Genomic DNA, 50,434 nt, shown 5'->3' on the forward strand with positions numbered 1-50,434 from the left:
CTCACGCGGATCATTCACCATACTTACCGGTAAAAATTCAACAGCAGGATTTTCATGGATGAAATCGTACAAACGCTGTGATCCAAATGCAAATGTTGCTACAATCTTCCCTTTATGTGTGAACTTCTTTGTCCCATCGACAGCTCCTGCTTTTACGAGATCAACGATTCCGTCTGTCAGCATTTCAGTATGGATACCTAGGTGACGGTGATCTTTCAGCATGCTCATAACGGCATTCGGGATGGCACCTATACCAATTTGGAGTGAATCCCCATTTTCAATAACATTCGTTACAAATTCAGCGATTTTAAGATCTTTGTCGCCGATTAATGGAGGCTTTTCTTCTGATAAAGGCACATCGTTTTCAATGTAGCCCGCTATTTGGCTAATATGGATTTGGTTTTCACCGTATGTGCGCGGCATATGATTATTCACTTCTAAAACAAATGGAACATGACCGATGAACTCGGAAATATAGTCCGCCTGTGTGCCCAATGAAAAATAACCGTGTTCATCCATTGGTGACACAACTGTCATGATCAACGACATGTTCGTAATTTTCTTTAACATGCGTGGGATTTCATGGAAAACGTTCGGGACTAATTCTGTGTTTCCTTCTTGATAAGCCCTACGCGTTGCGCCACTTAAAAAGTAAGAGACATGTGAAAGATTACCTTTCATTTTACCGTTTATATAATCCCGCTCCCGAAGAGCAAGCATTTGATGGATTCTAACGTTCTGTAATTTCAAATGATTCTCTTCCAATATATCCAGCAGACGATGAGGTTCCCCATTGGCAATCGGGATAATAATATCTGCCTCTTTGTCAATCAAATCAATAAACTGTTGTGCACTCAATCGTTTTTCCACGTTGGTTTTTTCACTCCTATAAAAGTCCGTCTATTCAATTAGTATACAGTAGACCGAGCGCTCGCTCAACTTGATGATTGACTAGTAAGAACGCTATAATCAATTTATGACAAACTTAACCACGGATCAGCTCAGACAACTTAATATGTACAGCATTTATGTAGATGCTCCAGAACGAAATTTATTTACATTAAAAATGCTACTGGACAGTGAAAAGACAGAAGATCTACTAAATGTCGTCCAAGTAGTGAGCGGAAGCCCCAACCGAACTGTAGCAGCATCGTATTTCATGCGCCGTTTCGGTATGTTTACCGCAATGCAATTTTATAACCTGGCGGCCTACGATGAAGTTTGGGACGGAAACAATGAACAGCTTCATTTTGGTGCAAAAGAAGAATACGGGAAACTGGCAGTTAGTACGTTTGCATCTGCGAAGGATTGGCGATATGTAGAGGACGCGGAACGGCGCGACGTCATCAAGCGGATTCTGAAGGATGAATGCGCTGCTGTCATCCGACAAATCCGTACCGTCACATCTATTTCTCCCTTGACGTTATGGGAAAACATTTTCGGTTTTCTCCTTTGGCAGTACCATGTTCTTTTGGCGAACCCAGGCACCTCAATAGAAGCACGCGCGGACCTCAACATGTTGAATGACGATGCTCTTTGGGAAGGAATCGCACCTCGTTCTTTATTTGCCACCTACTTAAAAGGATGCGAGCCGTCCGCACTTTTGAATACTGAAGTCCGGACCACCTGCTGTTTCTCGAAGGATGTACCCGGTCTTATGCAGTGTGGATTTTGCCCATTGAAATGACAAGCTTGTTTCATTTCTTTCGATGGTTCATATACCAGACCTTCATCGAATAAATCGTTCCACTGGCTGCGCCGCCATAGAAAAAGCCCATAAAAATACCTGCTGGCAAGTTACCTGGATGGCTGATAAAAATAGACAAAATAAGTCCAATAATTGTTGCCACTGTTGAAAACCAACTTTCAGGGAGCTTGAATAAAACTTTCAACAGGAATATTCCTAGAAGAATAGCAGGTATCGCCCAAAAAGCATCCCAGACGTTTGTATGGATAGTCGGAAACTCATTCCACATGAAATCAATCCTTTTTTTACATTAGCTTTGCCACAACACATACGATTCAATACACTTTTTGAATATGAAGGGCGGGAATCGAACATGCAAGTCAAAGGCAAAACAGTTCGAGGTAAAGTTCTTGATGAAGAAACGCGCTGTGCACATTATCATTCCGAAATCGACCGGATTGCGATAAAGTTCTATTGTTGTGACACCTACTATCCATGCTATGAATGTCATGAAGAAAACGGTTGTGGCAGTCCTGACGTTTGGCCCGCTGGAAAGTTCGATGAAAAAGCGGTTATGTGCGGAGCTTGTGGTTATGAACTAACTATTTCGGAATACTTGGCGTGTCGATCGAGGTGCCCAGCATGTTCAGCTCTGTTTAACCCCGGATGCAGGTTACATCGGCATTACTATTTTGAGACGTGAACAGGAGCGCATTCTCCAATTCGGAATGCGCTCCTTTTTGTTTCACGGTGATTGTCACCGACTTTTATTTAGGTTTTCTAGTTCTTTTAAAAATAAAATAAATTCCTACCCCAACGAGTAATAGAAGTAAGAGTACTGGCAAGTTTCCGATGAACAGTACAATCAATCCCGAACCTGCCGCAAAGATAAAATTCATACTTGTAGCAAGCTGTTTTTTTGTTTTTTCCCATGTATCTAATCTTTTACCGTCTACTCCTGGAACAATAACACGATTTTCATACATCGCAATTTCAATAGTAGAAAAAGACGTTTGATTTTCTAGATACTTTATCTTACCTACAATTAATTCAATTTCTTCTTGAACCTTCGATAAATCAGACGATATTTTCAATAAATCCTCTGTTTTTTCCGCCTTGCCCATAAACGCGAGTAACCTTTCCTCTACTGTTCGTTTAGATTTCACCCTGGACTCTAGATCAATATATTGTTCGGTGACATCTTCCCCCGTCACATTGCGAGTCAATACTTCAGCCGCTTCCCCTTCAGCATCCGTTAAAAATGTTTGAAAATGCTTCTCCGGAATTCGAACCGTGAGCCGTGCACTTATACTTTCCTCGCTTTCACGATGCACATTCGATTCAACGATATAGCCTCCATATTCGCTCACCTTTTCCTCTATTGTAAGCTGAGTCTTTTCAAGGTTTTTCACATTGAGTTGCAATTCTGCTCTGTGAATAATTTTTCTATTTGTCGGGATTACTTCAGATTGTTCATTGGCTAACTCTTCTGTTTTGTCTTTATTCTCTTGCTCGGTTACTACCATGTCATGTGAAGTTGATGAGCTCTCTGTCTGACTATCCTCCTTTGATGAGTCACTTGAACTGCAAGATGCCAGTAGTACAAGTAAGCCTGATAATAGTAGAGCCAAAACCACTTTGCTCTTCATCGAATCTCCCCTATCTATTTAATCAATGAGACGGATTAATCCGGAAAAGGTTACATTTTCCAATATAGTGGTACAAAAAAAACGCTAGACTCATCTAGCGTTTTTCAGTCTTCTATTTCATTTTTAAACCGTTTTCGTTGCAGCATTTTTAATTTCTCGCCGCGTGGCATAGATGTTTTTCACAATTGCTTTACCAACTGCATACGCCGGAACAGCAACGATAATGCCAAGAAAACCCCCAATATTACCTGCTGCCAATATAACGGTAATGACTGTAAGCGGATGAATATCCAGTGTTTTCCCCATGACATTTGGTGTAATAAGATTACTTTCAACTTGCTGAGCAATAACCATTACGACTGCAGCAAAAATACCAATCTTCGGATCCTGTATGAAACCGATGATGATTGCAGGAACAGCTGAAATCCATGGACCGATGAAAGGAATGAGGTTCATGAACAATCCAAAAATGGCTAATAATAATGCATACTCCAATCCAATAATCATATAACCCGCAAACAACAGAATTGCTAATAGAAAACTGATTAACAACTGCCCTTGGATATAAGAACGGAGTACCGTATCGATATCATGTAAGGTCTTTTTGACCCATTCCCGACGTTTTCCCGAAAAGAAATTGTATATGAACGGTGCAAACTTTTCGTGATCTTTCAGGATAAAAATGAAGAAAAACGGGACTAATATAAGCAGGAACATCGCTTGAAAGAGGGCTTGTAAAAATTGAACAATCCATTTCCCAAAATTCACCGCTATAGATTGAAGTGATTCAACCGCGCTATCAATCGAATCTTCAAGTTTTTGGGGTAAATCACTTTTTTGTTGAAGCAATGAGTATGTCATGTCATTTATTTCTTGGGCGATAATAGGTGTATTATCGACTAAGTTATTAATTTGTTTTGTTACTGGAGGAGCAATAATCGCTACGAATATCCAAGCGACTGCTACAAGAATTGCTATAACCGAAAGAATGCTTCCCCATCTTGGTACTTTACGCTTTTCCAGAAAACGTTGAACCGGCTCCGTAATATAATATAGAACGCCGCCAAGTAATAATGGTATGAATATTGCCTTTGCAATGATGACTAAAGGCGAAAAGATTCCTTGAATCTCCATAAAGTATTTAATAATTAGCATAGCAAGCAGTATCCCAACACCTACTTGAAACCATAACTTTTTCGTCACATTGTTCACTCCTTTTCAAAACTGCCTATTTATGTATCCTTATCGTTAAGTATACGTTGTTATACGGATGGCGTCGAAGGAAGTTTCAAAATTTATAGTTGAAGTAGGAAAAGTGGGATATCCCCATTGCATAGGTGTCGCGTTTTAATTTCAACTTTAAGATTCTAATTGCAACTTCTACCTTTTAATTTCAACTTTACAATTCTAATTGCAACTGTGTAATTCCAGGATTAATTACCTCATAAACTACTTACCATACTACCCAAAACACTAAAGTTAAACACAATTCAAAAAGACTGCCCAATTCGGACAGCCCATTTCACATTCAACTGATGAACTAAATCAACCAACCCGAAGACTAATTCGATTACCAGAAGGGTCTTCCGTCATAAATCCACTGCCGTCCAATTCCACTTTCCCATCTAATGCTTCCACTTTCGTAATCGCTTCTTTCAATACAGTCTCATTCGGATATATAAGCGTATACGATTGGAGTCCGACACTGCCAGCAGTAGGACGTGACACGCCTTCACCATTCCACGTATTCAAGCCAATATGGTGATGGTATTTCCCATTAGACATGAACAATGCTTGCGGATAGTTAGTGACGACTTCGAAGCCGAGTGCATTATAGAATGTTTCCGTTTCAGGCAAGTTGGCTACGTGTAAATGAACATGGCCCATAACCGTCCCAACAGGAAGTCCCTCCCACGTCCGGCCCGCGCTTTCCGCAACAATACTTTCTCCATCCAGCGGATCCGTACTCATTGCAACTTTTCCATTGTTCCAACTCCAAACACCAGGGTCACGATCTATATAAATTTCAATCCCATTGCCATCTGGATCTGACAAATAAAGTGCCTCGCTCACAAGATGATCTGAAGCTCCAATTCGTACATTGTGTTGTATGAAATGCTTAATGATTGCTCCTAAATCAGCTCTCGTCGGCAACAACAATGCGAAATGATACAGTCCAGATTTATGCGCCTCTTTCGGCGTGACATTTTCCGGTTGTTCGATAATAAGTAGTGGTGTCTTCCCGTCCGCTGTCAGTACTACTTTATCTGCAGCTTCCACAAGTACTTTAAATCCAATTACCTCTTTATAGAATTTAACAGCTCTATTCAAGTCTAAAACGTTAAGATGTACTTCCCCCGTATACGTATATGGTGCTTTATGAAAGTTCATTTGTATTCCTCCTATACCTAATTAGTAAGTTACTTACTTTATGTAACTAACTTTATATGTTACAATGAATGTTGTCAACACATTAACATTCCGGCGAAAGGAGCCGACAGACATATGAACGAATTTGAACTTTGTCCACGTTTCGAAAAAGCTGTATCTATCCTAAGCCAACGTTGGACCGCCCTTATTTTGTATCAATTAATGGCAGGACCGCAGCGCTTTTGCACAATGACCGACAAACTCGGTGTCAGTGGAAAAACACTATCAGAGCGATTAAAGGACCTTGATCAGCAAGGTTTTGTCATTCGCCACGTTTACCCAGAAACACCCGTACGAATCGAATATTCATTAACCGAAAAAGGAATGTCGCTAACACCGATTATGAAAGAAATTGAGAATTGGTCGAAAGTATGGATTGCTTCCGAACCTGTTTCAAATGTTAAATAAAGCCGATTGCATCTTAAGCAATCGGCTTTATTTATTCACATTATGCTAGATCTAATTCAATCATGGTAATTCTTCCGGTTATATCTATCCACAAATAAACATAACTGCACTTATGTGCAAAGTATCGAATGGCAAATGAATCTTTTAGTGAATCCTCTAACATCCAATTATCTAAACGAAGAGTAGTCTTTGCGATTTTTGAAACGCTTCTTAAATAAGCCAACACCTCGTCAAACTCTTCACTTTCATATTTCTCTATGTAGTCTGGAATCACTGTATAACGTTCTTGTGGTCTCCATTCACAATCGTTGTAATTCGCTTCAAAAAGACTTTTTATAATTGGATTTAAACTTTGCGAACGAATAACGGCAAGCGATTCACTGCTTGGTTGACTGAGCATCACTTCAACTGGTAAGCCCGCCTGCATAATAACTTTTCTATTGTCAAAATGTGCAATCACTTCTCTTAATGATTGTTCCGTCATTTCATGATCAAGCAAGAATAACGAAGTGACACCATTCATATCTCGCGCTCCCAATGCCAAAAAAAATTGACTCAGAATAGAATACTTTTTATCCGAAGGAGCAAGTTCTCGAATTGTAAAGTCCAAATCGTCTTTCTTATTGGCAAGTTCTACTCGCACCCGATTATCCGACAACTCTAACCATTTTATAGCAGATCCCCCCTATTATACGTCTCTAAAAATCCCTCTATCTGCGCGGATGTTTTCAAATAATGAACAGTCTTCCCTTCCTGTGCATAACGCTGCATTCGCTCCATCATTTTCTTTTTCCGTGCTCCAAATGTCGACACAATGAACTTCAGAAACGCTTTATCGAGTTTCTCTTTACACCCTTCACCGATATCATTCCTTGTTTTCCCGTGGAATTGTATTCTCCGCTTCAACACACGATACAAACAGACTTGGAGTGGGAGCTCCAAATAAATAATGGTGTCTGCATGTGGCTCTCGAATAGTGAATGTCCCCGTATAATTCCCCTCAATAACCCACTGATCATTTTGGACAACTTGTCGCTGGGCTGCTGTAAATTCTTCAGGCGGGGCTTCCACCCAATTCGGTTTCCAATACAAACAATCTAAATGCGTTACTTCGATGCCAGTCAATTCGCCCAATCGACGCGCAAATGTTGATTTTCCAGCACCAGCTGACACTCCAATGATCATAATTTTATTCATTCCGCAGCTCCTCCTCATTGTCTGGAAGTTGGTGAATCCTTTCCTCCATATAGGCTCGCCACCATGACTAAAAGATTCAAAATATGTATTTCCAGCTCCTCAAAATCATTATACGCTATAACTAGTCAAACTTTTCCGAATTCACATACTCCCTTAAAAGGCGAACAATAGTTATTGAATTTTAACGAATGATAGGATATATTCTAGTTAAGTCACTAAAACTATATAAAATAAAATATATTGTTCGTATTTACTCGTGGAAAACCGAATAATGAACTTGATTCACTTTGATTATCAACGCAATTTAATTAAACTAAGATATAATTGTGTCCACATTTCGAATTATTTTACCCATTCTCATTTTTTGAAACTTGCAATATCCATTGAGGGATTATCTTTGTTTTCCTTATGTTAAACGACTATCAAGGGTTTGAAAAAAATGACGTCCATCTTTATTCGCATAATTGGCAATCATTTTAAAATAGAAAAACCGCGTTGATCTCCTTCACCCCATCGCTTCACTATGCTAAAGTAGGGCAATATAAAATTTCGATAGACGAAAAAAGACTTTCACGAAAGCCGCTTTCTATTTAAGGAGGAAGATCATGGATAAAAGCTATCAAGGTACGAATAAGATGATTACAGGAATTGTATTCGGTGTCATAACGTTTTGGCTTTTTGCGCAATCCATGGTAAATGTCATTCCAGCAATTCAATCTGATTTAGGTATTTCACTGGGTGTACTTAATATCTCAATCAGTTTGACCGCTTTATTCTCGGGTATTTTCGTCGTGGCAGCTGGCGGACTTGCCGATAAAATCGGACGTAAGAAAATGACCTATTTTGGACTCATCTTAAGTATCATTGGTTCACTATGCCTCGTATTTACGAATGGGGCCGCCCTGTTAATTATCGGACGGATCATCCAAGGATTATCAGCTGCCTGTATTATGCCAGCAACGATTGCCTTGATGAGAACCTACTACGAAGGGGCTGAAAGACAGCGTGCACTTAGCTATTGGTCTATCGGTTCTTGGGGTGGTTCAGGTGTTTGTTCATTTGCGGGAGGGGCTATCGCAACTTCTATGGGCTGGAGATGGATTTTTGTTTTTTCAATTGTGTTTGCCGTCTTTGCGATGATCTTGCTTAAAGATACACCTGAAAGTAAAGTGAAACAGCAAGGTTCTTCCCGTTTCGATTTTACTGGATTAATCGTATTTGTTTTAACAATGATTGCATTAAACATTGTCATCACGCGCGGTGCAGATTTTGGTTGGACAAGTCCACTCACACTCTGTTTAATTGCCGCTACGCTAGCCGGCATGCTGTTCTTCATCAAAATAGAAACAGGAAAATTACATGCTTTGATCGATTTTAATTTATTTAAAAATAAACCCTATACAGGTGCTACCATCTCCAACTTCTTATTGAACGCGGTAGCTGGTACGCTCGTTGTAGCGAATACATATGTGCAAGTCGGAAGAGGCTTCACGGCGTTTCAATCAGGTATGCTATCGATTGGCTATTTAGTGGCAGTCCTTGTCATGATCCGTGTCGGCGAAAAAGTACTGCAACGAACCGGCGCTAGATTGCCAATGATGGTTGGCTCTATCTTGGCGGCAATCGGCATCGGGTTAATGGCTTTGACGTTTTTACCGGACACGGCTTATATCATCGTTGTCTTTATTGGATTCATCCTGTTCGGTGTTGGACTCGGGGTCTATGCAACGCCATCCACGGACACCGCCGTATCGAGTGCACCGGAAGATAAAGTCGGTTCAGCATCGGGTATTTACAAAATGGCGAGCTCTCTTGGCAGTTCCTTTGGGGTTGCCATATCTGCCACTGTGTACGGCACTATGACTATGTCGGGCAATATTGAAAAGGCAGCTTCTGCAGGCATTATTACTAACGTCATTTTCGCAGTACTAGCGTTCATGGCGATCATGTTCTTAGTTCCTAAAACGAAGCAAGGTCTAGTCAAACACGCAGTCAGTCAAAGTGAAAAAAGATTTACAAATCCCGTTAATAATAGCAGAAGAATGTAATGGGAATCTTTTTTCACTCTCTCAAATCAAACTAAACACAAACAGCCTAAAATCGATAACCGATTTTAGGCTGTTTTAATAATTGTTGAAACAATTGTGATTGTCTCGGTTTTTTCAGTATTGTTTTGGCGACTGTGGTCAACCACCTCATAAGATAATAAATTCGATTCGTTCCCATCAAGCAAATGAAACTCAATTTACACAAGGAAGTCAGCGTTTTATCTATGAATATAAACAGTGGTTCCAATCGGGATCATCGAAGCTAATTCTAAAACATCTTCATTATGCATTCGAATACATCCATGTGACACATTTTTACCGATAGAGGAAGGGTTATTTGTTCCGTGTATCCCATAATGGCGTTTTGATAATCCCATCCAAAATGCCCCGAATGGCCCACCAGGATTGCTTTGTTTATTAATGATTCTGTATGTCCCCATCGGCGTTGATGTAACAATTCTCCCTACTGCAATTGGATATATTTTAATTACGTGATAATCATCGTAAAGTTTTAATCGATGTTTCCGTGTGGATATATCGATCCAAAGATTGATAAGATCGCCTCCATACATAAATATAGTTAACCTATTGTATGAGGGTATGCTCCAGTTAGCAGGGCTTAGAATGACTTAATTTCAGATTCCAAATCTTGCTCATATATCATTACTGTCCATCAAATTGAATTTTCTATTTACAATTCACACCACAAATGCTATTATCTTTAAAAATCAAACGCGTTGAAGAGAAGAGTAGCTAACATTCATTCTTTGCAGAAAGCTCCGGTTGCTGAAAAGGAGTAAGAATGTGTTATCGAAACAAGTCTCTGAGCATCACTTCGGAACCAACAATGGGGATGGAGTGACAGGAGCTCCTGTTATAGAGCCAGGGTATGCGCATCTATTTGCCGTACCTGAAAAGGTTACGATGGAAACATCGTAATAAACTGGGGTGGCACCACGATTGATACAATCTCGTCCTCAAGACTTAAGGTCTTGGGGGTGGGATTTTTTTATTGTCAAAAAGCGAATGATAGGGGAGGAAAATCAAATGAGGATTGGGAACGTAGTAGAATCTTGGAAGTATCCTTCGATGTTGTTAGCTGGAATTGGCATATCCAATGTGGGTGCCTGGATTTATTTAATTGCGCTTAATTTGATTATCCTTGAGATGACAGGCTCTCCGCTTGCAGTGGCGGCCCTTTATATTCTTAAACCTTTGGCTACGTTATGTACAAATTTTTGGTCGGGTAGCGTCATAGACCGGTTAAATAAGCGTAATTTAATGGTCACTCTTGACTTGTTTCGTGCGGTATTTATCGCTATCTTACCTTTTCTTTCTTCACTTTGGTCGATCTATCTAGTTGTTTTTTTGATTAATATAGCAAGCTCTATGTTTGAGCCGACATCTATGACTTATATTACAAAACTAATTCCACCTAAGGATAGAAAACGGTTTAATTCATTACGTAGTTTAATCGATTCTGGAGGTTTTCTAATTGGTCCAGCCATAGCGGGATTGTTATTTATCATCGGCACACCCATTTTTGCCATCTACATGAACGCAGTTGCTTTATTGTTATCAGGATTGGTCACTACGATGATGCCCAACCTCGAAAAACACATACGGGTAAATAGTGCGGATGAAAAATTATCTTTTGAAGTAGTGAAAAAAGATTGGACTGTTGTGTTAAGTTTTAGTCGACGCTACGCCTATATAATGTTCATTTACTTTCTTTTTGGCTGTGTAATGGTCATGGCAACAGCCATTGATTCACTTGAAGTTGCGTTTTCTAAAGAGGTCCTTTCTTTAACGGATAGTGAATATGGTTTTTTAGTCAGCATAGCTGGAGCTGGCATTGTAATGGGCGCTATTGTTAATGCGATGATAGCTACTAAATCATCCACTTCTTTGTTAATTGGTTTAGGTTCCCTATTCGTTTCTGTCGGCTATATTGTTTACGCTTTTTCCACTATCTTTTTCATGGCAGCTATTGGATTTTTCATTCTTTCATTTTCTCTCGCCTTTGCTAATACAGGTTTTCATACCTTTTATCAAAACAATATCCCTGTCGAAGTGATGGGCAGAATTGCAAGTATTTATGGATTAATTGAAGCCGTTTTAATCATACTTGCAACGATCATAGCTGGCATGGCAGCTCAACTCATTTCTATTCAGTATGTTGTCATTGTAGGTACTTTTGTGATGTTGGTGATATCCATGACACTGTTCATCTTTAACATCCGCCCTTCAAAGGCAAAACTTTATTCGACTGCCTCCGTAGATTGAACATAGTCTTGGGATTAAGACCCTTTATTCTCACAACTGTTGGATATTCCCATTCTATTGTGCAAGATCGATTGCCGAATAACCTTTTCAATTCTTCACATACTATTAACATAAATTTACATGCCATTCATGCTAGATTAACATTTCTCGCTTATAGTTACCTTTGTTAGTAGAAATAAATGGGAGGTTTTACATTGTTGAATAAGAAGTTTTTTAAAAAGGTTATTCCGATCGCAGTTCTCTCCACGGTTCTAGTTACAAGTTTGGTTAGTATAAACGCTAATCCAAGCGTTCAGGCGAATGAAGCTAGAACCGACAACAATGCTAAAATTAAAAATGTCATTTTCCTCGTTGGCGATGGAATGGGCGTTTCCTACACCTCAGCTTATCGTTACTTGAAAGATGATCCAACTACGCCCTTTGTTGAAAAAACAGCGTTTGACAAGTACCTTGTCGGTCAACAAATGACTTATCCCGACGATCCAGAACAAACAATAACAGATTCAGCTTCAGCGGCAACTGCAATGTCTGCCGGCGTAAAAACATATAATGCAGCAATTGCTGTAGATAAAAACAAATCTAACGTGAAAACTGTTTTAGAGGCTGCAAAAGAAACTGGCAAGTCGACTGGGTTAGTTGCTACCTCGGAAATTACACATGCAACGCCTGCTGCATTTGGTGCTCACAATGAAAACCGTAAGAATATGGATGCTATTGCCGATGATTATTACAATGAATTAATCAATGGTAAGCATAAAATCGACGTCCTTCTTGGCGGAGGAAAATCAAACTTTGAACGCTCAGATATCAACCTCACGGAATCCTTTAAAAAAGATGGATTTAGCTATGTAACCACTAAAGATGAACTGTTAAAGGATACTAACGATCAAATTCTTGGATTGTTTGCTACTGGCGGTCTTCCCAAAATGATAGATCGTTCAGATGCTATTCCATCACTTGAAGAGATGACTACTGCAGCAATCGATCGCTTAAGTAAAAATGACAATGGTTTCTTCCTTATGGTTGAAGGAAGCCAAATCGACTGGGCTGGCCACGATAATGACATTGTTGGTGCAATGAGTGAAATGGAAGACTTTGAAAAAGCATTTATAGCAGCTATTGAATTTGCGAAAAAAGATAAGCATACGCTAGTCGTAGCAACCGCTGACCATTCTACAGGCGGATTTTCTATAGGAGCAGATGGCAATTATAACTGGCTCAGCGATACAATCAAAGCCGCAAAACGGACGCCTTCCTTTATGGCAGATGAAATTGCCAATGGTGCAGATGTCGAGAAAACCTTAAAAAACTATATTGATCAAGAGTTATTACCACTGACAGAAGTTGAGATCGAATCTGTAAAAGCTGCTGGTGAAAAAGCGAGTGCTATCAATAACGCAATCAAAACAATTTTTGACAAGCGTTCTTATACAGGTTGGACAACTGGTGGACATACCGGTGAAGACGTACCTGTGTATGCTTTCGGTCCATCCAAAGATCGTTTTGCCGGGTTACTCGATAATACAGACCATGCACAAATTATATTTAACATTTTAGATGCGGACAAAAATAAGTAATCATAGCTAGAACCCGTTGCTTCCTAATGAAGCAACGGGTTTATTTCTTCATACAAAAAAAGCCCGAGTGATTTATTCCCGAACTCTTTATTAATAAAATAAAATTACTCCATTAACCAACTACCCTTTATCCTTTTCAAAGTTCTGCCCCAAAAAGTCTTGTCGAATACGGGTGTGTAAAGTCGAATTTCCCTTCCACCTTTACACTTTCATCGACAATTCCGCCATCATTCATCACATATACCCGGTCACACATATACGCAACAGCTTGTAGATCATGCGCAATGAAGAGTAAGGCCATGCCAGTTTCACGATTAAGTTCTATAAGTAAATCAATAATCTCTTTTTGAATCAATCGATCGAGACTGGAAATAATTTCGTCACATACGAGTAGTTTAGGTTCAACAAGAATTGATCTGAGCAAATTAACACGTTGTCTTTCTCCACCGCTCAGTTCGGAAGGGCGTCTATGTAAATGGGCTTCCGTTAACTTCACCTTGCTGAGCATTCGACAAATGTGAGCATCCCGGTCCCCTTTACTCTTACGAAGCGGTTCCATCAAAATCTCACGTACAGTCCATGATGGATTGAGGGCAGCCGACGCGTTTTGAAAAATGAGTTGACACTCTTTGTAAAATGCTTTTCTTGACTGCTTCGTGACGGGCGAACCATTAAATAAAATCGTCCCCTCATCAGTCGCTTCAAGTTGCATAATTACACGTGTCAGCGTACTTTTTCCGCTTCCACTTTCCCCGACGAGCCCAACGATTTCACCTTCTCCAACTGTCAGACTGATTGCACGAAGGACTGCTTTCACTTTACTGCCACTACTATAATTTTTCGATATATTTTCTACCGCTAACACCGTCACACCTCCGTTCTTTTAGAACCTGCTATCCAGCAACAGCTTCGTGTAAGGATGCTTAGGACAATCAAATACCTCTGCCACACTGCCAGTCTCAACAACTTCGCCATGACGCATAACAACCATGTCCTGTGCCGCTTCTGCGACGAGATCCAAGTCGTGCGTAATTAGAAGAATTGTTGTTCCATGCTGCTCATTCAATCGCTTCAATAGTCCAATGAACTCCTTTTGTAGCACCATATCGAGTGCGGAAGTGGGTTCATCTGCAATTAAAAGGGTCGGTTCCATATACAAGGCACATGCAATCATGCATCGCTGCAACATGCCGCCAGATAATTCGAATGGGTACTGTTCCATGATTTCCGACGCAAGGCCAAGATCAACCAAAATGCCTTCCATCTTCAATCGAAATTCTTCAATCATATCGCCCATTTTTCTTCCCGAAAACTCAAAAAGCTGGTGCCTCATCTTCACAGAGGGGTTAAAGCTATTCGCTGCATCTTGGAAAATTGTAAATAAATGTGTTTTTCGGATTTCCATCATTTCTTTATCCGAAACGGTAAGTAAGTTTTTGTCGCTAAATAAAGCCTGTCCAGTCGCTTTCGCTCCTGGTGGCAATATCCCAAGAAGCGCGGAAACCGTCATACTTTTTCCACTGCCGCTTTCGCCAATAATTGAAGTAATTTTTCCAAGTGGAACAGAAAACGAACTATTATGCACAATCGATTTTCCATCAATATCAATTGATAATTGACGTACACTAAGCATCTAAACGCCTCCGTTCCGGATTTTTCAATGCTTCCCCAATAAAGTTAATCGCAAGAATTGTAATGAAAATCATTATTCCGGGGAACACTCCAATCCACCAAGCGCCAATTAGGATATCATTTTGCGCGTAGTACAGCATATTGCCCCATGATGGAATCGCTGGTGGTACACCAATCCCTAGAAAACTAAGCGACACTTCGATGAATATAGCTCCTGCAAAATTGAACAATGTAACAACGAAAATAGCGGGAATACTATTGCGAAGCATATGCCCAAAAATAATGTTCCACATCGGTGTCCCAAACATTGTTGCCATTTTCACAAACTCTGCATCCTTCAATCGGATAAATTCAGAGCGGACGATACGTGCGGTAACCAGCCAACCCGTAACGCCAATAATAAGCGCCATACTCCACATCCCGCCTTGCATGAATGCTTGAAATGCTAAGATGATAATAAGCGAAGGGATTGTAATGAGTGCTTCTAAAAATCGCATCATAACAGTATCAACGAGTCCTCCGACATAGCCACTAATTCCGCCGTATAGTACGCCAATAACAAGTGATACTAGTACAGACACACTTGCAACGGTCAGCGTCACTTTACCACCTTCTAATAGACGTGAAAAGACATCGCGCCCAAGATGGTCCGTTCCTAACAGATGGCCTCCGCCGGGAGAGCTGTATACTTCATCGAGATTCATGTCATTTGGTTCATACGAGGAAAGGAAGCTTGCAAAAATAGTCATAAGTACGATAATACTGAGGATGATGCACCAAAAGATCATTGCTTTTTGTGATTTCATTTATCGCACATCCCCTTTCCGTAGCCTCGGATTCAATGAATATGTAATGAGGTCAATAACGAAAAGGCTTACGACGACAATCAAACCCGTTAGTAAAATACCACCCATTAACAATGGGAAATCTTTTGTAACAACTGCTTTTACGGTTAGTTGTCCAAGTCCCGACCATGAAAAGAGCGATTCCACGATAATCGACCCACCCACAAATGAAGGAATGGTCATTCCGATATAATTCAAATAAGGAATCGATGCGTTGCGCAAAATCCCTTTTCGAATGACTTGCTCCGCTACACCATTGGCACGTGCTACCGTTACATAGTAGTTGCGACTTTCCACTTTTATGCTTTCTTGGAGAAAACGCGCGTAAATCCCGACGTGGGTCAAGATAATAACAGCTGCAGGCATGAGTAGATAACGCAGTTTATCCACAAATCCGCCTTCACCACCGATATCCCCCGTTCCAGATGACGGAAGGACGCCAAGCTTTACTGCAAAAAATGAAATAAATAATATACCGAGCCAAAATGCCGGAATTGAAGACGTCACAATACTGACCGTCGATAATCCTTTATCCCACAGAGATCCTTCCTTCATTCCCGCTACCGTTCCAAGCCAGATTGAACCTATACTAATAAAAAAGAGCGTCACGCCGAAAAGCAGTAATGTATTTGGCAACCGTTCCATAAGAATGGTCGATACGGGCCTCCCTTCCTTATACGAAACGCCTAAATTCCCTTTCACTGTCTCCGCTAACCACGTACCATACTGCGCAATAACAGGTCGGTCAAGCGAAAAAACACGGCTGATTCGTTCTTTTTCAGCCGCGTTCAATGTTTGAGCATTTCCTCCGTAAAAAGCCGCTGCCGGATCACCGGGAGCTGAATGCATGATGAAAAAAGAGAGGAAGCTTACGATGAGGAGGACAATTATCCCCATCATCATTCGCTTCCCAATCCATTTAACGGTCATTCCACGTCCACTCCTCAACATTCCAGAGGAAACCAGATCCGTGGTGGCCAAGTATCCGTTCTTTGACACCGCTTAGATTTTTATTAATGCCGTAAACCGCATCTTCGTACGCGATAAAGTCAAATGCAGGGTCCTCCGCGAGCTCAGCTTGGAACTCCATATAAATCGCTTTTCGTTCTTCAGGATCCGTCGTAAGACGACCTTTTTCGAGTAGCTCATCCACTTTGGCATTTGAATAGCTCCCAAAGTTATAACCTGAGCTCGTTAAACTCGACTGATCTGTATGGAACAGGATATGCGTATGATGATCCGCATCGTATGGGCTACCCCATCCAATCATGAATGCTTCTGCATCTTCAATCGTAATGGCACTCCAGTCAAGCGCGTCTACCTTGACATCCGCACCGATTTTCTTGAAACCTTCGGCAACATAGTTCGCCATATTTACCCGAACTGCATCTGATACAGGTGCGGTAATCGTAAACGCCAATTTTTCATCATTTTTATAACGGAAACCGTCTTTTTCTTCTTTCCAGCCTGCGTCGTCTAGAAGCTCTTTCGCTTTTTCAACGTCGTATGCATACTTCTCTACATTTTCATTGTTGAACGCATGTTTTTGAAGGGGTGAATACGCTTCTGTTCCGTATCCTTTCAAAATGCCTTTGACAATCTGAGCGCGGTCCGTTGCATAGCTAAATGCGCGCCTCACATCAACGTCTTTCCATAAATCTTTAGTCATGTTATAAAGAATTCCGCGGTAATCTGCAGATTCAATATCGTAAATCTTAATATTTTTTTCCTTTTCTAACTCTTCAACCTGTACAGGATCGAGTAATGCAATATCAACTTCCCCAGATTTAAGTTGCAATGCACGGACATTGCTATCCGGAATGAATTTAAAAATCACTTTTTCAATAGAAGGTATTGTTCCATGGAAATCATTAAATGCTTTTAATGTTAAACTGTTGCCACGATCCCACTTGTCAAACATGTATGGACCCGCACCAATTGGATGACTGTTGAATTCAGCTGTCCTCATGTCAACGCCTTCAAATGCATGCTTTGGAAGAATTGGAGCTGTCAGTTTATCAAATATTGGTGTAAAAGGTCGTTTAAGTTTTAGTTCAAGCTTATAGTCGTCTACTTTCTTAATCGAATCAACTTCAGTGAAATCTTCTTTTAAGAATGACGCATTGTTATCGTCGAGAATGCTTTCAATAGTAAAAACAACATCGTCAGCAGTAAGTGGTTCACCATCATGAAACTTAATCGTATCTTTTAAAACAAACGTATACGTTAACTTATCCGTTGATACTTCATACGAATCTGCAATATCCGTAACTGGTTCATTGTTGTCATCGAACCGCATCAGACCGCGAAATAATAGCGCATCCAGGTTCGTTTCCTCCAACAGCGGATTAAGTCCTTCAAATTCAGCTTCCGACGCATAGACGAGTCGATTTTCATTTGTTTTTGAAGTGTCTTTCCCTTTACTTCCACATCCCGAAATAACGAGTAAAATTGCAATAAAAATAAGGAATAAATTCATTTTCTTTTTAAACATAAGAGCCTCCCAATAAAATGTAATTCATACTACCTAATTATAATGAGATGGTTGTTCAATGTCTAACCGGACGCCGATTGGAACAATCTTCAAATAGATTTTTCGGTTAATATCCTACAACTCGGGCATATTATCATGAACAAATAAATAAGGAGGGTGATTAATTGATGAACAAAATGGCCATGGCAGCACTTGGACTCGGTGCAGCGTATTTAATGAGAAATAAAGGCGCTAGGGACAAGCTGATGAAACAGGTTGAATCGTTCACAGGTACACTCCCCATGAAAAACAAATCGCAAGGCAATTCGTAAACTCGTTTTAAAACGATTAAGCGAAAAGACTTTTGCATAAAAACGGCAACCCATAAACGGGTTGCCGTTTTTATGCAAAAGTATCAATCGCTGAGTTAGTTTACGACAGCATTTCTACGCTCCGTATACAGAACGATGTAGATACTGGCTTCATAGAGAATTACCATCGGAATAAGCACAATGAGCTGGCTTACGAAATCCGGTGGTGTAATCAAAGCCGAACCAACTGCGATAGCAAGATACGACCATTTCCGTACTTTTTTCATTGACTCTGCGGTAAGCAACCCGATTGCCGCCAAAAACAACGCAACTATCGGTAACTCGAATAATATTCCAATTGGCATCGTAGTCATGAGTAAAAAGCTGATATATTCTTGCGCCGATACCATTACGTTAAAATTCACGGCACCTAGCGAAACGAGAAACTTATAACTGAGGGGATTTACGATAAAGTAGCCGAATGACACGCCTAATAGAAATAGCAGTAACATGACAGGCGAGTATAGACTAAGAAATCTGCCTTCCCTTTCATTTAGCCCTGGTTTTACGAACTGCCATAGAAAATGACAAAGGAAAGGGATTGACAACCCGAATGCTAGTGCTGTTGAAATCGACATGTAAAACTTCACGACTTCAAGTGGTCCAAGTATGATCAGTTGATGTCCGCGGGTAATATACGGGAACCATAGATTGATACTCGAAAATACAGCGATTAGGAAGAAAAGGAAAACAGCTGCGCTTTTGACGAGCTGTTTTCTTAGGTCAGTAAGATGATCAACAAGGGAGGGATCAGCTTCAAAATTGCTTTCCGTGACCTTGTCATCCCGAGTTATTTCTGTTGTGGCTGGTGTAACAATCTTCAAATTTTCGACTTGAACTTTATCAAGCGGACTTACAACTTTACGACTGTGATCTCCATATGGTTCCATACTTTCACCTGCTTATAGTTGGTCCGGTTTCTTTATTTCCTTTGGGGCTACTGGTTCTTCATCTTCCATAATGTCTTTCGCTGACTTTTTAAACTCAGCAAGTGTCTTCCCTACAGCAGCTCCCACTTCAGGTAACTTTTTCGGTCCGAACAAAATTAAAACAATAACAAGGATGATAATCAGGCCAGGTACGCCAATACTCGCTAAACTCATTGCATAAGGCTCCCTTCATTTTTCTGCAAGTGATCCGCCCGCTTTACTGTATTTAACAATCCCTTCCGCAGCCCGATAAGTCATTTATATTTTCCGCCATCCTATATCCTCCTCTGTATGACTGCCGTCAATATAATCAAGTCCTAGCATAAAGTATGGCAGTTCTATCTAACCTTCATACAATACGAGCCATTTTTTTGATTAACTTAATTTCTACATAACAAAAGAGGCTACTATACACAGGTAGCCCCCCTCCATTTACTTCATAATCGCTTTTACCAATGCCTTGCATCTTTCAAATCGCTCTTCATAATTCCCTTTAACAATGACATAGTCAACACCGGCTTCATCAAACATCTGCTTCAACTTACAGCTATTTTCTTCTCGAATGGATTGCCCCCCATGAACACGCATACCATCGTTCACCCACGCCACATCTGGCTCCAAATATATATGTAAATCGTACTCCTGTAACTTTGCCACTTCAGTTAAAATATCCAATCTTTTTCCGACATACAGCTCCGAGTAATACTGCGTAACAATCGCTTCGGTGTCGATAAAAAGAACTTTATTTGCCGTTCGTGTTTGCATACGTTCATGGTATTTATGCTCAAACGCAATTTCATGGTAATCGCTTTCTAGCGTGATCGACATCGAATCTTTGAATTTGTTATAATATGTACGACCGTATTCCTCAACATACGAAGTATTGTACACACGCGCTAGATTTCGAACGAGCGTTGACTTCCCACTACTCTCCGTCCCAATTATGGCAACCTTTTTCACAAAATAGGGACGAACTTCTTGGGGAATCATATGCCAATGAACGTAAGGTCCTTCCTCCCTAATCAATGTCGTCGAAATATCAAATAGCTCCCGATCATTATCAAGCAAGATATGTTCAGCGTCTGGATACAGCTCAGTAAAGTATTCGTTATAACTACTTTCAGAACTGAAGACCGTATCGATTTCTTTCCCTACAGACGCTTTAATCGCTTTTGCACCTGCCATCCAGTCTTCAAATTTCCCTGTTTGCTTTTCTTCCACACTATGTACAAATACATGATCCAAATCAGCCGTAATTTCACTCCACCAACGAAGTCGTTGAACCGCAGAAATAGGTTTCATTCCCGTCCCTTCGAAAATCTTCTTCTCATATTCTTCATCATAGGAAACAACGACATGTAATTCGTCGACGATTGTTGACGCCATCACCATTGCATTCACATGCCCTAAATGTACCGGTAAAAACTTCCCGCCGTACATCCCAATTTTACGTTTCGATGTCATCTTTCCTGCCTCCCAAAAATGCTTTCTTATGAGTCCAATACTACAAGGTCTTGCAAAAAAAGAAAACCACCTAGTGATAGGCGGCCTCCGAATTACTTCTGATTCATTTCTCTTCCCATTCTCTAATACGTTTCTTCACTTCAGCTTCCAGATCTTCAAGCTCCATTGCATGACTTTCCTGATCGGGTTGCATTTGAAACCAGTTCACTTCATCGCCTTTATAATGACCTTGGTACTCTTTCCCATCCAATGTCAACTCAAAATGTAATGTTTCGTGTTGCGTATCTTCAAATATTTCTTTCCGTACATTAAAGTTCTCAATCATAACGTCGCCTCCATTTAGTCGATTTTTCACAGTGTGCCTTTCCTATCATGCTCACTTATTGACGATTTCTTACTTAAATGATGAAATTCATTTCACACTGCGGCATTTATCAACTTTGCGATTGACGCGGAAGATAATTTGACCGCCTTCAAATCCTATAGACGGAAAATCGATAGCTAAAAAGATAATAATCCTGCTGAACTTCCAATAACGTTTACTATATTCGATGTCGGGTATATAGTTGTATAATTAACCAGACGGGGGTTTTATTGTGAGTAATAGTTTTTCCGACAAATTCAAAGGCGCTGTAAACAAAGTAAAAGGTGAAGTAAAAGAGAAATTCGACACTGCAATGGATAACGACAAGGTCGACAAGTTTAAAGGGCAAGCGCAGGATAAATTTGGCGAAGTGAAAAATAAAATCGACACCGCAATGGACAGTGACAAAGTCGACAAGCTAAAAGGGCAAGCGCAGGATAAGTTTGGTGAAGTAAAAAACAAAATTGGCACAGTGATGGACAGTGACAAAGTCGACAAGTTTAAAGGGCAAGCACAGGATAAGTTTGGTGAACTGAAAGACAAGTTTACTAACAAAAAGTGACATTGTAAGATTTACACCAAACGTAAGTCATCTAGTGAAATTAAGCTAGTACAGCCTTCAGTCAATGAAACAATAAAAAGGTAATCATGTGCACCGTCATTTCGGCGTACACGATTACCTTTTTATGTGTACAGGCCTTCAAAGCCTAGTATCGGAACCCGATCTTCCTCTAATTGAATCTCGTCTAACGGAATTTCGATTATATATTCAAACTTTCCGTAAGCATGCACGTCAATCTTCCCTTTAACAAAAGGATTATTTGTCACAAGTGCAACCTTTCTAGTATTTTCATTGTATCCTTCCACAGCGAATCGATGGCCTGCTATCATTGCATACGGAACGATTTCATATGCATCTTCCAATTCTCTGACTGAGACTGATTTAATGAAAACCTGTTTATATCCACTTATCCCCACAAACCCATTCTCCAAGTCTAAAGGATTACTCGATTGTAAGTAGTATTGTCGTTGATAGGAAACTAGTTCAAACTCTTTATTTCGCCATACAGCAAAACGTCCTTTTCTTATCACTTCATCTCCCCCACTATTTATATTATAACTATTATACATAGTAGATTGAAAATTGCGTATACAACTTTCGTCATATTTTTACAGAAAAGTACAGGTGAAAATGATATTAAAATCTCTTTTTCGGTATAATTTTATCATTTATGACAATCATAAGCGGTAGTACAGTAAAGGAGGATGGTTTAATTGACTAAAAAGAAGCCATTCACAAATGGCACCAAAAACCTTCCAATAGACGAGGTTATTAGTGATGATATGAAATTTGTCGATGCTATTCCACTTGAAGAATTAAAAATGAAAGCATTAACAGAGAAACAACGTCCTATTACAGAAAACACTTTATCAGGCAAAGAAGATTTCCCGAAATCCTAAAACAGTAGCGCCCATTCACTTATTGTGAATGGGCGCTACTCTTAGTCTATTTTCATCAGGTCGAGCGGTGTAATGATTCCAAATAACTTCTCTTCCGGTCTCCCATTTTCCGTAATTAGAAGTGCCTCAAGACGCTTTCCTTCAGCAACAGACTTTTTGAAGTATTCCTCCGCTTCATAAACAGATAAGTCCATTCTTATAAATCGATACGTGTTTTTTTGTTTTTCGTGGGAATAAATGTCGAGAAGTGTCGGCATTTCCCGGGAAATTATTTCGTCTGTCATATTATCTGCAAGCCAATACGTAATACCTGTCGCTGTAATAAGCCCAATGAACTTATTTCCCTGATAAATAGGTATCTGATTGAACTTCTTTTCCCGTATTAGATTCAATCCACTAGCAAGTGTATCGGTAGCTTGTAATATATGGACTTTTCGTAGGAACAAATCAGCCACTGTCACGGGCTTTGACAGTTCTCGATCGATGTATTCAATCAGTTCCACAATATCCTCATGTGGTTCAGCGATTGCATACTCCATACCAGTCCGATTGTGGACGATTGCATTGCGTAAATCACCGCATTCCCGCAAATCCTGCTCAAATTTTTGGATAACCGCATTCAAATGCTTAGACTTATCAATCAAGCGCGGGAAAGGCATAAAGCTGCTCAAGCCACTTACTTTTTCCATAGATTTCTCAATACGATTATATGCAAAGATGAAGCGATCTGAGTTACGCACAGTCATCCAAAGCTCCTCCCTAATCTGAATAATTCAAATTTGAAAGAATTATACCACAAAGGGTTGTTTACACTGTCGTTTTTGCGGCATTCCGTTTCGACATGACTACTCCGAAGACGATTAAGATGCCGATTAGTATTACTGTCAGACCCGAGCTCATCCATAAATTTGTCAGTTCGGAATCTGCCTCTAACCAATAGGATGCGTACACCGACACTTTCCACGGTGACACTGTCCAATAAGTACCGATAAGCGAATCTATAATCTGGTAGACCAGCGTAATTAGAATCGCAAGTCCTGCTGCACCACCGGTCGGAAGCCATGCGCTTAGTGATAAAACAACTGTGACAACGAAGACCAACCATAAACTATACGTTGCAACAAAGGCGAATATTTCTCCCCCATCTACATGGTTAAAGAGGATTTCAATATAGTACCAAGCAGCCATAAAGCCGAGCCATACGCTTCCAAGTACAATACCATTAACGACAATCCATTTACTCAAAAAGTAGTTTAGGAATGACATCGGGCGAACATAGAGTAACGTTGCCGTCCCATTTTTCCGTTCTCCTGAAATTGTCCCCATGAAAGCGAGAATAATAACGAGAATCCCAATAGTTTGGTATTGCCCAAGCAATGACAGAAAGATTTCTTCCCCTTTTAATTCCGGCCATAGGAATTCGGCTCCTTCCGGCATATTACCGACACTTTTCATAATTTCAGGCAAAAAGTGATTCGTTACAGGCTCCATTATACCGAATATAATAAAGACGAGCGGAATCCATAACATTTTGAAATTCCGTGTATGTTCACGCCATTCTTTCTGCACTAGTACGGTAAGACCATTCATCAGACCACCGCCACTTTCATGAAGATGTCTTCAAGGCTCGCCGTCTGCCATTCAACTTTTCGCACTAAAAACTTACCGGCGCTTAACACGGAGAGGACAGATGACATTTCAACCTTTTCCGACCGGATGTCAATTGAAACAATCAACCCTTTTGATGTCACTTGCCATTTAGTCACTTCCGTAAATCGCCGCAACTCTTGCTCTCCTTCAAATTCAATGACTATTCGCGGCTCCGCATAGCGCGTTCGTACTTCATCAAGTGAACCATGTTCGACAAGCTTTCCCTGCCGTAAAAACAGCAACTGGTCTGTCATTTCTTCCGCATCATTCAAAATATGGGTTGAATATAAAATTGTTGTTTTTTGTTGTAACTCTTTCAACAAATCCATAACTTGTCGACGTCCAACTGGATCGAGTGCAGATACCGGTTCATCGAGTAGAAGCAGTTTTGGTTTATGGACAATCGCTTGCGCAAGCCCTAGACGCTGTTTCATTCCCCCGGAAAAAGTACCCGTCTTTTTGTTCACAGCATCGCCTAGGCCTACAAATTCCAATGTCTTTTTCGCATCCATTGTTGCTTGTTTTGTCTCCACCCCACTTAGCCGCGCAGCCATTTCAGTAAATTCAAGCGCAGATAGCCAAGGAAAAAACTTCGGATATTGTGGAAGAAAACCAATAATCGACCGGATATCCTGTTTTGCATCCCCTTGAAATTGTATCGCTCCGCTTGTCGGTGAAACTAATCCCGCAAGCATAGACAATGTCGTCGTTTTCCCAGCTCCGTTTGGCCCTATTAAAGCTGTTGCTGTATGTTCTTCAAGCTCGAACGACACAGCATCCACTACATTATTATCGGCATATTTCTTCGACAAATTATCCACTCGAAGCAAAAATGTCATACTTGCCGCCTCCCGAAGATGAAGTACAGAATTGATCCAACCAAATTGCCTAGAACGATGATGAAAATCCACATGATAAATGGACCGTTCGTCCGCTTATGGCGAATGACATCAACGAGTGCAACAATCATCAAAATGAACTGAAGTACAATCAACGGCATAATGAGATTCCAAGGAAGATTCGCGAGCTCTGACATAAACTTCACACCCTTTCTATTTGTTACTAGTATATCTACTATACCAACACTGTTCTATATTGTATATAACAAACACCTTTAATATGACAAATGAGCTGAAGTATTTATGGCTCATAAGGAGTTATCAATCTCAGGGTCAATTTCCATAACAAAAAATCCTCCCGAACATCATAATCGGGAAGATTCCATATTGCTTAACGAAACAGTTTTGGTTCATCTGTTCAATATTGCCTCAAATTCACCTATCGCCAGTCCAGGCCCAATATTCCACCTTTTTAGCAATAGCGGATTGTCTCCCACCTTGTTATATCCTTTCCTTGTCGTAAAGGCTGTGGTGAATCCAGAATCCCTTAACAGTGATTGCGACTGAATAAAATTCGATCCAAAAGGATAAGCAAAATGTGTTGTGTCGAAACCGCTGTCAGCTAAAAACTTCATATTTCCCTTCAAATCTGCAAGTGCTTCATTATAAGGAAGAAAGTTCATTGCACCTAGGCGACCATTAAAATAATGCATTTCGTGCGTATGCCCATGATAGGCAAACACATCTTTATTGGCCCTCATTTCATGTGTACTTACCGACACGATGGTGTCTGCATTCCAAGATTGGTCATGTTCTTTCACACGACTCGTAATCAGAAATATATTTGCTTTAAACCCATATTTCCGCAAAACAGGTGCTGCGTATACCACGTTCGACTTCAAACCATCATCCATCGTGATAACAACCACTTTTCCTGGAAGATTGATACGATTTAATAAATACTTCTCTAATGTATTCATATCAATCGTAACGTAACTCTCCTCTTTCAAGTATTTCATTTGCCACTCAAATTCTGACGGTTGAATCGTTGTACTTGCTTCTAAAAATTTTTTATTTTCTTCCTTTTTTAGAAAGTGGTGATACATAATCGCCACTACACCATTATCCTTCACCACTTTTTCCTTCTCAACGTATCCAAGCTGCCCAATAAAGTCGACGACATACCAATTATCTGTTTCCTTTATAATCGGAAACCGCATGTTTTCCCTAATCAAACCTAGGTCATAATTCAGATTTGAATCATAGACAACAACATCTTTTTTTGTAATAAAGCTTTCATTCGTTAGTTCAGATTGTGGTACTTGACCAGTATTCCCCAATTTCAATTTCACAGCATCTTCTTTTTTGATAAATCCGGTACCTCTCCCAAAATTCACGTAAAAGTAACGATCATTTTCCCCTACAACTTTAAAATGCTGTCCAACTGCGGCTGTACCCACATATTCAAAAAAACCTGTCATATCACCTATAATTTCGGCATTCTTAACCATCTTAATGGTATCTATTTGCAGTGATGCTTCTACAACTCCATTTTCATTATTCATGTTGCTCTTGTCTTTTGAAACATACGAATGTAAATGACTTGTGTTCTGCAAAGGGAACAACACCAACAATACAATGGAAATCGCTAGTACACTCAAAAAAATACCCATTTTTTTCAAAACCCTACACAGTCCTTTCCGTTTTATATAGTTTGGTCTATATAAACGGATTTACTCGAGAAAACTTTAAGTCGTTTAAATGAACAAAAGCGTAAGCGCCTTGGCAGACCTGAAAAGCACTGGAGTCTAGACGTAAAATCTCTACGTTACAACTTATCCAAAGTACGTAATTTTATTATTTCCTAGACAATAAAAAATCCTCCCAATGAAAAAGGGAGGATTCCATTATTCATCTATTTCTTCAAGCCGAGGCATTGCCGATAATGCACCTGATTTTGTCGCACAGAGGGCACCGAGTTTATTGCCAAAGGATATATAGTCAATCCATTCATTACGTGTTTCAGGCCGCCCTTTTAAATGGACTTGGCAAAGTATTCCTGCGATGAATGCATCGCCCGCTCCAGTCGTATCCACAGCCACAACTGGTTCAACGCCTACATGTGTCATACTGCCGTCAAGGACAGCAAATGTACCGTGTTCGCCCGCCGTGACAAGTATGACGGGAATCCCGTAAGGCACCAGTTTGGCGATTCCATTTTCTAACGTATTTGTCTCCGTCAAGAAAAAAAGCTCCTCTTCTGTCAGCTTCAGCAGATTGGCCTCCCCAACAAAGGACATGATTGTCTTACGACAAAGCGCTTCACTTTCCCACCTTAGCGGACGGATATTTGCGTCGAATGACAATGGTACTCCAAACTTCTGAGCAAGTCGTACCGCTTCCCGCGTCGTTTGTAGAGCCGTTACATGGAACATCGTACCCGAACAAATATGGAATACGGAGGCATCTTGAAATGCCTCTGTAGACAAATCGGTAGTTTCCACCTGGATATCAGGCGTCTCATCGATATACTTATGGAAAATACGGTCATTATCCTGCGTCAAATGCACGTACACACCGCTCACCCGTTTGTCATTTTCCACCTTCGCAAACGTCAAGTCGACGCCTTCTTTCCTCAATTCATCCCGGACAAATTCGGAAGTCGCGTCATCTCCCGTCACGGTGATGAACGCGGAAGACGCACCGAGCCTAGAAACACCCGCAGCCACATTGACCGTTGCGCCGCCAAGAAATGTCTTGAACGTCGAATTGGACTGGTTTTCCGCTATATAATCGACGAATGCATCGCCGTAAATTAAAACATGTTTTTTTGTTGCATTAATCATGAATGTACACCCTATCACTTTATTTTCCCCAATCGTATCATGGAATGCACCATACAGGAAGAGTCCGAATAGGCGGTCACCCCAACAGTGACAACTATCTGGAATCACCGAGCCGCGAAATTCTAGGCAAATTACTTTAATTGCAACTTCGGTGTGCTAATTGCAACTTTTCAATTCTAATTGCCACTCGAAGGTTTTAATTGCTACTTCGCGATTGTAATTTTAACTCCAGAGTTTTAATAACAACTTCACAATTCTAATCCCAACTTAAAAATTCTAATCACAATCAGAACTTACCACAGGCAGTCTGCATGAATTTCTGCTTTTTGCAAAGACTTAACTTAGGTTTGCGATTTCCAACGTCGTCAGACCTCCGACCTGTAACACTTTCCCTAATCGTGGTATACTGTTTTGATGGAACAGGAGGATTTATCTTATGAAACAATGGATTTACCCACTACTTATCGTCTTTGCAGCGAGCTGCTACGGCATTCTTTCAACGATTATTAAACTGGCGATTCAAGATGGTTATACTGCTGCTGAAGCAGTAACGAGCCAATACTTCGTCGGATTTTTCATAGCTCTACTTATTTTCATCATAGTACGGCGTAAAGTCCCAAAATTCGGCGGTGGCGCGACGCTCCTTCTTGCAGGGTTATTCACCGCAACGACTGGTACGGTATACGGCCAAGCCATTGAATACATGCCCGCTTCTCTTGCGGTTGTTATGTTATTCCAATTTACTTGGGTCGGAATGCTTTTCGATTGTATCGCGAAACGACGCCTTCCAAAACGGATTGAAGTCATTTCACTTCTTTTCCTTTTCGGCGGTACAATTCTTGCGGCCGGCATTATCGATGCAGATCTAAGCGGAATTCCTTGGCAAGGTTGGGCATGGGGAATGGCTTCAGCTGTCAGCTTCGCGTCATTTGTTATGATTAATTCACGACAGGTTGAAGGAATGGATACGGAAACACGCTTGCTATTCACATCGTTTTTCGCAGCCATTGCCATCTTCTTTTTCCAAACACCTGAAATCGTCTGGAACGGAACGTTATTCGGTGGCGGTTTATGGGTATACGGTTTGATTCTCGGACTGTTCGGGATTGTCATTCCGATTTATCTCTTTTCAATTGCAGTGCCGAAAGTTGGGACTGCGATGACATCGATTTTAAGCGCAGCAGAACTTCCAGTTGCGGTCACCGCGTCCGTTATTTTATTGAGCGAAGCACTGACGACATTCCAAGTTATTGGTATTATTATTATCGTAATCGGTATGACGTTACCGACCATTGCGCAGAGAAGATTGAAATATACAAGGTAGTTTACACAGCCCACTGCACTTGCAGATGGGCTCATTCCTTTAAATCTTGTAGTATTTGATATAATAGAGAATGTAGAAGGAGGTTTTTTACTAATGGACATAAAAATTCGACAAGCACAACCGGCTGATGCCGAACAGGCCGCGCCGCTTATTATTGACGCAATTGGCGATATCGCTAAAAGAATGACAGGCGAAACAGAATGGGACAAGGTAGAGCAGGAACTATGCGTTCTATTCAAGCGTGAGGATAACCGACACTCTCATCTTTATACTTACGTTGCAGAGTTGGATGGAAAAGTAGCAGGTATTATGGTGTTGTATTCAGGTGCGGATGCCCCTGAACTCGACCATAATTTAAGTCAGTGGCTTTCTAAAAAAGGTGCTACTAACTCCGAAGTCGAAGCGGAATCGTTAGCTGACGAACTTTACATCGATACAATTTGTATTGATCCCGCATTTCGCGGTAAAGGAATTGGTACGAAGTTTTTTGAGTATGCAGAGGAAGTTGCGAAACAAAAAAACAGCGCCAAGCTATCTTTAAACGTCGAAACAGAAAAAGAGCCGGCTATCCGCCTTTACAAACGCCTTGGTTATGAAATCGTCTCGCCATGGACAATCATTGGTGAACCGTTTCATCATATGGTGAAAATCATTTAATTGAAATAAAACCGCCTTTTTGATTTCTTCATTAGAAATCAAAAAGGCGGTTTTATTTCATTATTTACTTTCTTGCTCATTAACGAACTTAACAAACTTATCGACGACTTTATCTAAAAATTTGAGTGTACCTTCATCTGTTAGTTGCCCCTCTCGGAACTTTTGCGCTGCCGAGCCAATGAAGATTTCATTCCCCGCTAGAGGCATTGTAGTTGCTTGGATACTCCCTAATACTTGTCGTAAGTGCAATTGCGCTCTTACTGTTCCGAGCGCTCCTTGATAAACGCCCATCGGCAATACCGGTTTACCTGCTATCGGTTTGTCTACTCTAGATAACCATTCCAATGCATTTTTCAAAACGCCCGACATGGACCAATTGAATTCAGGTGTGCTAATGAGTACAGCATCCGCTTCAGCAATCATTTCCTTGTAGTTCTGTACTTCCCCAGAAGGTGATTGTTCCTCATCTTCATTGTAGAACGGCAAACTTCCGATATCTGCAATTTCTACTTTAAAAAGGTGACTGTATCTCTTTTCAATCGTTTTCACTAACTGCATATTGAATGAATCTTTTCGTAAACTCCCGACAATCGCTATGACTTTCATCAAGTTCTCTCCTCTATTTTACATATTTCATTCTTTAACGTGTACTCTACACGATACCCTACATTCACATATATCATTCGGCTCGACTTTGTAAATAAAACTTTCATGCCTGAAAACTTTTTAGTGTTTCTAAGGGTAAGTATAGTATGAGCAACAAAATACCGTTGTTCTGGAAGGAGTGAAACCTAGTGGAGATGAAAGAATTGATACGAAACATACAGGCTGGCGACAAAGATTCGTTTCGCGAATTTTACGAAGCATATGCAGATTATGCAATCCGAACGGCTTCTGCGATTACGCGTAACCGTGAAATCGCAAAAGATGCTGTGCAGGAAACGTTCATCCGTGTATACAGACAAATCAGCAGTTACAACCCGGAGCTACCATTTGAACCATGGTTTTACCGTATTTTAACGAATGAATGCCTACGGTTCCTAAAGAAAGAGTCACCTCTTTCAATGTTCGAACTTCCCGACTTAGAAAATGATCCATCCCTTGCTGAAGAATCTTTTGATCATCTGTCCGATTTATACGATACGATTCAATCACTTGATGACATACACCGAATTCCAATCATTTTAAAGTATGTGAGGGGCTTCACGGAAAAAGAAATTGCGGACATTCTAGAGTTAAATCACAATACAGTAAAGTCACGGTTGTTTAAAGGCAGAAAACGACTAAAAGAACAGTTAGACCCGATTGATAAGGAGGATGAGCTACAATGAATAACTTTGACGAACGAGCAAAAGAGGATTTCCATAAACGGACTGAAAAAGAAACAGTCGGTCTAAAAGAGGAAATATGGAATAACCTAGAAAGTGAATTATTCAACGAAGAGAAAGTTAACAGAGGAGAAGTGAATAAAATGAAAAAGAAAAATCGTGTAATTCCCATTATCCTAACAACTGCCGCCGCTCTTGTCATCGCATTCAGTTTACAAACCGATACAGGAATGGCGTTCATGAAAGGTATTAAAGACATGTTCGTCCCAGAAAAGGAGATTACTCAAAGCATTGAAGGACAGGACGAAAAAATGGACGTTAATTTGAATGAAGGTACAAATTCAGAGTACATCATTTATGTCGATGAAACACGCTATAAAATGATCAAAGGCGATAAAGCAGACATCGTTACAACGATTGAGCCCCTTCCAGAAAAGTACCCGGAAGTGACAATGGAAATTAGACAAGTCGCAGATCAGAAACCTGAAGATCTTGTTAAGAAGTTTGAAGCCGAGTTAAAGAAAGACTTCCCGGAATTAAGAGCCGTCGAAGCCGTAACAGAACCAGTCGAAGGCTATTTATTACATGGATTGAACGGTAGTGATTGGGATGCTAAAGTTGTTCATGCCTATGTCATCAGCAATGGCAAAGAGGGTAGTTACATCATTACAGAAAACTATTTCCTTGAGGCCGCGGAAGGTCACGGCGCAAGGTTCCACCATATGTTGGAGAGCTTTGAGTTAGTAGAATAAAGAAATATGAAAGAGGATTTGCGATACAAAAACGGGTAATTTTTAGGGGGGACAAAAAAGAAAAAAACATCAACAATAACACTTGTTTCAACGACCCAAAAAGCATCGGTTATAGCGCCGATGCTTTTTTGAATTATTAATTTTACAAGCTTTGCTAGAATTAATGCGACTATCTATACCAATAAATCATGTACAACTCTATTTTTCAATTGAAAATAACAATGTAATTTAATGTCGTCTAAAAAGATTCACAAAAACGTCACTTATGTAAAAAATTCTAAGCATATATAATTACGTTTATTCTCAATACGAAAGGATGTTTTTATTTGCCTAGTAATAAAAAAGAAGGCATTATTTTCGGACTATTTATGTGTTTTGGAATGGTTCTTATTATGTCAGTTTACAACACAGCTTTACACGGATTTTCATCGTATACAGTAGGGAGTGCAGTGATTCAATTTGTCATAACATTTATCGTCGCTTTTATCGTAGAGTCATTCGTTGAACCGAAAGCGCGTAAAATGGCATTATCACTACCTTATGATAAATCGAGAGAAATCAACTTTATTGTGGCGATTGCTTTTTGTATGGTCCCTATAATGGTTCTTATCATGTCAGTTTACGGCCTTATTTTAACGGCGTTAATGACAGAAATTGAAGGTTCAATTTTCACAGCCTACCTTAAGATAGTTGGTCTAAATTTTATCGTTGCACTTCCATCGCAGTTACTAATTGTTGGACCAATCTCACGTAGGCTATTAGTTAAATATATTAAACCATCGACACAAAAGCCAGAAGTAAACGTGTAAAAACAAGCAAGCCACCAAAAGGTGGCTTGCTTGTTTTATGTAGAACTTCCAAATTGGTTTCAATTTCTTGCCCTGTTACTAAAACATCATTCTAATGCAAGTATTGCTACCTGTTATTCAACAATAAGGGACCTATCCGCTAATGCGAATAGGTCCCTGCCTTCCCCTGCAATTTTGTTGTTTTATCCCTAAAAAGAGACCCCGTTAGCGATACAACCATCCTCGTTCTTTATTTTCATTGTAAGAAAAAACTATGTTTCGATGCATAACTGAGCCGACGAAAGGGTATAGTTTATCTATATAGCCTTTTCTAAGGGAGTCATTCTGTAGGTGAATTTGATAAGGGGGCTTTGAAAAGAGATGGACTTATTCATAGTCGTAGTAGACATACTTGTCGTTATCTCCTATATCCTACTTATTGCTTTAATTTCTCCAACTATAATGCGCTTTATCAAAAAAAGAAACTACGACATACTTTTTGAATTGTTACCTGTTCTATCTATAATTTTTGTGAGTAGCGTTGTCATTTGTATGGGTTATGGCGGTTTTCAAGAAACTCTTTTTTTCCAGTTAACAAGCATCATCTCTTTTGTATTTTTGTTATCCCTGTTGTTCTTGACATTGATAATGAAAAAACTATGGCTAGAGAACTATGAAAAGTTGATAACCTGGTTACTCTCCATTCGTTTAAAAGAGATACGTTTCTTGAAATCCAAGTAAGGTAAAGGATTAAGAATTGTACGATTGCCTGCAATCTGAGATATGGCTATTAATTAGCCGTATCTTTTTTTGCATTTATATAGTTGTCTCGACACTAATCTCTGAACTTGCCTTGGTAGCATCAGGCGCGGGTAGATACGTAAAGAGGACAGTAAACACTATAAGTATAATAGCTAGCTATTCTTTCATGAGTAGCTCCTCCTTTAATTTGCATCAAATGTGGGAAATTAATCTAAAAGCCTAATCACCTCTGACAATACCGGTTGTATTCAGAATTATCGATTAGACTAAGTAATTAATTATATTTTTACGTATACTAGTAAGTGATTGGACTAAAATTGTATAAATAATTTTCTTACATAAGGAGTGAGCGAAAATGACAATATCTACAGAAAATATAATTGAAGCCTTAAAAGGTGTGCTCAAGGATGAACAAGTCTCCATCAACGTAACCGTAAGGGAACTTCATGGCAGGGATGAATCCTATCATGCGGCCAGTATTCCTGACATTGTTGTTTTCCCAGAATCGACTGTAGATGTAAGTAACGTAATGAAAGTATCGAAAGAATACCGAGTACCGGTCATCCCATTCGGCCTAGGTTCAAGCTTGGAAGGACATGTAATCCCCTCTAAGGGAGGAATCACAATTGACTTTTCATTGATGGATAAAGTGTTAGAGGTACGAGAGAATGATTTCCTAGTAAAAGTACAGCCTGGTGTAACCCGTACACAGTTAAATAAAGAACTGAAAAAGTACGGACTCTTTTTCTCGGTCGATCCAGGAGCGGATGCTACACTTGGCGGAATGGCGGCAACAAATGCAAGTGGAACAACGACCGTCAAATACGGCGTCATGCGTGATCAAGTCCGTGATTTAGAAGTTGTGATGGCTGATGGTACCGTCATTCATACGGGGAATATGGCTGCGAAATCTGCATCTGGTCTTCATCTAAACGGTCTTTTCGTAGGCTCTGAGGGTACGCTTGGCTGCTTTACGGAATTAACACTGCGTGTATACGGCATTCCGGAGCACGTCACGGCTGCACGGGCTTCCTTCCCTACCGTCAATGATGCGGTGGAAGCTGTCGTGTCCATTCTACAAGCCGGTATTCCGATTGCTCGAGTTGAGTTGGTCGATGAACCATCCATAAAACAAGCGAACCTTTACAGTGAAACTAACTATAAAGAAAAACCGACGCTGTTCTTGGAATTCCATGGCAATGAAGCGGGTTTGAAACAAGACGTTGATTTCACAAAAGAAATTGTGAAAGACCATCATTGTGAAGACATCGAATTCGAAACAGACAACGCGGGACGCAACAGACTGTGGGAGGCACGGCATAATTTAGCCTACGCCTTTATCCACGGCTATCCTGGTAAAAAGATGATGGTAACAGATGTTTGTCTGCCCATTTCAGAGTTAGCAGGTGCAGTCGAACATGCTCGCGAAACCGTTGAATCACTTGGACTCACCGGAGGTATTGTCGGTCACGTAGGCGATGGTAACTTCCATGTTCTGCTGATGATGGACATGAACGATGCCGAAGAACTTGCAAAAGCCGATGAGTTGAATGAACGTATTGTACTGTATGCACTTGAACGAGGTGGCACATGTACTGGTGAACACGGCGTTGGTATTGGTAAACAAAAGTACCAGGAACAGGAGCACGGCACGGCGCTTCTCGTCATGGAGAAAATCAAAAGAGCACTTGATCCAGACAATTTATTGAACCCAAATAAAAACGTGAAATTCGGCTAATTATACAAAGAGTGTCCAATCCTTAGTAGATCGGGCACTATTTTCACTGTTCGTGATAAAATAGAAAAAAAGTCATGGGAGTCGATTTTATGTTAAATGATCGTTTGTATTATGCAGATGCATATTGTAAATCGTTTACGGCTCAGATTATAAAAGCCGCGCAAGATGCTGAAGGAAATCACTATGTCGTGTTAGAAAATACAGCTTTTTATCCGACAGGTGGTGGTCAGCCGCATGATTTGGGGACATTGAACGGTATTGCGGTGCTCAATGTGGAAGAAGTGGAAGATGAGATTCGCCATACATTGGCCGGTAGTCTCGGTTCTTCGACTGAAGTGGAAGGCATAATCGACTGGGAGCGACGCTTTGATCATATGCAACAGCATGCAGGGCAACATATATTGTCAGCTGCATTTGTTGAACTGTTCGAGTTTCCCACGGTAAGCTTCCATTTAGGAAAAGAAATTGTATCAATTGATTTGGATGTGGAGGATGTATCTACAGAACAATTGGACACAGTGGAAAAGTTAGCGAATGACATTATTTTAGAAAATAGACTGATTGAAATAAAATGGGTAACTGAAGATGAACTTCATCACTACCCCCTTCGCAAGCAACTGGCGGTGACAGACGAAATCCGACTTGTCATTATTCCTAATTTCGACTACAACGGCTGTGGCGGTACACATCCAAGTGCAACGGGACAAGTAAGTGCGCTGAAGATTTTATCGACAGAGAAGCATCGAGGTAAAGTGCGCGTGCATTTCGTTTGCGGCGGACGCGTGTTGCAGCAATTACAACGAAAAAACCAGGAGTTGGCGGAAACGTCCAGATTAGTAAGTGCACCGGACGATGGTGTTGCGGATGCGGTACAGAAGTTATTGGAAACGAATCATTCACTTGAGAAATCATTGGCAGATGCGCAAGATGCACTGTTAACATTTGAATCGAAAGCATTATTGGACCAACAGGAACAAGGCATTGTGAAAGCATTCTTTACAGATAGAACGGTTCAACAATTACAGAAACTTGCCCGACTTCTTGTAGCTGAAGCAGATGAACTAATTGTACTTCTCGTTGCTGAAAATGATAATCGACTACAGTTTGTCGCGGCTCGGGGGGCTTCCGTTGAAACAAGTATGAAGCAAGTTTCCTCTGCTGCACTCCCTCTTATTAATGGAAAAGGCGGCGGGAATGAATCGTTTGTCCAAGGTGGCGGTGAACGCTTGGTAACCGCAGAACAATTGCTGACTGTCATGGAAGGCTCACGATGAGCTTGTGATTCCGTTAGTTGATGCCGACTTATAAAAAGCCACCCTTGATTCTTTTTTATACAGCCACTAGACTATGAAAGCACCTTAATGAATAGACAATTACCCAGAAATAATAGGAGGCAATATTAATGCATAAAACAGAAGAAATTTTAGAAGCTAAAAATTACATTCTTAGTAAAACCAAAGAAATTCCCGAAATAGGAATTATCCTAGGTTCTGGACTCGGCGGCCTTGCTGATGAAATAGAAAACGGAGTTGTCATTCCATACGAGGATATTCCTTTTTTCTCAAAATCAGCTGCTGTTGGTCACGCAAATGAATTAGTTATCGGACGTTTACAAGGAAAAACAGTCGTGGCTATGAAAGGACGTTATCACTTCTACGAGGGGTATTCTTTAGACGAAGTTACCTTCCCTGTCAGAGTGATGAAAGCATTAGGTATAGAGAAAATGATTATAACGAACGCATGCGGAGCTGTAAATACTGATTTTAATCCGGGCGAATTAATGCTAATTACAGATCATCTTAATTTAGTTGGCATTAATCCATTGATTGGTAAAAATAACGATGCCTTAGGAACGCGTTTCCCAGATGTTTCTGAGGTTTATAATCGTGAAATGAGAGCAACGGCTTTAAAAGTAGCGCGTGAGAATGATATTACATTAAGAGAAGGCGTCTATGGTTGGTGGAGTGGCCCTATTTACGAAACACCTGCTGAAATCCGTATGATTCGTATTTTAGGTGCAGATGCAATTGGCATGTCAACAGTGCCTGAAGCAGTTGTTGCGATCCATTCGGGACTGAAGGTATTAGGAATATCGTGCTTAACGAATATGGCATGTGGAATTCTAGATGAACCACTAAGTCATGAGGATGTAATTAAAGTTGCTGCTCAATCTCGAAGTGCATTTGTACATTTAATTAAAAATGTCTTGAAAGAGATTTAAAGAAAATCATCAATGCGAAAAGCCTTCTGCGAAAATCTCCCAGAAGGCTTTTCACATACTTTTAAGTTTTAACTTACTAATAAACCTCGAAGTTCTGGCCAGTTTGCAAACCAAACACACTCTTTTCAAAAGCATGGACCACTCGCTTTACAGGTACCGCTTCGAACCCTTGAAAAAGACCACTAAGTCTGTGCCACGACTCTTGTAACACATTTGGACTTACGCTATTAATGCGAATTCCTCTTGGCATTTCAATAGCCGCAGCTTTAACAAATGCCTTGACGCCGCCGTTCGCCAAAGCCGCTGAAGCTCCTTTCGCGATTGGATCATCCATCATAATCCCCGTCGTTAATGTGAAACTTCCACCATCATTCAAATTATCAAAACCTAAAAGCACTAGATTGACTTGCCCTTTCAGTTTGCTATCAATTCCTACATCATTCAGCGCGGGTGTCATGTCCGTAACTGCGTCGAAATGAGCTCGCCCTGCCGCATTAATCACCGCGTCAACTTTACCAACCTGCTCATACATCCTTTTTATGCTCTCTACTGACGTAATATCAACAGATACATCGGCACCATTTCGTCCCGCGCGGATCACTTCATGATCTTTCTCCAATTCTTTAGTAATTGCATTGCCAATTGTTCCACTTGCACCTACGACGAGTATTTTAATATGTAATCCCCCTTTTTAAAGTATCTAGCTTCAATTAGTTATTGTTCTATCATACTAATTAAATGCCTTACTTATGAAAAGTTTTGCGATTTTGCTTAGGTCTTTAAACACTTCACCCAAAATACTTCACTCCAATCTGGATAATCAGAAGTACAGTTACGACGCGAAGTATCGGTTTAACATGCTCCGTTTTCAACTTACGCGCAAGACGAACACCGAGTTGAGCACCACTTATTGAACCGAGCATTAATGCAATCGTGAGTGGCCATATTATTTTACCTGTTGAAATGTAACTAATTGAAGCTCCGAAACAGCTTGAAAAAATCATAATTCGAGACAATCCAACTGCTCTCAAATAAGAAATTTTCAATCGAGCATACAGGTATAAGGCTAATGTTCCGCTACCTGGCCCAAAAACACCGTCGTAAATACCGATTCCATACAATGAAGTAGCACTCTTTTTAGTTACACGAAATGATTCATCGCCATCAAAATCCGCTTTCCCAAAAAAGGATGAGATGAATGCGAAGGTTAATAGGATTATCGCAATAACAATCATCCATTCTTCTTTCAAAAAGGAGGCAATAACCCCGCCTGTAATCCCTCCGGCAAGACTAATTGGAACAACCTTAAGCGCTTCTTTGACTGTTACTTCTTTATTTTTGTAAATCACAAGAAAACTCGAAAATGAGCTCACTGTGTTTGATACTTTATTCGCCCCAATTGCTGAATGAACCGGCAATCCCATTAGTAGCATAGCCGGTAAACTGATGAGTCCCCCGCCCCCGGCTAATGTACCAAGCGTTGTTGCAGCAAACCCGATGAAATAAAGCAAAATATATTCCATATAGCATCCTTCTTTCAGTTAAGACCCCTATATGACTAGCATATTCAACCTTAGTTCATAAGTAAATTCAATTGAATGAATGAATCTCAATTCGAAAAACTAATGGAGAAATCTATATATACTACTTAGATTGCACGCTGGGGCAGTTTCCTCACTAATTCAAAACTTCCAGCTTGCGGCATGGGAAAGGGAAATTGATATGTTTTGGCGTACTAATGATTGGGTATACGCCCCAGTATTCAGGGAGGGTATCGGTGACCTTACCGGCGAGAAGGTAATAGCGACGTTGATGATTTGCTATCGTGAACCTTTACCCGAAACTCAACCACGCACGGATATTCGCAAGCTTGTTGCGGTTATAAATAAATAACTTTTCGAACCGGAGACTAAGTAGCGCTTGTGAGCGGTTATCCGAATTAATTTATACATCTACTCATGAACTCCTGTTATTAGCCATATAGTTAGGCAGTATAAGTTGATATAAGGAGGAGGCTATCATGCAAACAAAAGAAGTGCGCTTACGACGGATTCAGCGCCTAGCTCATGAAATCATGGATGAGATGAACAGGGGAAATGAACCAAGACAGTTTGAAACGCTAAATCTTGCGGTTGATAATCTATCCCGGGCACTTGGAGATTTAGCGGATCCATTCGGTAATTATTCACTCGACTATATAGAAGATAAATTGGGGAAGGCCCATTTTCTATTATTTGAAAACGAAAAAAAGGTAAAGCTTCATTCTTCATGAGTGACTGTCATTACTGACTAAAATCCCCGCAATCTCATCGTAAGCTTCAACGAGATTGCGGGGATTTTTTATTATGCCCTAGTTTTTCAATTCAAGTAGTTCCCCTTATATTGTTACCTTCTAAGTCCCCGTCACACAACAGGGGCTACTACCAATAATAGATTGAGTTTTTTATTCCCGCCATGAACTAGTTAAGAACAATATCCCTCACCTTTTACTTTCCAAATTGCTACATAAGCATCGACAAGAACCACAATGCCCGCCATAAAATAACGCTACGCTGTACCAGCCGTTACAAGCATACTTATCACTTTATCTCGGAACGTATTGACTGGTAATAATTCAAAAACACCTTTGAGTGTAGCTGGAATAGCACTCGCGGGTGGTCCATCTACTGCACGCCAAATTGGCAGATGATCATTTTGTGGTTGTGGCAAAATCTTCATAGACACGCAAAGGATCAGATACCCTTAGCACAGTTGCAGAATTTGCAATTTCAATATTGATTGTTGCTTGTGCTACAGCGCCCAAAATGACTGTATGTGCTTGTGTTGTAAAATGCGTTTGAGGACACTCCCCTACTGCGTGCGAAAACATCTAGTCCGCCTGATTTGCAAACTTACTTGCTTCAATCAATTCATGAATACGTTGCTCTCATTCTCATTCAAGTTGAAATCGGGACAGCTTAGGGCAATTCAAGAAAAAACTACCGCACTTACTCTCACGCCCAAAACATTGGTCTGCATTTTGAGCATAAAACAAAGGGAGCAACTCGGTTAAGAGTTGCTCCCTTTATAGTGCTTATTTTAGGAGTTCGATTGTAAAACTAGATGTTCTGAAAAGTTCAGGTAATCGGTCTTTAGATGCAAAAGCTTGGTTCCCTGCAGCTCCACTGAAAATTACAACAAGTAAAAGTATAGATAAAATCTTTTTCATTATAAATCCTCCCATGTTTTTATTTTTCTATAAATATAATCATATCTATTTGCCTCTTGATAACAAATAGATGATAATTTATATTTTCTATTACTGTAATACCATTCGGCTAATGCGATAGAATATTTATGAACATACTGATAATCCTGTTTGTCTTTAAAATATTCAATCGCTTCTTTAGTCATTCTTTCGGATAGTCCTTGTTCACTATGGAGTGATTTGAAAACTTTAAAATGATGGTAATACGATGTGAGGTTATTATCTTTTAACTGTGAAAGTAATGAGATCCCCTCATCACACCAATCATTGACAAACTTCCGGTTATTCATTTTTGCATACTCGATTACTAAACAAAATATCGAAATGAGTGGGGTATCTTCATTTGTTTTATATGCAATGCTTTCTTTATAGTAACGGATTGCTTCCCTATTATTGCCCATTATACTAGATAACGACCCTAGGTTGTGGTAAACAATTCCTTTTTGGCGATGCAAGTTAAACTCATCACATATTTGCATTGCTTTTAAATAGGATTCTAATGCCTCTTGATATTGTTCACTTTTCTTTTGAGTAATACCAATAAGTACGTAACAGTCTAACACTCGCTTCATCAAAAAATTTTCTCTGAAATAGTCAAGAGCGCTTCTTATATAGTCAACTGTGCTAAAAATACGGCTATCAGCTGTGTAAACTACTCCTATCATAAAATTTAACTCAGCCTTTTCCCAATCCTCTAATGAAATGTCACCTACTAATAATAACACATCTTCGAAATATTCAATCGATTTATTCCGATTTTCTGTCGAATAATAGTAAAAAGCCTTATTTAATTTATATAAATAGGCTTGCCTTGGGTTGAAATCTTTGCTTAATTCTTCAAGATCTTCAATTCCCTTTTTTATTTCATTCAAATTACTGCCTGAAATAATGCGGAACCTTAATACAATGAGCAGATAAGTGTAGTAGAGCGTTTGATTTTCAAATAAGGGACTGTGTTGTTCTAAATACTCCAGTTTTTGTTTAGTAAAACTTTCATCTCGATTTGTAATTACTTCTTTGTAAGTAGCCTCTAGCATCTTCTCAAAATCAATTTCAGTTTGCTTATTATTATTCTGTAACTTCGACGGATCTATGCCTAATCGATTGAATAGTAACAGGACTATGTCTTCACTTGGAAAAATTAAATTCCGTTCAATTTTAGATAAGTAAGAAGGCGTGCAGATTCCTTTTGCTAATACTAATTGTTTCATCTCTTGTCTAATTCGTTCTGCCCTTATCAAATGACCAACTTTCATTAGCGAATCCCTCACTTATATAGCATAGTACATACGTTACATTTATCATACCACTTTATTGTGGGAAATTATTTAGCAAAAGACCAAAATAAAGCATGATTTCAAAAAAAATGTCCCAACCTAATTGAATATTACTTTAGTCTTGTTAGTGTTATGTTTAATTCAGCAAGAAATGGGGGGTAGTACTCATGCGAATTGAAGACATTTATTTTGAGGAAGCCTTTAAGGTAAGAAAAGTAAAGAAATGTACTTGTCAACATAGTGATAATAAAGTACGAGTACGGGATTCTAAAGTGATTTCCAATATATTAAACAGAATGCAAACCTGCATACCATTCTTTCGAAGGGAGTGATATTATGCCTATGGAAACGACGAACGAGCAATTGGATGTTGATTTTAGAGAAATGCAATTATATCAAATGAAAATTGAACTGATGGAGTTTTTGGATAAGATGAAATCTAATGGATTTCTGGAATCAGTAGAATTCCGGGATATTCCAAATGAAATCAAACAGATTTAACTCAGGAAGTTATTCAGTCGATTCTATCATTGAAAAGTTTTTCATTTCAGGTGAGGCTAAACATATGCTAATTCAGTTTCAAATAAGTTTGCTTAATAGTTGGAAATTGCAATCCAATAGCGGATTTAATCATGCGCTAATACCAATAAAATCATATACAACAAAAAACTCAGTCATATTGGATAGGACTGAGTTTTTCTATACTATTGTAGTTTACTTGAATAGATACCTGTCGTTCACCCCAAACCGCTAACACATAACAATAATTTTATGGGGAGTCGTTTGGGCCGGGATACTTCTAGTAGTAGCGCCATAAGCAACAATCAGATTTCGATTTGTAATATTCCCCGTAAAGGTTTGCCCATTTTCCAATAAGATTTGAGTTTGCGGAGAAACCGTTAACTTTAATGTGCCGTCGCTACTTTCCAATCGGCTGTTAAAAAAGGCTACTTTCACATGTTGATAGGGCGTGTCTTTGGCCATCACTAGCGCTCGATATTGCGGCGGGTATATGAAAGGAACTGGCGCGTTTGCATCATAAAACCCTGTTATTCTATCCCCCACTGCCACCCTTACATGATCTACAAAGTAAGTCGTGGGTGCCACAACAAAATTTACCGACGTTCCATGTCTGTCATCTACAGATATTATTTTATAACAACCAACTTCATTATTTTGCCCTATCGAAAAATCATCAATCATCGTGACAACACCATTGAAAGCTTGAAAGTTTATCATCCCTTTACCTCCATTGCTAATCGAACTTATATCTGTATAGACTATGCAATATTCTTATCGATTGTTCGCTAGACATGGAAGTTTAGGTAGACAAGTTAAAAGCCAGAGAGCATATGGATCCCTGGCTATAGCACTTCTATTGAAAGATTAGTATTATTTCACTTCATTTGTCGCTTCCATTGCAATACCACTAGCGCTTCACCAATAGGCTAGCTGTTAATTATGGCCATGAGAAGATCGCGGAGATTACAGGTATGCTAGCACGAATCTTTTCACCGCCAGTCTTACTAGCAAGAAGAAACGCACGATTGTGATTGAATACAAGAACCCTATACGTTCAGAGTATTATCATCAATCAGGTCTTAGGATAGAGGTGAAGAGAATCGAATCCATCTGGAATGTTTCGATACACTCGGATGGTTATACTACCAATATATGTTGGAGTAAAGAGCAGACAGCTTGGCTTGTCTGCTTTTTTTGTTCCCACAAAATAAATAATCATCTTCCGTTCCCCACTAGAGCCCCTGCGACTTTTACTGTAAACTGATTCATAAGGGAAGCATTTTGCCGGGACATCCTTTCGACCCGAACAATTTAATAAGACGCATTGTACGCCACGTAATTTCAAAGCTATTCCAAATTATTTTTGAATTTTAGGACGTGCTGGCACTTTTACAGATATCTTTCCAGAAGGCGTTAAATCAAAGAGACCGCCATTAGACTCTTCGTCAAAGGAATAGATGGTCAACCTCATTGGGTAATAAATACAATCAGTACAATAACGGCCGTTACGATTGTTGCAAATGCTATAAAGTACCTACTCTCCTACCCAAACGGAATTACATTAGAAAACCTCCCCCATCTATGCGATAATAATAGAACTAACGTTTCTTTTACTGAAGAAAAGAGGTTTTTTTATGAAGCCAGTAATAGTAGCCGAAAAACCAAGCCAAGCGAAGGCATACGCAGACGCTTTTTCTGTGCGGCGCCATGAAGGTTATTTGGAATTATTACCTTCTCCAATTTTTTCAGAAGGTGCATATATTACATGGGGAATCGGCCACCTTGTCGAACTAAAAGAACCGAAAGAATACGATTCGAAATGGGCCAAGTGGTCACTTGCTAGTTTACCAATTTTGCCAGACCACTATGAGTTTCAAGTTGCAAAAGGCAAGAGTAAGCAGTTCGCCATTGTAAAAAAGCTGATTAAAGGAACAGATACGGTCATTAACGCTTGTGACGTGGACCGTGAAGGATCAAATATCTTTTATAGTATTTATTATCAAACAGGCGCAAAAAACCAAACGATAAAACGGCTTTGGATTAATTCGCTTGAAGTCGATGAGGTTCGCAAAGGATTCGCCAATCTACAAGATAATCGCAAAGATCTTCTGATGTATGAAGAAGCAAAAGCGCGTCAAATCAGTGATTGGCTCGTTGGGATGAATGGCTCTCGTCTCTATTCTCTTCTGTTGCAAGCACGCGGCATTCGAGAAGTATTTTCAATCGGACGTGTTCAATCACCAACTGTTTACCTTATTTATCAGCGACAAAAGGAAATTGAAGCATTTGTTTCTGAGCCGTTTTATGAAATAGAAGCGACGTTTACTGCCGAAAATGGGACGTATAAAGGGAAGGCCAAAGCAAAGGATTCCAAAAGGGAAATTATCCGGGACCTTCTCGCGAAACATAACATTCACCCAAAATCACCTGGTGTCGTTACTTCCGTGGAAACAATTGATAAACGTACCCCGCCTCCGCAGCTACACGCACTGTCTACACTACAGGCAACGGCAAACCGCTTGTGGAAAACGAGTCCCGCGAATGTGTTGAAGACGATGCAAGGGCTCTATGAAAAGAAACTCGTGACGTATCCGAGGACGGATTCCCGGTATATCACGCCGAGTGAGTTCACCTATCTCGCGGGACAAGTAACTGAGTATCAGCAGCTCATCGGTCATACTTTCCCAGTCGCATCACTCGCTCCGAAAAAGCGCTATGTCGACAGTTCAAAAGTGCAGGAGCATTACGCAATCATTCCAACGAAGAAAATTCCGTCACAAGGGGTACTTGCTGGGCTCTCGACCATCGAGCGCAACTTATACGAAGAAGTTGTCCGCACCACGCTCGCTATGTTCCATACCGATTACCTGTACACGGAAACGAAAGTCACGACGGACGTCAACAACCTACCCTTCTTCACAATCGGGAAAACGGAACGCGATAAAGGGTGGAAAGCATTGTTCGTCCGTTCGTCTAAGGATAATGACAAAGATAAGGACGAGCCAACTCTGCCTCCACTCGTTATGCACGAACCCGTCGAAAGTGATATAGGTATTAAAGAAGGCAAAACGATGCCGCCGAAACCGTATACGGAAGGTCAGCTAATCGCGATGATGAAAACATGTGGGAAACTTGTTGAGGATAAAAAAGAAACCGATATTTTGAAAGAAATCGAAGGACTCGGTACTGAAGCGACGCGAAGCGGTATCATTGAAACGATAAAACGGCATAACTACATCGATGTGACGAAGAACATTGTTTCTATCACGGATAAGGGGCGCATCCTCTGTCAGGCAATCGAAGGAAATCTCCTCGCAAGCCCATCCATGACGGCTAAATGGGAAGCGTATTTACGAAAAATCGGTAATGGTGAAGGAACTGGAGAACGTTTTCTCGGAAGCATTGCGAAGTTCATCTATAGTTTATTGGAAGAAGTACCGGGTCAGCTGAAATCACAGAAGATCGATATCAAACTGACTTCTACTACTGCCCCATCTTCATCTGTACCCGTTCAAAATGGCATCGTAGCATGCCCTGCTTGTCAACAGGGTACAATCGTCGCGCGGAAAGAGTTTTATGGTTGCACCGCCTACGCAAGTGGCTGCAAGCAGACTTTCCCCGCTGTCTTTTTGAAGAAAAAGCTCACGCCTGCTCAAGTGAAACTTCTCTGTACGAAAGGGAAAACGAACGTTATAAAGGGTTTCGTCTCCAATTCTGACACGAAGTTTGATGCGAGCTTAACGCTTGTAAACGGGAAAATAAATATCGAGTTTAATTCCTAACACAAAAAGTCACCTCCTTTTTTAATTAAGGAAGTGACTTTTTGCACTTAAGTAATCTAACTACCCAAAACTATCCGGGCCAATTAACGTTTACTAACTTTTTCAGTTAAAAACGTAATGATGACAAACAATGCAAAGCTAATAAGTAAGATTGTTCCACCGACGATGTAAAGAATGAGTGACACTGTTTCATTCACTTCAAACGGTTTCATGAACTGTAGCCACATACCCGATGTCAGACCGATTGCTCCAATAATTCCCGTCCAGCCATGAATCGCAACTAATTTTTTTGCCCGAACTTTGTAAATGCGGTAGAAGACTCCCCAAGCAAATAGGGACAACCAACCAACTAATAAAATATGCGCGTGAATTGGACGGAATGCCGGTGATCCCGCTCCTGCCATATGTGAACCTAATACTGTACCGATCAAACCAAAAATTGCCGCTACACGAATCAAGCGTAAACTCCATTTTTGCTCCATATTAAATACCCCCTGTATTGTTGATGTTATACTCTTATCTTATACAGTCTACATGAACGGAAAGTGAACAGGACATTACAACTTTGGAAATACAACTGTAAAAGTGGTGCCTTGCCCTTTATGACTAGCAACTTCAATTGTTCCACCATGCAGTTTCACGACCTGTTGGACAATGGATAATCCTAGTCCAGTTCCGCCTGTTTCCTGCGTTCTGGAATCATCTGCTCGGTAAAAACGGTCAAAAATTCGCCCCAGTACTTCTTCATCAATGCCTATTCCGTTATCCTTGATAAGGACCTTAACTTGATCCGATTGCTCCGTTAACACGACTTCAATCGCCCCGCCAATCCCTGTATACTTTAAAGCGTTCGATAACAGGTTCTCCCACACTTTCTCAAGAAATGCAGGATCACCGGTAAAACGAACCTCTTCGATATCCATTTCTAACGTCATTTCTTTCTCTTCCAGCAACCATCTATACTTGCGGACTGTCTCCTTCAGCTGCTTGTCCAAGTCAAAAGTCCTTTTTTCAAGTGGGGATGATAACTGATCGAGTGATGTGAGAAGCAGCAACTGTTTGGTCAATGAAGACAATCGTTCCGTTTCCGATTGAATAACGTTAGCATAACTTTTCCGTGAATCTTCCGTGAGCTTATCATCCAACAACAGCTCAGCATATCCTTTTATATTAAGCAATGGTGACTGGAAATCATGCGACACATCACTTATAAATTCTTTGCGTATCCGATCATTATCGCTAAGTTTTTTCGTCATTAGCTGAAAGCTTTTCGCCAGCTGGCCGATTTCATCTCTTCGATTAATATCAAGTGTCCCAGAGAATTGTTCATCCCCAACCTTTTTCGTTGCGGCGGTTAACTCTGTAATTGGATCAATCAGCATTTTAGCCACAATTAACATCGCTAGCAAACTAACAACCGCCATGACAAGCACCATCCCACCAAGGATATAATGCACTTCTGTAAAAAGCATCTTAATATCAGGGCGTAGAAAAAGGGCATACTTTTGTCCATTAGACTCAAAGGGTACCCCCACGGTATTTGCTAATTCATTCGAGAAAAAACCGGTTACGAACGTTTCACTCGGGAGATCTCTCATCCCGTGATACACGTCACCATTCAATACCTGATCTATAACTTTTCTTGAAAGATTTTCTGCCCGAAATGCTTCTCCATACATCGTCGCTTCTTGGCGTTCATTGAGAACGTAGAGCTTATAACCGACGGCAGATTGCGCTTCAAAGTAGTTTTCCAGATCTAATTCCTTATCCGATTCAATGAACGATGCAATGCTTTTTGCGATGCCCATATTCTTCTCGTCATTTTGCCCTTTCAGCTGTTGATGGTAATATGTATTAACCGCGAGAAATGCAATAAGAGCACTCGCTATCATGATAACCGCCGTCATCGCGATGAATTTCCCGTACAACGATCTCATGCCGCTGACACCTCAAGCTTATAACCAACACCCCGCACCGTTAAAATGGTCACCTCGCCCGTCAGCTTCGCCAATTTGTCTCGAATCCGCTTGATATGAACATTTAACGTCTGTTCATCGCCTTCATAGTCATAACCCCATACCCGCTCAATTAATATCTCCCTTGTAAATACATAATTTGACCGTGATGCCAAAACCGAAAGTAATTCAAACTCCTTTAGCGGGAGAAGTAGCACTTTCTTACCAACAGAGACTTCATAACTTTGTCGATTTATTTTCAGCGGTCCAGCTTGAATGAACACGTCCACAGCTTTATCATACCTGCGTAAAATCGCGTTTATCCGAAATAATAATTCCCTCGGCTCGAACGGTTTTACAACATAATCGTCAGATCCCGCAAGGAACCCTTTTTCCTTATCTTCAAGCTGTCCCTTGGCCGTTAGCAATAAAACCGGAATATCCGCCTCTGCCCTGAGCATCTTAGTTAACGTATACCCATCCATCCCCGGCATCATTACATCAACCACTGCTAAATCCGGTAATTCCTCTTCCAATATCTTGAGCGCTTCAAATCCATCAGATGCTTTCAGAACCGTATACCCCGCCTGAGTCAATTGGATATTTACGAGCTCTAAAATATTTGGGTCATCATCTACCACAAGTATTTTCATCATAATATTCTCCTCCTCCTTTTTCGACTGGATGACTTCCTCCATTCCGAATTTAACAAACCTGAAATCAAAATAATGACTGCAGTAAAATAAAACCAGATAACCAGCAGAATAATACCCGACAATTGTCCATATAACCGAGTATAATCAACATTCGATACATAGCTACCGAACACAAGTGAAAATAGCTGCCATCCAATAGCAGAAAAAACCGCTCCTGGAAATGCATCTTTAAACTTCATCCTACCTGTTGGTACAACTTTATAAAACAATAGGAAAAAGAGAAATAGAAACAACGTTCCCAAGCCCCATTTAACATTCGGCCAAATATAAAACCATCCTTGCCATTCCTCAATTGTATCGTAATAAGTCACAACTCTATATAAAGCTTTTTCGATAATCGGAAGAAACAATGATAATGGAATGACCAGCATAAAAAGAAGCGTCACCCCAAGGTCACGAATCAATACCTTCCAAAATGCATAACGACGTACATAGCCATTCGCTAGATCAAGGGAACGCGCAAGGGACTGCACTGCCATCGAAGTGACCCAAAACGCCGTGGCGAGGCTTGCATACAGTACCTTACCATGTCCTTTACTAAGAACCGCGTGAACATTCTCTTCTATTATAGTGAATGTTCCATTAGGCGTAAAAGGTCTAAGAAAGGTAAGAAGCGTCTCTTCATTAACTGGAAACAAACTAAGCAAGGATAGGACGAAGAGGAAAAATGGAAAGATAGATAGTAAGAGATAGTACGCTGTTTGCGCTGCCTGATCAAAGAAACGTTCATTAAAAAAACGAACCACTACGTTTTTAATAATTGCCATTTGCAACCCTCCCTCTTTCAATATACCCTATTCTAAAGAAAGCAATAGGATAACTATGAAAGAATATAGTCCTGGAGACCAAGTATATAATCACGGCACCAATCATAACTTATTGCAGACCAAGCATATAATTACGGAACTGATTATAGCCCATCGCAGACCAAGCATATAATTGGTAGGATCAATTTCAAATGCAAGTTTTCACAAATAAAAAATTATCCCTTGTTCTACCTACGTACTCCCCACCGAATTCTCCAGCAAATAACATTAAAAATAAACACAAAAAAAGCCATTACCTATAAGGCAATGACCTTTCAATGAGACCGGCGACGTCCTACTCTCGCAGGGGGAAACCCCCAACTACCATCGGCGCTGAAGAGCTTAACTTCCGTGTTCGGGATGGGAACGGGTGTGACCTCTTCGCAATCGTCACCAGACTCTT

At 40.3% G+C, this 50,434-nt stretch carries 55 protein-coding genes, 1 rRNA gene, 2 pseudogenes and 1 other annotated feature (1 of these 59 running past the window's edge); of the genes and pseudogenes, 21 read left to right on the plus strand and 37 right to left on the minus strand.

The window, feature by feature from the left end; translation table 11 throughout:
• Nucleotides 1-870, minus strand: the 5' portion of a protein-coding gene (locus I2483_RS07875) for an acetyl-CoA hydrolase/transferase family protein (protein ID WP_207175076.1). 402 nt of this gene lie to the left of the window's left edge; only the first 870 of its 1,272 coding nucleotides appear in the window; its start codon is at nucleotides 868-870; its stop codon lies beyond the left edge, outside the window.
• Nucleotides 871-976: 106 nt separating this feature from the next.
• Between I2483_RS07875 and I2483_RS07880 the strand changes: the two genes are divergently transcribed.
• Nucleotides 977-1,687 carry a hypothetical protein gene (locus I2483_RS07880; protein ID WP_207175078.1) on the plus strand — a complete coding sequence of 237 codons (711 nt, stop codon included), beginning with the start codon at nucleotides 977-979 and terminating at the stop codon, nucleotides 1,685-1,687.
• A gap of 10 nt (nucleotides 1,688-1,697) precedes the next feature.
• Here the strand turns inward: I2483_RS07880 and I2483_RS07885 are convergent, their stop codons facing one another.
• Nucleotides 1,698-1,976 carry a hypothetical protein gene (locus I2483_RS07885; RefSeq protein WP_207175080.1) on the minus strand — a complete coding sequence of 93 codons (279 nt, stop codon included), beginning with the start codon at nucleotides 1,974-1,976 and terminating at the stop codon, nucleotides 1,698-1,700.
• 84 nt (nucleotides 1,977-2,060) lie between these two features.
• On the opposite strand from I2483_RS07885, the gene I2483_RS07890 reads away from it, so the two are divergent.
• Nucleotides 2,061-2,390 carry a CHY zinc finger protein gene (locus I2483_RS07890; protein ID WP_207175082.1) on the plus strand — a complete coding sequence of 110 codons (330 nt, stop codon included), beginning with the start codon at nucleotides 2,061-2,063 and terminating at the stop codon, nucleotides 2,388-2,390.
• 64 nt (nucleotides 2,391-2,454) lie between these two features.
• Here I2483_RS07890 and I2483_RS07895 read toward each other — a convergent pair whose 3' ends face one another.
• The 3 genes from I2483_RS07895 to I2483_RS07905 all read right to left on the minus strand — a co-directional run bounded on the left by I2483_RS07895 (nucleotide 2,455) and on the right by I2483_RS07905 (nucleotide 5,727).
• The gene (locus I2483_RS07895) at nucleotides 2,455-3,336 is read right to left on the minus strand and encodes a DUF4349 domain-containing protein (protein ID WP_207175084.1); all 882 of its coding nucleotides are present in this window, start codon (nucleotides 3,334-3,336) and stop codon (nucleotides 2,455-2,457) included.
• Nucleotides 3,337-3,459: 123 nt separating this feature from the next.
• Nucleotides 3,460-4,539 carry an AI-2E family transporter gene (locus tag I2483_RS07900; RefSeq protein WP_207175086.1) on the minus strand — a complete coding sequence of 360 codons (1,080 nt, stop codon included), beginning with the start codon at nucleotides 4,537-4,539 and terminating at the stop codon, nucleotides 3,460-3,462.
• A 342-nt stretch (nucleotides 4,540-4,881) separates the two neighbouring features.
• Complete coding sequence (locus I2483_RS07905; protein ID WP_207175088.1) at nucleotides 4,882-5,727, minus strand: VOC family protein; 846 nt, start codon at nucleotides 5,725-5,727, stop codon at nucleotides 4,882-4,884.
• Nucleotides 5,728-5,841: 114 nt separating this feature from the next.
• Between I2483_RS07905 and I2483_RS07910 the strand changes: the two genes are divergently transcribed.
• Nucleotides 5,842-6,174: a winged helix-turn-helix transcriptional regulator gene (locus I2483_RS07910; RefSeq protein WP_207175090.1), complete on the plus strand. Its 333-nt coding sequence runs from the start codon at nucleotides 5,842-5,844 to the stop codon at nucleotides 6,172-6,174.
• Between the two features lie 40 nt (nucleotides 6,175-6,214).
• On the opposite strand, the gene I2483_RS07915 is transcribed toward I2483_RS07910, so the two are convergent.
• Together I2483_RS07915 and I2483_RS07920 are read right to left on the minus strand one after the other, a co-directional pair.
• On the minus strand, nucleotides 6,215-6,817 hold the full coding sequence (locus I2483_RS07915; protein ID WP_207175092.1) for a hypothetical protein: 603 nt from the start codon (nucleotides 6,815-6,817) through the stop codon (nucleotides 6,215-6,217).
• A gap of 26 nt (nucleotides 6,818-6,843) precedes the next feature.
• Nucleotides 6,844-7,371, minus strand: a complete 528-nt coding sequence (locus tag I2483_RS07920; RefSeq protein WP_207175094.1) for a P-loop NTPase family protein — start codon at nucleotides 7,369-7,371, stop codon at nucleotides 6,844-6,846.
• A gap of 605 nt (nucleotides 7,372-7,976) precedes the next feature.
• On the opposite strand from I2483_RS07920, the gene I2483_RS07925 reads away from it, so the two are divergent.
• Nucleotides 7,977-9,419 carry an MFS transporter gene (locus I2483_RS07925; RefSeq protein WP_207175096.1) on the plus strand — a complete coding sequence of 481 codons (1,443 nt, stop codon included), beginning with the start codon at nucleotides 7,977-7,979 and terminating at the stop codon, nucleotides 9,417-9,419.
• Nucleotides 9,420-9,637: 218 nt separating this feature from the next.
• Here I2483_RS07925 and I2483_RS07930 read toward each other — a convergent pair whose 3' ends face one another.
• The gene (locus I2483_RS07930; protein ID WP_207175181.1) at nucleotides 9,638-9,973 is read right to left on the minus strand and encodes a L,D-transpeptidase family protein; all 336 of its coding nucleotides are present in this window, start codon (nucleotides 9,971-9,973) and stop codon (nucleotides 9,638-9,640) included.
• 174 nt (nucleotides 9,974-10,147) lie between these two features.
• Nucleotides 10,148-10,401: a binding site (T-box leader), on the plus strand.
• Between the two features lie 71 nt (nucleotides 10,402-10,472).
• On the opposite strand from I2483_RS07930, the gene I2483_RS07935 reads away from it, so the two are divergent.
• Complete coding sequence (locus I2483_RS07935) at nucleotides 10,473-11,705, plus strand: MFS transporter (RefSeq protein WP_207175183.1); 1,233 nt, start codon at nucleotides 10,473-10,475, stop codon at nucleotides 11,703-11,705.
• Between the two features lie 179 nt (nucleotides 11,706-11,884).
• The gene (locus I2483_RS07940) at nucleotides 11,885-13,282 is read left to right on the plus strand and encodes an alkaline phosphatase (RefSeq protein ID WP_207175098.1); all 1,398 of its coding nucleotides are present in this window, start codon (nucleotides 11,885-11,887) and stop codon (nucleotides 13,280-13,282) included.
• 136 nt (nucleotides 13,283-13,418) lie between these two features.
• On the opposite strand, the gene I2483_RS07945 is transcribed toward I2483_RS07940, so the two are convergent.
• From I2483_RS07945 to I2483_RS07965, 5 genes are read right to left on the minus strand one after another with little or no spacing between them, the layout of a single operon-like run.
• Nucleotides 13,419-14,147 carry an ABC transporter ATP-binding protein gene (locus I2483_RS07945; RefSeq protein WP_346267709.1) on the minus strand — a complete coding sequence of 243 codons (729 nt, stop codon included), beginning with the start codon at nucleotides 14,145-14,147 and terminating at the stop codon, nucleotides 13,419-13,421.
• An 18-nt stretch (nucleotides 14,148-14,165) separates the two neighbouring features.
• The gene (locus I2483_RS07950) at nucleotides 14,166-14,915 is read right to left on the minus strand and encodes an ATP-binding cassette domain-containing protein (RefSeq protein ID WP_207175102.1); all 750 of its coding nucleotides are present in this window, start codon (nucleotides 14,913-14,915) and stop codon (nucleotides 14,166-14,168) included.
• Entirely contained in the window at nucleotides 14,908-15,720 is an 813-nt protein-coding gene (locus I2483_RS07955) for an ABC transporter permease (RefSeq protein WP_207175104.1), read from the minus strand. The genes I2483_RS07950 and I2483_RS07955 overlap by 8 nt, the downstream gene beginning before the upstream one ends.
• Nucleotides 15,721-16,689: an ABC transporter permease gene (locus tag I2483_RS07960; protein WP_207175106.1), complete on the minus strand. Its 969-nt coding sequence runs from the start codon at nucleotides 16,687-16,689 to the stop codon at nucleotides 15,721-15,723.
• Nucleotides 16,679-18,253: an ABC transporter substrate-binding protein gene (locus I2483_RS07965; RefSeq protein WP_218624900.1), complete on the minus strand. Its 1,575-nt coding sequence runs from the start codon at nucleotides 18,251-18,253 to the stop codon at nucleotides 16,679-16,681. Before I2483_RS07965 ends, I2483_RS07960 begins: the two co-directional genes overlap by 11 nt.
• A gap of 164 nt (nucleotides 18,254-18,417) precedes the next feature.
• On the opposite strand from I2483_RS07965, the gene I2483_RS07970 reads away from it, so the two are divergent.
• Nucleotides 18,418-18,564 carry a hypothetical protein gene (locus I2483_RS07970; protein ID WP_207175192.1) on the plus strand — a complete coding sequence of 49 codons (147 nt, stop codon included), beginning with the start codon at nucleotides 18,418-18,420 and terminating at the stop codon, nucleotides 18,562-18,564.
• 95 nt (nucleotides 18,565-18,659) lie between these two features.
• On the opposite strand, the gene tatC is transcribed toward I2483_RS07970, so the two are convergent.
• The 4 genes from tatC to I2483_RS07990 all read right to left on the minus strand — a co-directional run bounded on the left by tatC (nucleotide 18,660) and on the right by I2483_RS07990 (nucleotide 21,321).
• Entirely contained in the window at nucleotides 18,660-19,493 is an 834-nt protein-coding gene (tatC, locus tag I2483_RS07975) for a twin-arginine translocase subunit TatC (protein WP_207175108.1), read from the minus strand.
• Nucleotides 19,494-19,505: 12 nt separating this feature from the next.
• The gene (tatA, locus tag I2483_RS07980) at nucleotides 19,506-19,706 is read right to left on the minus strand and encodes a twin-arginine translocase TatA/TatE family subunit (RefSeq protein WP_207175110.1); all 201 of its coding nucleotides are present in this window, start codon (nucleotides 19,704-19,706) and stop codon (nucleotides 19,506-19,508) included.
• Nucleotides 19,707-19,964: 258 nt separating this feature from the next.
• Nucleotides 19,965-20,996 (minus strand): multifunctional transcriptional regulator/nicotinamide-nucleotide adenylyltransferase/ribosylnicotinamide kinase NadR, encoded by a 1,032-nt coding sequence (gene nadR / locus I2483_RS07985; RefSeq protein WP_207175112.1) that lies wholly within the window; start codon nucleotides 20,994-20,996, stop codon nucleotides 19,965-19,967.
• Between the two features lie 103 nt (nucleotides 20,997-21,099).
• Nucleotides 21,100-21,321, minus strand: a complete 222-nt coding sequence (locus tag I2483_RS07990) for a hypothetical protein (RefSeq protein ID WP_207175114.1) — start codon at nucleotides 21,319-21,321, stop codon at nucleotides 21,100-21,102.
• 271 nt (nucleotides 21,322-21,592) lie between these two features.
• Here I2483_RS07990 and I2483_RS19665 point away from each other — a divergent pair, with 271 nt between their 5' ends.
• The gene (locus I2483_RS19665; RefSeq protein ID WP_346267710.1) at nucleotides 21,593-21,922 is read left to right on the plus strand and encodes a hypothetical protein; all 330 of its coding nucleotides are present in this window, start codon (nucleotides 21,593-21,595) and stop codon (nucleotides 21,920-21,922) included.
• Nucleotides 21,923-22,044: 122 nt separating this feature from the next.
• On the opposite strand, the gene I2483_RS08005 is transcribed toward I2483_RS19665, so the two are convergent.
• Nucleotides 22,045-22,452: a PH domain-containing protein gene (locus I2483_RS08005; protein ID WP_186668297.1), complete on the minus strand. Its 408-nt coding sequence runs from the start codon at nucleotides 22,450-22,452 to the stop codon at nucleotides 22,045-22,047.
• Nucleotides 22,453-22,635: 183 nt separating this feature from the next.
• Between I2483_RS08005 and I2483_RS08010 the strand changes: the two genes are divergently transcribed.
• A complete protein-coding gene (locus I2483_RS08010; protein ID WP_207175116.1) occupies nucleotides 22,636-22,821 on the plus strand; it encodes a hypothetical protein in 186 nt (61 codons plus the stop codon).
• Nucleotides 22,822-22,862: 41 nt separating this feature from the next.
• Here the strand turns inward: I2483_RS08010 and I2483_RS08015 are convergent, their stop codons facing one another.
• From I2483_RS08015 to I2483_RS08040, 6 genes are all read right to left on the minus strand, one after another.
• On the minus strand, nucleotides 22,863-23,567 hold the full coding sequence (locus I2483_RS08015; RefSeq protein WP_207175118.1) for a CBS domain-containing protein: 705 nt from the start codon (nucleotides 23,565-23,567) through the stop codon (nucleotides 22,863-22,865).
• 61 nt (nucleotides 23,568-23,628) lie between these two features.
• The gene (locus I2483_RS08020) at nucleotides 23,629-24,411 is read right to left on the minus strand and encodes an ABC transporter permease (protein ID WP_207175120.1); all 783 of its coding nucleotides are present in this window, start codon (nucleotides 24,409-24,411) and stop codon (nucleotides 23,629-23,631) included.
• Nucleotides 24,411-25,310 (minus strand): ABC transporter ATP-binding protein, encoded by a 900-nt coding sequence (locus I2483_RS08025; protein WP_207175122.1) that lies wholly within the window; start codon nucleotides 25,308-25,310, stop codon nucleotides 24,411-24,413. The genes I2483_RS08020 and I2483_RS08025 overlap by 1 nt, the downstream gene beginning before the upstream one ends.
• On the minus strand, nucleotides 25,307-25,507 hold the full coding sequence (locus I2483_RS08030; RefSeq protein ID WP_207175124.1) for a PLDc N-terminal domain-containing protein: 201 nt from the start codon (nucleotides 25,505-25,507) through the stop codon (nucleotides 25,307-25,309). The genes I2483_RS08025 and I2483_RS08030 overlap by 4 nt, the downstream gene beginning before the upstream one ends.
• 213 nt (nucleotides 25,508-25,720) lie before the next feature.
• Nucleotides 25,721-26,983: a polysaccharide deacetylase family protein gene (locus I2483_RS08035; RefSeq protein WP_207175126.1), complete on the minus strand. Its 1,263-nt coding sequence runs from the start codon at nucleotides 26,981-26,983 to the stop codon at nucleotides 25,721-25,723.
• Between the two features lie 234 nt (nucleotides 26,984-27,217).
• Complete coding sequence (locus tag I2483_RS08040) at nucleotides 27,218-28,156, minus strand: carbohydrate kinase family protein (protein WP_207175128.1); 939 nt, start codon at nucleotides 28,154-28,156, stop codon at nucleotides 27,218-27,220.
• A 436-nt stretch (nucleotides 28,157-28,592) separates the two neighbouring features.
• Between I2483_RS08040 and I2483_RS08045 the strand changes: the two genes are divergently transcribed.
• Together I2483_RS08045 and I2483_RS08050 are read left to right on the plus strand one after the other, a co-directional pair.
• Entirely contained in the window at nucleotides 28,593-29,480 is an 888-nt protein-coding gene (locus I2483_RS08045) for an EamA family transporter (protein WP_207175130.1), read from the plus strand.
• 93 nt (nucleotides 29,481-29,573) lie between these two features.
• On the plus strand, nucleotides 29,574-30,137 hold the full coding sequence (locus tag I2483_RS08050; protein WP_207175132.1) for a GNAT family N-acetyltransferase: 564 nt from the start codon (nucleotides 29,574-29,576) through the stop codon (nucleotides 30,135-30,137).
• Nucleotides 30,138-30,197: 60 nt separating this feature from the next.
• On the opposite strand, the gene I2483_RS08055 is transcribed toward I2483_RS08050, so the two are convergent.
• Nucleotides 30,198-30,743: an NADPH-dependent FMN reductase gene (locus I2483_RS08055; RefSeq protein WP_207175134.1), complete on the minus strand. Its 546-nt coding sequence runs from the start codon at nucleotides 30,741-30,743 to the stop codon at nucleotides 30,198-30,200.
• Nucleotides 30,744-30,937: 194 nt separating this feature from the next.
• Between I2483_RS08055 and I2483_RS08060 the strand changes: the two genes are divergently transcribed.
• The 7 genes from I2483_RS08060 to I2483_RS08090 all read left to right on the plus strand — a co-directional run bounded on the left by I2483_RS08060 (nucleotide 30,938) and on the right by I2483_RS08090 (nucleotide 37,726).
• On the plus strand, nucleotides 30,938-31,468 hold the full coding sequence (locus I2483_RS08060) for an RNA polymerase sigma factor (protein WP_207175188.1): 531 nt from the start codon (nucleotides 30,938-30,940) through the stop codon (nucleotides 31,466-31,468).
• Nucleotides 31,465-32,217 (plus strand): hypothetical protein, encoded by a 753-nt coding sequence (locus tag I2483_RS08065; protein WP_207175136.1) that lies wholly within the window; start codon nucleotides 31,465-31,467, stop codon nucleotides 32,215-32,217. Before I2483_RS08060 ends, I2483_RS08065 begins: the two co-directional genes overlap by 4 nt.
• A gap of 326 nt (nucleotides 32,218-32,543) precedes the next feature.
• A complete protein-coding gene (locus tag I2483_RS08070; protein WP_207175138.1) occupies nucleotides 32,544-33,026 on the plus strand; it encodes a DUF2798 domain-containing protein in 483 nt (160 codons plus the stop codon).
• Nucleotides 33,027-33,386: 360 nt separating this feature from the next.
• Complete coding sequence (locus I2483_RS08075) at nucleotides 33,387-33,746, plus strand: hypothetical protein (protein WP_207175140.1); 360 nt, start codon at nucleotides 33,387-33,389, stop codon at nucleotides 33,744-33,746.
• A gap of 376 nt (nucleotides 33,747-34,122) precedes the next feature.
• Nucleotides 34,123-35,505 (plus strand): FAD-binding oxidoreductase, encoded by a 1,383-nt coding sequence (locus I2483_RS08080; RefSeq protein WP_207175142.1) that lies wholly within the window; start codon nucleotides 34,123-34,125, stop codon nucleotides 35,503-35,505.
• Nucleotides 35,506-35,594: 89 nt separating this feature from the next.
• The gene (locus I2483_RS08085) at nucleotides 35,595-36,779 is read left to right on the plus strand and encodes an alanyl-tRNA editing protein (protein ID WP_207175144.1); all 1,185 of its coding nucleotides are present in this window, start codon (nucleotides 35,595-35,597) and stop codon (nucleotides 36,777-36,779) included.
• A 128-nt stretch (nucleotides 36,780-36,907) separates the two neighbouring features.
• A complete protein-coding gene (locus I2483_RS08090) occupies nucleotides 36,908-37,726 on the plus strand; it encodes a purine-nucleoside phosphorylase (protein WP_207175146.1) in 819 nt (272 codons plus the stop codon).
• 76 nt (nucleotides 37,727-37,802) lie between these two features.
• Here the strand turns inward: I2483_RS08090 and I2483_RS08095 are convergent, their stop codons facing one another.
• On the minus strand, nucleotides 37,803-38,402 hold the full coding sequence (locus I2483_RS08095) for a short chain dehydrogenase (RefSeq protein WP_207175190.1): 600 nt from the start codon (nucleotides 38,400-38,402) through the stop codon (nucleotides 37,803-37,805).
• Between the two features lie 112 nt (nucleotides 38,403-38,514).
• Nucleotides 38,515-39,249 (minus strand): sulfite exporter TauE/SafE family protein, encoded by a 735-nt coding sequence (locus I2483_RS08100; protein WP_207175148.1) that lies wholly within the window; start codon nucleotides 39,247-39,249, stop codon nucleotides 38,515-38,517.
• A gap of 497 nt (nucleotides 39,250-39,746) precedes the next feature.
• On the opposite strand from I2483_RS08100, the gene I2483_RS08105 reads away from it, so the two are divergent.
• Nucleotides 39,747-39,998, plus strand: coding sequence for a hypothetical protein (locus tag I2483_RS08105; protein ID WP_207175150.1), 252 nt, complete (start codon nucleotides 39,747-39,749; stop codon nucleotides 39,996-39,998).
• Nucleotides 39,999-40,276: 278 nt separating this feature from the next.
• Here the strand turns inward: I2483_RS08105 and I2483_RS08110 are convergent.
• The 4 genes and pseudogenes from I2483_RS08110 to I2483_RS08120 all read right to left on the minus strand — a co-directional run.
• Nucleotides 40,277-40,375 (minus strand): annotated as a pseudogene (locus tag I2483_RS08110) (FMN reductase); the annotation flags it as partial.
• 52 nt (nucleotides 40,376-40,427) lie between these two features.
• A pseudogene (locus I2483_RS08115) lies at nucleotides 40,428-40,652 on the minus strand (LLM class flavin-dependent oxidoreductase); the annotation flags it as partial.
• A 147-nt stretch (nucleotides 40,653-40,799) separates the two neighbouring features.
• Nucleotides 40,800-40,934 carry a hypothetical protein gene (locus tag I2483_RS19380; protein ID WP_255550348.1) on the minus strand — a complete coding sequence of 45 codons (135 nt, stop codon included), beginning with the start codon at nucleotides 40,932-40,934 and terminating at the stop codon, nucleotides 40,800-40,802.
• Nucleotides 40,934-42,229 (minus strand): tetratricopeptide repeat protein, encoded by a 1,296-nt coding sequence (locus I2483_RS08120; protein ID WP_207175152.1) that lies wholly within the window; start codon nucleotides 42,227-42,229, stop codon nucleotides 40,934-40,936. The genes I2483_RS19380 and I2483_RS08120 overlap by 1 nt, the downstream gene beginning before the upstream one ends.
• Nucleotides 42,230-42,586: 357 nt before the next feature.
• Between I2483_RS08120 and I2483_RS08125 the strand changes: the two genes are divergently transcribed.
• Entirely contained in the window at nucleotides 42,587-42,751 is a 165-nt protein-coding gene (locus tag I2483_RS08125; RefSeq protein WP_207175154.1) for a hypothetical protein, read from the plus strand.
• Between the two features lie 249 nt (nucleotides 42,752-43,000).
• Here I2483_RS08125 and I2483_RS08130 read toward each other — a convergent pair whose 3' ends face one another.
• Nucleotides 43,001-43,489, minus strand: coding sequence for a hypothetical protein (locus tag I2483_RS08130; protein ID WP_207175156.1), 489 nt, complete (start codon nucleotides 43,487-43,489; stop codon nucleotides 43,001-43,003).
• A 917-nt stretch (nucleotides 43,490-44,406) separates the two neighbouring features.
• Between I2483_RS08130 and I2483_RS08135 the strand changes: the two genes are divergently transcribed.
• Complete coding sequence (locus I2483_RS08135; RefSeq protein WP_207175158.1) at nucleotides 44,407-46,554, plus strand: type IA DNA topoisomerase; 2,148 nt, start codon at nucleotides 44,407-44,409, stop codon at nucleotides 46,552-46,554.
• Between the two features lie 83 nt (nucleotides 46,555-46,637).
• On the opposite strand, the gene I2483_RS08140 is transcribed toward I2483_RS08135, so the two are convergent.
• The 5 genes from I2483_RS08140 to rrf all read right to left on the minus strand — a co-directional run bounded on the left by I2483_RS08140 (nucleotide 46,638) and on the right by rrf (nucleotide 50,429).
• Nucleotides 46,638-47,036 carry a hypothetical protein gene (locus tag I2483_RS08140; protein ID WP_207175160.1) on the minus strand — a complete coding sequence of 133 codons (399 nt, stop codon included), beginning with the start codon at nucleotides 47,034-47,036 and terminating at the stop codon, nucleotides 46,638-46,640.
• 75 nt (nucleotides 47,037-47,111) lie between these two features.
• Nucleotides 47,112-48,491, minus strand: a complete 1,380-nt coding sequence (locus tag I2483_RS08145; RefSeq protein WP_207175162.1) for a sensor histidine kinase — start codon at nucleotides 48,489-48,491, stop codon at nucleotides 47,112-47,114.
• The gene (locus I2483_RS08150) at nucleotides 48,488-49,162 is read right to left on the minus strand and encodes a response regulator transcription factor (RefSeq protein ID WP_275956000.1); all 675 of its coding nucleotides are present in this window, start codon (nucleotides 49,160-49,162) and stop codon (nucleotides 48,488-48,490) included. The genes I2483_RS08145 and I2483_RS08150 overlap by 4 nt, the downstream gene beginning before the upstream one ends.
• Entirely contained in the window at nucleotides 49,162-49,992 is an 831-nt protein-coding gene (locus tag I2483_RS08155; RefSeq protein ID WP_207175166.1) for a YihY/virulence factor BrkB family protein, read from the minus strand. The genes I2483_RS08150 and I2483_RS08155 overlap by 1 nt, the downstream gene beginning before the upstream one ends.
• Nucleotides 49,993-50,313: 321 nt before the next feature.
• Nucleotides 50,314-50,429, minus strand: a 5S ribosomal RNA gene (gene rrf, locus I2483_RS08160).
• Nucleotides 50,430-50,434: the final 5 nt, after the last annotated feature.

Source organism: Sporosarcina sp. E16_3, assembly GCF_017347125.1.
Classification (GTDB): Bacteria; Bacillota; Bacilli; order Bacillales_A; family Planococcaceae; genus Sporosarcina.

Excerpts from the sequence above, each read along its gene's own strand:
- I2483_RS08065 (WP_207175136.1), top strand. The coding sequence starts at position 31,465 with ATGAATAACTTTGACGAACGAGCAAAAGAGGATTTCCATAAACGGACT.
- I2483_RS08035 (WP_207175126.1), bottom strand. The coding sequence starts at position 26,983 with ATGGGTATTTTTTTGAGTGTACTAGCGATTTCCATTGTATTGTTGGTG.
- I2483_RS08135 (WP_207175158.1), top strand. The coding sequence starts at position 44,407 with ATGAAGCCAGTAATAGTAGCCGAAAAACCAAGCCAAGCGAAGGCATAC.
- I2483_RS07885 (WP_207175080.1), bottom strand. The coding sequence starts at position 1,976 with ATGTGGAATGAGTTTCCGACTATCCATACAAACGTCTGGGATGCTTTT.
- I2483_RS08145 (WP_207175162.1), bottom strand. The coding sequence starts at position 48,491 with ATGAGATCGTTGTACGGGAAATTCATCGCGATGACGGCGGTTATCATG.
- I2483_RS08140 (WP_207175160.1), bottom strand. The coding sequence starts at position 47,036 with ATGGAGCAAAAATGGAGTTTACGCTTGATTCGTGTAGCGGCAATTTTT.
- I2483_RS07910 (WP_207175090.1), top strand. The coding sequence starts at position 5,842 with ATGAACGAATTTGAACTTTGTCCACGTTTCGAAAAAGCTGTATCTATC.
- I2483_RS07895 (WP_207175084.1), bottom strand. The coding sequence starts at position 3,336 with ATGAAGAGCAAAGTGGTTTTGGCTCTACTATTATCAGGCTTACTTGTA.
- I2483_RS07880 (WP_207175078.1), top strand. The coding sequence starts at position 977 with ATGACAAACTTAACCACGGATCAGCTCAGACAACTTAATATGTACAGC.
- I2483_RS08125 (WP_207175154.1), top strand. The coding sequence starts at position 42,587 with ATGCCTATGGAAACGACGAACGAGCAATTGGATGTTGATTTTAGAGAA.
- I2483_RS08155 (WP_207175166.1), bottom strand. The coding sequence starts at position 49,992 with ATGGCAATTATTAAAAACGTAGTGGTTCGTTTTTTTAATGAACGTTTC.
- I2483_RS08015 (WP_207175118.1), bottom strand. The coding sequence starts at position 23,567 with ATGACTGTGCGTAACTCAGATCGCTTCATCTTTGCATATAATCGTATT.
- I2483_RS07905 (WP_207175088.1), bottom strand. The coding sequence starts at position 5,727 with ATGAACTTTCATAAAGCACCATATACGTATACGGGGGAAGTACATCTT.
- I2483_RS08130 (WP_207175156.1), bottom strand. The coding sequence starts at position 43,489 with ATGATAAACTTTCAAGCTTTCAATGGTGTTGTCACGATGATTGATGAT.
- I2483_RS08025 (WP_207175122.1), bottom strand. The coding sequence starts at position 25,310 with ATGACATTTTTGCTTCGAGTGGATAATTTGTCGAAGAAATATGCCGAT.
- I2483_RS07965 (WP_218624900.1), bottom strand. The coding sequence starts at position 18,253 with ATGTTTAAAAAGAAAATGAATTTATTCCTTATTTTTATTGCAATTTTA.
- I2483_RS07925 (WP_207175096.1), top strand. The coding sequence starts at position 7,977 with ATGGATAAAAGCTATCAAGGTACGAATAAGATGATTACAGGAATTGTA.
- I2483_RS07890 (WP_207175082.1), top strand. The coding sequence starts at position 2,061 with ATGCAAGTCAAAGGCAAAACAGTTCGAGGTAAAGTTCTTGATGAAGAA.
- I2483_RS08090 (WP_207175146.1), top strand. The coding sequence starts at position 36,908 with ATGCATAAAACAGAAGAAATTTTAGAAGCTAAAAATTACATTCTTAGT.
- I2483_RS08085 (WP_207175144.1), top strand. The coding sequence starts at position 35,595 with ATGTTAAATGATCGTTTGTATTATGCAGATGCATATTGTAAATCGTTT.
- I2483_RS07955 (WP_207175104.1), bottom strand. The coding sequence starts at position 15,720 with ATGAAATCACAAAAAGCAATGATCTTTTGGTGCATCATCCTCAGTATT.
- I2483_RS08150 (WP_275956000.1), bottom strand. The coding sequence starts at position 49,162 with ATGAAAATACTTGTGGTAGATGATGACCCAAATATTTTAGAGCTCGTA.
- I2483_RS07960 (WP_207175106.1), bottom strand. The coding sequence starts at position 16,689 with ATGACCGTTAAATGGATTGGGAAGCGAATGATGATGGGGATAATTGTC.
- I2483_RS07950 (WP_207175102.1), bottom strand. The coding sequence starts at position 14,915 with ATGCTTAGTGTACGTCAATTATCAATTGATATTGATGGAAAATCGATT.
- I2483_RS08040 (WP_207175128.1), bottom strand. The coding sequence starts at position 28,156 with ATGATTAATGCAACAAAAAAACATGTTTTAATTTACGGCGATGCATTC.
- I2483_RS08100 (WP_207175148.1), bottom strand. The coding sequence starts at position 39,249 with ATGGAATATATTTTGCTTTATTTCATCGGGTTTGCTGCAACAACGCTT.
- I2483_RS08050 (WP_207175132.1), top strand. The coding sequence starts at position 29,574 with ATGGACATAAAAATTCGACAAGCACAACCGGCTGATGCCGAACAGGCC.
- I2483_RS07990 (WP_207175114.1), bottom strand. The coding sequence starts at position 21,321 with ATGATTGAGAACTTTAATGTACGGAAAGAAATATTTGAAGATACGCAA.
- I2483_RS08030 (WP_207175124.1), bottom strand. The coding sequence starts at position 25,507 with ATGTCAGAGCTCGCGAATCTTCCTTGGAATCTCATTATGCCGTTGATT.
- I2483_RS08075 (WP_207175140.1), top strand. The coding sequence starts at position 33,387 with ATGGACTTATTCATAGTCGTAGTAGACATACTTGTCGTTATCTCCTAT.
- I2483_RS08045 (WP_207175130.1), top strand. The coding sequence starts at position 28,593 with ATGAAACAATGGATTTACCCACTACTTATCGTCTTTGCAGCGAGCTGC.
- I2483_RS07940 (WP_207175098.1), top strand. The coding sequence starts at position 11,885 with ATGGGAGGTTTTACATTGTTGAATAAGAAGTTTTTTAAAAAGGTTATT.
- I2483_RS19380 (WP_255550348.1), bottom strand. The coding sequence starts at position 40,934 with ATGAAAAAGATTTTATCTATACTTTTACTTGTTGTAATTTTCAGTGGA.
- I2483_RS08105 (WP_207175150.1), top strand. The coding sequence starts at position 39,747 with ATGCAAACAAAAGAAGTGCGCTTACGACGGATTCAGCGCCTAGCTCAT.
- nadR (WP_207175112.1), bottom strand. The coding sequence starts at position 20,996 with ATGACATCGAAACGTAAAATTGGGATGTACGGCGGGAAGTTTTTACCG.
- I2483_RS08055 (WP_207175134.1), bottom strand. The coding sequence starts at position 30,743 with ATGAAAGTCATAGCGATTGTCGGGAGTTTACGAAAAGATTCATTCAAT.
- I2483_RS08080 (WP_207175142.1), top strand. The coding sequence starts at position 34,123 with ATGACAATATCTACAGAAAATATAATTGAAGCCTTAAAAGGTGTGCTC.
- I2483_RS07920 (WP_207175094.1), bottom strand. The coding sequence starts at position 7,371 with ATGAATAAAATTATGATCATTGGAGTGTCAGCTGGTGCTGGAAAATCA.
- I2483_RS08020 (WP_207175120.1), bottom strand. The coding sequence starts at position 24,411 with ATGAATGGTCTTACCGTACTAGTGCAGAAAGAATGGCGTGAACATACA.
- tatC (WP_207175108.1), bottom strand. The coding sequence starts at position 19,493 with ATGGAACCATATGGAGATCACAGTCGTAAAGTTGTAAGTCCGCTTGAT.
- tatA (WP_207175110.1), bottom strand. The coding sequence starts at position 19,706 with ATGAGTTTAGCGAGTATTGGCGTACCTGGCCTGATTATCATCCTTGTT.
- I2483_RS08120 (WP_207175152.1), bottom strand. The coding sequence starts at position 42,229 with ATGAAAGTTGGTCATTTGATAAGGGCAGAACGAATTAGACAAGAGATG.
- I2483_RS08060 (WP_207175188.1), top strand. The coding sequence starts at position 30,938 with ATGAAAGAATTGATACGAAACATACAGGCTGGCGACAAAGATTCGTTT.